A 56,920-nucleotide genomic window follows, 5' to 3' on the forward strand; every position below is an offset into this window, starting at 1 on the left:
GGCTGTGCGAGCTTACGCCCAACCGTGCAGCGACTTCCGTAGCCGCGTGCCCACGCTCTGTCACTTGCTTGACTGCTTCAATCTTGAATTCTTCGGTGTACCGCTTGCCGCTCATAACTTCTCTTTGAACCTACAATTATAGGCTCAGGAGTGTCTAGTGAACTCGTGGCGATTCACTCCACGTGATCGCCGAAGGCGTCGAGGAGCGCGCGCAGGCGTACTTCTTGCACGATCTCGACTGCGGTGCATTGCAGGGCTTGCTGTTTTCGTCTGCCATGCCCGCATCCGATGCAACGACGTGGCTGCTTGCCAATCGCGTCCAGGATGCTTCAGCGCTACCGAACTCCACTAATTGAAGAGACTCGATTGGTGCGTTCGTGGTTGCCAGGGTCATGCGCGCGGCCGCCACGAACGCGCAACTGCCGTCGTTGACCAACCTCACTGCTGCGGGTGCTCGCCGCCCCTGTCCGGCGCCAGGGCATGACCGGATAGTCGTCCGCATTGTCAGGATTCGCGCGCCAGGGCGCCGCTGCCCGGATGGTTCCTGCGAACGGCGTCACGGCCATGGCCAGGCCGATGCGCGCGCGGTGCGCAGCGTCGCCAGACGGCTGGACCTTACGTTTCCTGATGGTCCCAGCCTTTTTGCATGGCTGGCGCGAGTTCTTCCCGGGACCATGGCTTGCCTTCAAGATGGCCACGTGACCATTCCTGGCGCAGATCGTCCTGGACGTCGTCCCAGTCCCGGCCCCGAAAGACGCTTCTGCGGCGCGCATTGTTACCGTAGCGATAGACGGGGGCAATATCGTCGTGTGGTATCGGGATAGGCGCTCGCATGGTGCAGCCGGTAGTCGGCTTCGTCCATGTCGATGCCGATCACGATCCTGCTCCAGCCATGGCGTACTGCATCCATGAACGCTTCCCACGGCGGGAGTTCCCCTGGGTGGCGCCGTCTCCAGTCGGCCTCGGGGGCGCGACGCGGCCTGTCCGCGTTGGCCGCTATGCTTGACGGAGCCGGCGTGGCGCTGCTGGCATAGCGCGTCCTCCAGTGACTGCGATCATAATCGTCGCCATCGATTTCCGGGCTGGTGCTGTTCCATCCAGCGCGCACGGACAGCGCCGACGATGCCCAGTCAGGTCCTGTCGGCATCCGTTCTTCCCATAACCTGGTCGCGGTCTGTGAAGACCGCTGTCATTGTGTGTCGCATGATGTCCTCCTGCGGTGAACTAGGGGAGCATGCTGGCCCGTAACCATCGTATTGCCGCCATGCCTGGAATGCAGGCGGTGATGGATCGGTGTCGCATGCGTGGTACGGCCCGCAGCGTGCGGGCTGTGGTGACCTGCGGGCAGTGTGTCCATGTCCCTCCACGACCGGAGTCAACGTCGTGCAGCGGGGATGACATTCATGGCGCTGCATCCAGTGTGCTCCGGTGCGGCGCGGATGCGGACGTATAGGCGATTGCCGTGCCGAATCGTGCGTGTCTGTCGCTTGCCCGGGTTCGCGCTCGCACGACACAGTTCATTGCCGCGCGCCACGGCGCGCAAATAGATGCGCGCATTCGCCGCACGCGCGCGATAAATAGCGCATAGTGTGCAAGTCACATGCGATCTTCAGGGATCGTTTTCTTCCAGTCGGCATCCGCCACGCGACCATTCCCGCCAGACATTGCAACGTATTGCGTCCAGCGCGCGTTTGGCCAGTTTCTTTTCTCCAATGAAAGGTACACCATGTATCCGTTCGACCAATCCGTCAATCCCGCCGTGCGTTCGCATATCGATGCACATACCGCGTTCATGAACGAGCTCTCCCAAACTGTCGCGCGCTCCTTCCAGCAGGTGATCCAGCTGAACATGCAGCTGTGCCAGACCCTGTTCGACGAAACTACCAGCACCGCCCAGCGCATGCTGAACGTCGATCGTCCGATCGACGCGCTATCGAAAGCATCCCTGGGCGCCCAGCCCGCCACCGACAAGCTGCGATCGTATCAACAGCAGTTGTCGGAGCTTGCCGCCAGCACCCAGGTCGACCTGTCACGTGTGAGCGAACAGCATGTGCAGGAAACCTCGCGTACCGCGCGTACGCTGGCCGATGAGGTCACGCGCGCTTCGGTCGAAGAGACCGACAAGAACCTGCGCCAGCAGGACGATGCCATGAAAGAAGTGCGCGCGTCGTTCGTGAAGGAGGCAGAGCGGGGCGCCAGGTCAGGCGCGCAGTTCCTGAGCGAACTGGGAGGTGATCTCGCGGACGCGAAGCCCGATGGCCAGGCCGTCCCGGCACGCACTTCGGGCGACACCGGTGACGGCTATCGCCAGCCCGGCGCCAGGACTGCGCCGCCGGCACGCTGAGCGTCACCATCGCCCCGGTTGCGCGGGGCATCCGTCGCGGCGGCGCTGAGCATGCAGTGTTGCCGTTGTCATCCGCGCGCGCCGTTTGTCATCCACCCCGGCGGCGCTGGTCCACTCCTGCGCCGGCCGCGATGCTTGCCAGAACAGTGGGCACGATGGTGGGCAATGCGCGCAGGCTCCGCATTGCTCATCATACCGTTGAGCGAACACGATGACTTCCGAACCCGCGAACACGTTCCGCGGCCTGCCGCTCACCGCCGTGCAGGATAGCGAGATCAGGCATTACATTCATACCAGAGTGCGCTCGGGCCTCCCCTGGGACACGCTGGAGTTGGAAGCGATGCTTTCCGACATGCTCGACCCACCCGAGACCGACCAGGAAGATCAGCGCACGCTATCGGACAGCATGACACTGGAGCGGGCGGCGCTGGTCCTGGATGGAGGAAAAGACCTGGATCGGGCAGATGCTCATCCCGAGTCTTGCATGATTGCATCGTCTCCGACGGGCCGCTTGCGCGCGCTGTTTCTTCGCCGCATGCTGAACTGTGTGGAGCGCGCACCGGTCACGGATACTTGCCGGTGTCGAGCATGTACTGCATGCGCGTCGCATCGACAGGATGGCTGAACAGGAATCCTTGCCCTTCGTTGCAATGATGGTGCTTGAGAAAGGCGAGCTGCGCTTCTTCCTCGACGCCTTCGGCGATGACGCGCTGGTGCAGGTTCTTTCCCATGTCGATCACTGCGCTGACGATTGCCCCGTTGCTGACAGCGCCTCCCTCAGCCTTGATCGCTCGGACAAACGACTGATCGATCTTGAGCACGTCGATCGGAAATTCGTTCAGGTAGCTCAGGCTCGAGTAACCGGTGCCGAAGTCGTCGACCGCGATCTGCACCCCCATTGCCTTGAACATCGTCAGCAGGCGGGCGCTGGCGGCAACATCGTGCATGAGCACGCTCTCGGTCAGCTCAAGCTGCACATGCATGCGATCCACGCCGGTGGCATCGAAGATCGCGAGGACATCGGCGAAAAAATCGCGGTGGCGAAACTCCAATGCAGATATGTTCACTGCGATGGACACGTTCGAGATGCCGAGACTGGACCAGCGTGCCAGCTGCGCACACGCCTCGCCCAGAACCCACCGTCCGATGGGTACGATCAGGCCGGTTTCTTCGGCGACCGGTATGAAACGCTCGGGTCCGACCAGTCCGCATTCCGGATGCTCCCAACGCAGAAGTGCTTCGACGCCTGTAATGCAACCGGTTTCCAGGTCGACCTTGGGCTGGTAGTACAGCCTGAACTCATTGCGTTCCAACGCCCACCGCAAGCTGGTCTCGATGCGTTGACGCTCGACTGCGCGCGTATTCATGTCCTCGCGGAAGAACTGGTAGTTGTTGCGTCCGAGCTCCTTGGCACTATACATGGCCGTGTCGGCGTTCTTGATCAGCGTGGCGGCATCCCTACCGTCGGAAGGAAAAGCGCTGATGCCGATGCTGGTGGAGGTATGCAGTTCCTGCGAGTCGATCATGAACGGCGTCGACAGCGCTTGCAGTATTTTCTCGGCGGCCAGCGCCGCATCCTGGGCGCGCCTTTCGTTGGCAAGCAGGATCACGAATTCGTCGCCTCCATGGCGGCTGACCGTATCGGACGTGCGGACGCAGTCCGCCAGGCGCTGCGAGACGGCCTGCAGCAGCCGGTCGCCAACGGCGTGACCCTGCGAGTCATTGATGTGCTTGAACTTGTCGAGGTCGAGGAAGAGGAGGGCCGGCGCGGTGTTGTTGCGCCCGGACAGGGCGATCGCCTGGGTGATGCGGTCGTTCAGAAGCGCCCGATTAGGAAGGTCGGTAAGAAAATCGTGCTGTGCCAGATGCCGCATTCTGGTGGTCAAGGCCACTGTGTCGGAAATGTCCCGGAACACCATCACGGCGCCGACGAGTTGACGGTTCCAGTCGTGGATGGGGGCGGCCGAGTCTTCGACTGGAATGCGCTGGCCATGGCGGGACACGAGAATGGCGTTGCCGCTCAGGTTCAGGGCCTGGTTGTTATGCAGGATATAGTCGATCGGACTGGCGATCGCGTGCCCGCTGCTGGCGTCGACGAACGTGAGGACGTCGGCGACCGGCAGTCCCGTCGCTTCGGTGCGGGTCCAGCCACAAATCGTCTCAGCCGCAGTGTTCAGATAATCCACGCGCCCCGCCACGTCGACCGAGACGACGGCATCGGCGATGGAATCGAGCGTGATTTCGGCGCGTGCTTGGGCCACATAGACGCTACGCTCCACCTTCATGCGCTCGATGATGTTGCGCAGCGACTGCGGCACCAGGTAATTGTCGTAGTAGCCCCTGGATAACCAGCCCTGCGCGCCGCGCTGGACTGCTTCGATGGCATCGGCCTCGTCATCGAGTCCGCACAGCGTCAGGATCGGGGTGTGGCGTGCCGCCGCGTGCAGCCGGTCGAAGCAGGCCAGCCCCTGGGCATCTTCGAGCAGCAGATCCACCAGGATCGCATCGATCGTGCCGCTGCCGATACTGCGCAGTCCATCCAGCATGGTGGACGCGGTCTCGATCTCGAACGGGCCATCGCGTGCGTTGGCCAGGGCACGCTGCAGCACGCGGACATCGTCTGGGCGAGCAGAAAGAATCAGGACTCGAAAAGGCATGGCGTCTCCCACTGCCGTCGCTCACCAATCCATGAGAGCGTTACCCCGGACGTCTCCCCATCCGGGAACGATGATGAGCGTCAGTATAGTACGAATCGGGGCATTGTCAAATTTACAATATTCAACTGTCGTAGTGCATTAACGTGGGCTCCAGGCAGGCGTGCGGCGCCAGGCTCGGTCATCGGTCGACGTGTCCCCCCGTGCAGCGGCGCTTCAAAGGACTGCTTCATCGATCCTTTCCTTCACTACAAGGATGATGCGCTCCAGGGCGTCTGCGGCACTGTGCTGCGGATTGACGAGCGAACCCCGGATGGTGTGTTCCCCCTCCTTGATCGCGTGAAAGTGCCCCAGCCATTTGGTGGGCTGATTCTGGGATGTGATGGTTGCCCATTCGATGCGATAGCCGCGGTATCGCTCGTCGAGCTGGGTAAACACCAGGTCATTCGCGCCTGTCAGGTTCTCCATGGTCCCTCCGGATGTGGCGCAAGCAGGCGCGACGGCTGGTGCGGCTCATGCCGGCACGCGCGCCGGACGAGGATGCCAGGCGCTCTAATGGATTTGCGGTATGTGCCTGTGGTCGATCCACTTGCGGGCATTGTCGAAGGACTCGTTGATCGCTTCCTGGGCCGTCAGAAACCCCTTGCTGCCCATCGCCTGGTCATGGCAAAGAGGGAAGGTGGCATGTTCGCTCTCGTAGATCGTGAAAATGGCCATGAAGCGCCGGCGAATCGTCTCTACCGGATTTGCCACGATGGTATAGCCCTTGTAATGCGTTTTTGGCTCGATGTGCATGGCATGCTCCTTGGTGTGGAGACCACATTAGCATGGAACCATGCAGCTGACCCGATTGGCAAAAAATATATTCGCCGCGTTCGCCACCCGGGTGCTAGAGTGGCCAATGCGCACCCGAATCGACAGCCTGAACGCCATTCTCATCGACGCCATCGTGAGCAACCATCGCCCGCTGGGCATTCGATCCGCCGCCGAAGCCCTGGCAAGCAATCATATATCGCTGGAGGTGGCCTTGCGGGTGCTGACCCGGCCATGGCAACGGCGCTGCGTGCATACCCGCGCTACGGTTTTCGGGCAACGGATAGCGCCCGACTGAGCAACGCCCCCGTGCGGGGCTGGCGCCGCGCAAGCATTGGCTCATGTTCGGAAAGGCGGCATATGTATTACGGCGAACGTTTCAACAGCGTGACCCATGCCGTGGGCACGGCGGCGGCGGCCCTCGGTGGCGCGCTGCTGGTCGTCGTGGCGGCGCGCACCGGCGATGTGTGGAAGATCGTCGGCATCAGTGTCTACGCGCTCATGCTGCTGTTGCTGTACCTGACCTCGACGCTTTACCACAGCGCCCGCGGCGTTACCAAGGAAGTGCTGCGCAGACTCGACCATTGTGCGATCTACCTCATGATTGCAGGTACCTATACGCCGTTCACCCTGGTGACTCTGCGCGGCGCCGTTGGCTGGACGATGTTCTGCGTGGTCTGGAGCCTGGCCCTGCTCGGCATCGCGCAGGAACTCTGGTATCCCAGGCAGCGGCGCATCCTGTCGCTCGCGATCTACCTTCTGATGGGCTGGCTCGCCGCCGGGTATGCCGGACCCCTGGTGGATGCGCTCGGTGGCACTGGATTTGCCTGGCTGGCGGCCGGCGGTGTGTTCTATACAGCCGGCATCGTGTTCTATGCCAATGACCACAGGGTGCGCCATGGCCACGGCATCTGGCATCTGTTCGTGCTGGCCGGTAGTATCTGCCACTACATCGCCGTGCTGGTGCATGTCGCCTGAAAGCGGCGCGACGTTCGATGCGCCGGGCCGACCGGGGGAGCACGAGGCGTGGGAATGGCAGGTGGGAACGCGGCCCGACCTGCCTGGCGGACCTCCATGAAAAGCGCTGGCAGCCAGCCGGTACGGCGCGTATGATGAATCGCACCGGGGCTTGAAGCGCCGGCAACGCACCTCTCCCGCGGCGGCCCTCGTTCCGGTGGAGAGTGATGGAGGAACGATGTGCAGCAATGAACGTCAGCGTCGAACAGACGAGCCGACCGCGAACGCGGTCGCACGCGGCCTGAATATCCTGGCAGCGCGTAATGGCGACCTCGCCAGTCGCTACATGCGCTACAAGCATGTCCCTGACCGCGTGATCGAACGCGTTCTCGGCCATCCGCTCCTGCGCCGTCGGGAAAGCGCAGGACAGTCGGTATCGGAGGCAATCACCCCGTCCTCGCCCGGCGGCTGATGAAACCGAGCCATGGCTGCGGACTAACGCATGTTGAGGAGCAACGATGACACGCACTACCGAACAGGGTCCGGAAGCAGAAATAAGGCGATTGCGCGCCGTGGTCGCCATGTCGCGTGAACTCATGCAGGTCGACAAGGCCTCTGACGCGCTTGCGCTGGCTGGCCGGGCGATGACGGAACTCGCCGACGTCGACAGCGCCCTGCTGCTCGTACGTGGAGAAATCAACGAATGCATCGAGTTCGACCGCAACGGTGATCCACGCAAGGGGCCGCCCGACCCCGACCGGTACGGCATGGCGCTAGAGCGCCTGGGCAGCGGTCCGGGCAAGGCCAGGATGGTAGCTCCGCGCACGATGCTGATGGGCGTGCCGGCCCCGCATGCCATGGCGGCGCTGGCCGCGGCCTGGACCGGCGATGCGGCACCGAAGACATGGGTCGTGCGGCGCCGCCTGCTGGGCACGATACTCGAACTGGCCGTTGCGACTCTCGGCAGAATCCTGGAACGCACATCGCTCGAGACCCAGGTCGCCGTCCAGCGGCAGCAGATGGAGGGCAGCGCCGTGGCGCATGCCGACGAACTGGCGCGCCGCGACGAGTCAGAAGGTGCGGTGCGCACCCTCGCCCTGACCGATGTCCTGACTGGCCTGAACAACCGGCGCGGCTTCTTCGTCCAGGCCGAGCACATGTTCAGGCTGGCCCGGCGCAAGCATGCCGGCTGCGCCGTCATCTATGCCGACATCGATGGCCTGAAGCTGGTGAACGATCAGCTCGGCCATGCCGCCGGAGACCGGCTGATCCAGGACGCTGCGGCCGTGCTGCGTGAATCGCTGCGCGACAGCGACGTGCTGGCGCGGTTCGGGGGCGACGAGTTCGTCGCATTCGTAATCGACGATGCGCACCCGGGCGCGATACTGGCGCGACTTCGGGACAACCTGCACGCATTTAACCTGATGCAGGAGCGCACTTACTTGCTCGCAGTCAGCGCCGGGGCCGTGCAGTGCGATCCGGGCAGCGGTACGGCACTGCTGGACTATGTTCAGTTGGCAGACCGGGAAATGTATATTCACAAGCGCAGCTGCCTGCATTAGACGTCAGGCGCTACCCGCGCGTGCGCAATGTCGAGGGGGGGCCCAGGTGCGCCTAGGCTGGTGGACGCTGGTCGCGCATCACCTCCAGGACAGCCTCGATGGCGACCGGTTTTGTCATGTGCCTGACGAAGCCCGCAGCGCTGCTTGCCGCCACCGTGCGTGCATCGCCCCAGCCCGACACCGCGATCAGCATGGGCTTGCAGCCATAGCCGCCATCGCGGATGCGCCTGGCCACATCATGGCCGGAAATGTCGGGCATGCCGATATCGCAGATGACGACATCGGGCATGAAGGCCCGAACCGCTTCCAGTCCCTCATGGCCGGAATAGGCGGTTCTAGTCACGTAGCCGTTAGCCTCGAGCAGCATCGCGAACATATTGGCCAGGTCGATGTTGTCGTCGATGACCAATACCCGTCCAGGTGGGATAGCCGTCATGTCGATTATGGTCCTGTAGAAGCGACGGACCGTGGCACGACGCGGGTAAGGGAAGAACTCCCCAATATCAGACAATACCATGGCGGCCCACGGATATCGCGTTCGCTAGACCGGCTGCATGAGTCCAGCAGGTCCTGGGACGACGCGCGCACTGTCCATGCTCCTACGTTGCATGACTGCGCAACCGGCGAGAATGACTGCCAGACCAATGACGGATGGAGAAGCAATGACGACGGACCGGATCGCGATGACCGAGCCGGGCTGGCCGGTTCCCTGCATGTGGCTGATCGACCAGATCGCCTGCCCGGCATTTTGCTGCGCCAGGAACGGGGAGGTCTTGCATAGCAACCGCTCGGCGAAGCGATTGTGGGGCGAGCAGTCGCATGTGGGCGAGCCCGACAGGTGGGATGGCTTTGCCGCGCTTTACGATGCTGGCGGCAGTGCGCTGCAGAGGTCGGTCTCACCGGCCGCCCGAGCAGCGGCCACCGGGCATGCCCAGGCGCCGTTCGAATGCATCGCCGAATCGGCTGATGGCCAGCAGCGGCGGCTGGTGATCCATGCCCGTCCGGTCGTTGCGGATGGTGGCGAGGTCGTTGGCGTAGTCTGTTCGTTGACCGACATCAGCGAACGCTGCCGTCTCGAAAGCGAAGTCGACCACGCCGCGCAGAATCGGGACGTGTTCCTGCGCATCCTCGCCCACGAGCTGCGCAATCCGCTCGCGCCGATCATGAGCGTGGCCCAGACCATGGGCAGGATGGCGACCGAGCCCGAGATCGCGCGCATGGCCGGGATCGTCGAGCGGCAGACGCGCCAGCTTGCGCGCTTCATCACCGATCTGCTCGACGCCTCGCGCATCGAGCGCGCCTGCGATATTCCAGTAGCGATCCGCGCGGCGACAGTGGGAGAGCTGGTCGGCCTGGCGCATGACGTGGCGGCCATGTCGATCGGCACGCGCCGTCAGACGCTGCGTATCGATGTCGGTGACAGCGACGAGCACGTCGCACTGCTGTGCGATCCCGAAAGGCTCGCGCAGGCGCTTGGAAATGCGCTTCTCAACGCAAGCGACTTCTCGGACGATGGCGCTTCCATTGCATTGTCCGCACGCATTGATGGTGCGCTGCTCGAGATTTCGGTGGAGGATGTCGGGATCGGTGCGCCGCGGCACCAGCTGCGCGAACTGTTTGTCCCGTTTCGCAAGTTCGCCCACCACCCTCGCCGGGTGCCTTCCGGCGTCGGAGTGGGGCTGGCGATCGCGAAAAGCGTCTGTGACGCCCATGGCGGCATGGTGTCGGCGCATAGCGCCGGACCAGGGCAGGGGATGCGGCTGAAATTCGTCCTGCCGGTCGTCAACCTAGCCGGGACCGCCTAGGACAAAGTGGGCCGCGTGACTCCTGGCCGCCACGACTTCCATGGCGGGCAATTGCACTTCGAACGTGCTCCCGGCGCCGATGCCGACGCTGTGCACCGTCACGGAGCCGCCATGGGCTTCCACGAGGCTCTTGACCAGGGCGAGCCCGAGGCCGAGCCCCCCACTCCTGCCATCCGGGCGCTCGGCCTGCGTGTACAGGTCGAACAGGTGCGGCATCAGCGTCGCCGGGATGCCGATGCCATCGTCGGCAACGCGCACTGCGACCGCGGCGTCGCGGATCGACACGGCTACTTCGATACGGCCACGTTCGGGTGTATAGCGGATCGCGTTCCCCAGCAGGTTGGCGACCACCTGCAACAGTCGCGTCCGGTCGCCTGTAACCAGGCATTGGTGCTCTGGCAACGTCACGACGATCGCGTGGCGCCGCGCGGCAGCCGACGCCTCGAGCTGCTCCACTGCCGCTTCAACGACGTGGCGCACATCCACCGGCGTCCGGTCCAGCGTCACGAGGCCCCGACTGACGCGGGAGATATCGAGCAAATCCTCCACCAGGCGACTCATGTGGCGCACCTGCCTGCCGACCAGCTGGCCGAGTTTTACGCTGCGGTGCTGGGAATCGGCATCGCCCTCGAGCAGTTGCGCGGCCATGGCCGTCGCTGACAATGGACCACGCAGCTCGTGGCTTAGCACGGAGAGAAACTCGTCCTTGCGCCGGTCCGCCGACATCAGCGCTTCGGCCTTGTCGTGCAGCCTGGCATTGAGTGCGACGACTTCCTGGTTGGTGCGTTCGAGCCTCGCCGACACGCCAATCAGTTCATCCTGCTTGGCCTGCAGTGTGGCGAGGGCGTCCGTCAATTCGCGGTTCTGCTGGTGCGCCTCTGAAAGCGCAACATTGCCTGGCAGCGCGTCCATATGGGCAACGGCGCCGGCGATGGCGTCGTCGTCCATGGCTTGTCCCGGCTCAGGGAACGCACGGACCAGCGCGATGCGGGTGCCGCGGGAATCCGAGTCGATTCCCCAGGCATCGACGAAGCGGCGAGCCGCGGCGAGGCCACCGGTCCCACGGGCCAGCAGGCCTGCAAGTGCGGGAATGCCCTGACCTTCGTCCTCGATGGCGACGATGAGCTGCCTTGACGCTGCTGTCGTGGCAGCAAGGAAGCGGACCCGTCCGCCACCCGCATGCGCGACGGCGTTGCGTGCCAGTTCCGACACCGCGGCCGCGATGCGCGCCTGGTCATGCGCGCCGAAGCCGCACAAGGCGGCGACCTGGCGTGCTCGCAGGCGCGATGCAATGACGTCGAGTTCGTTATGAATGACGACGTCGAGCAGTGGTTGCAGGCTGCCTAAGCCGGCCAGCAGTGCATCGACCGGTCCCGGCATAGGAGCGTGTCGCATAAATGATCCTTGGATTCGTGGTAACTGCCGCTGGCAGCGCATGTGGGATAGCGGATACGGAGCGCGACTGCACACCCTCGCTTCGCGTATTGGATGTCAGCATTATCCTACAAGCGCGTCAGTTTCGTGTAGGCCGCGTCTGGCGGCGTGGCAAATTGCCGACGCATGCCAATTGCTGCTGCAGTCAGCTGCTGGAACAAGCAGGATCCGATGCAGGCAGCGCCGCAATTTCGACCCCAGCTTCAGGCTCGAGGTCGTCCGAATGATCACAGAACAAGGCCTCAGTATCTCGCACGTCGGTCAGTCGATGGACATCGGGGTGAGCTCGATCCGTCGCTGGACGGAACAGTACGAAGCCGAGCAACAAGGCCAACCCGGTATCGGCAAGCCGCTGACGGCTGAGCATCAGCGTATCCGACAGTTGGAGCAGGAAAACCGTCAGCTTCGTAGTGATGTAGACGTCTTAAAAAACCGCCCCACACGGTCGCCCGTGGCCCTCATGAACAGAAACTCCAGACGAGTACACTGGTTGCACGCCGGACCGTGACCGAACACTTTTTGGAGGCATGGACCCCGTCAAAAAACCTGGTCCAGGGGAAGCTGCGGACTCATATGTGGCGGCGCCGTCTGGCGACCCCGTTCAGGAAGTTGACCAATTCCGAGTCCCCGTCCTGCGCCTGACTATCCAGGAGGTGGGCCATGTCCAGAGGGCGTTCACGATCCAAGCCCAGCGGGCTGCCGATCATTCATCCATTCGCGGCCGGCATCGATATCGGTTCGCGATTCCACGTCGCCGCTGTCAGTCCAGATCTATGTGACGAACCGGTCCAGACTTTTCAGGCTTTTACCAGTGACCTGGAGCGAATGGCCAGCTGGCTGGTCGCGACCGGAACAAAAACGGTCGTGATGGAATCGACCGGTGTCTACTGGGTCGCCGCTTTTGAGGTACTCGAGTCGCACGGGCTGGAAGTCATCCTGGCCAACGCCCGCGAAGCGCATGCCGTCCCCGGCAGAAAAAGCGACGTCAACGACGCCCAGTGGCTGCAGCGCCTGCATGCCTGCGGCCTGCTGCGTGCCAGCTTCCGTCCTGGCCGCGATATCGCGGAGTTGCGCTCCTATCTCCGTGCACGCGAGAAACACACCGACTACGCCGCCGCGCATATCCAGCACATGCAGAAAGCGCCAATCTGGGCGTGATGTTCGACGCGGTTCTTTCGAGCATGAATGTGCTCAATCAGTCGCCTGCCCAAGACCGGCAAGACTAGGGCACGTGCCGCCTGTGGTGTGCCGCATGCCAGCCGCGAAGGGGCGCCGCGGCTCGCCGCTTTCCCCTTCGCCTTGCGCCGCGTCAGAAGAAGTACCGCAGCGACGCGCCGCCGCTGGCCTGCGGCACCGTAGTCACCACCAGCCCGCCCGCCGTGCCGTACGCGATGTCGCTGGCGAACTTGTGCGGCTGTGGCGTCGCGAACAGCGCGCCCTGGAACCTGCCGATGTCGTAGGTCGCCTTGACGTCGTAGCGCACATAGGTCGGCATATCGCGTTCATAGAGCGGCGTGCCCATGTAGTAGGGATTGCCGGCCGTGACGTACACGTCGCCGGCAAGCGTCAGCCGGCCCGGGCCGAGTGCGCTGCGTTACTGGGCGCCGGCCTTCCAGGTATGTTCCGGCACCGACAGGCGGTCGCCCGCGCCGGGGTCCGGGTTGTCCAGTTGCGCGCGCAGGATGCGGCCATGGTTCAGGTACGTACTGAAGGCGCTGCTGAACTGGTAGCGCAGGTCGAGTTCGACGCCGCGGCGGTAGTCTGGCCGGAGGCCACGAAGACGTCGGGCGCCGTGTTGACGATCTCGTCGTCGTTCTGGACATAGTAGAACGCGCCGGCCACGCTCAGGCCGTCGAGCGGCCTGGCGTTGAACCCGACATCGTGCGAGCGGACCCGGCTCGGGTCGATGCCTGCGTTGATGCATCCGCCCGCGGCGCCCAGCGGTCCAAGGCTGCCGCTGGTGCTGATCTGTTCGGCGGCGGGCGAGCGGGTATCCCGCCGGCACCACGAGAATGGGCCGGGGGCAGCGCACGACGAGCTGTTCCGGCAGGTGACGGCGTCCCGGGAGGAGATTGGCGCTGAAAGGCGCGTCCTGGCTCCGCGCGACCAGGTCCGCGCAGCGCGCCTGCAGTTGCAGGCTGGCGACGGGCAGGTCGTCCGCCAGCCGCGCTTCCACCGATCCGACGCCCGCCCGCTGCGCGTGCCGGGCGAAGGCGTCCAGCAGCCTGGCGCCGGTCGCGCGCAGCGCGTCGAAATCGACCAGGGGACGAGGGGCGTTCATCGACCCTGCTGACAGGGACAGGTCGAGCCATGTAATGCCCGTCGAGGGCAGTCGATGAGATGCGAACCCTGGTTTTCGGCGACGATGGCGGCGGCGCGCACCCTGCTTTCCCGCGCAGGGCTGCCGTCGACGCGAACAAGAATGGTTTTATACACTTTGCACTCCTGAGCGGGGCCAGGGAACGGGGCCGCCTTGCCAGCATGCGCCGCGCACGACCGTGAACGCTTGCGCTGCCTCCGATCCGCCGACGGAGGCGCGCCGCCGGGACCGGCCGTCCCGGCGCCACGGATGTCGGGTCGGGCGGGGCCGGCACCGGCGCGCGGATGCGCGATTAATCTGACCTTAATGTTCGGCGCATAAGTTGCAGCCTGGAACAACATCAGGAGAACCCCGTGCCGCTTACCCTGCCAACCCCGCCCTGCCGGCCAGGCCACGTGTCCGCCGCGGGCGACGATCGGGCCGACGACCAGGATGGCCTCGAACTGGTTCCGCCGGGACATCCCGCGCGGCCTGCGCTGGAAGCCTTCATCGGCGCGCAATTTGCCCGCACGTATGGGGCGCGGCTCGCGCATTTCTGCCACACGCTGGCCGGACACCGCGACGCTCACGGAAGGTGGGTCGCGGCGCCGGGCTACACGCCGGCCTCGGACGACAGCCTGTTCCTCGAGCAGTACCTCGATTTGCCGGTCGAGACCGCCATCGCCGGGCATGTCGGTCATCCGGTCGCGCGCATCGACGTGGTCGAGGTCGGCAATCTGGCCGCCATCGACGCCGGCGCGGGGCGCAGGCTGATCGTGGCCATGACGCGCCACCTGCACCGCCAGGGCCTGGCCTGGGTCACCTTCACCGCCACCCGGGCGCGCTGCCGACCAGGTGCGCGTCCATGGCGCGCGCCAGCCGCGCCGCCAGGCGGATGCGGCCTTGCGCCTCGGCTTCGGGCGCCGCGTGGACCAGAATCGTCTTGTATGCCATCGATGCGCTCCGGTGATCGCATCCGTTTCCGTCGGCGCGGTCAGGTGGAACTGCCCGTGCGCCGTCACAAGCATCACAAATACTGCTTTCCGGAGGTTCGAATCTGACATGAATCAAATTCGCCGCACTGCCTTTTCGCCAGGCGCGGCGCGCCAGCTCGATGCCCAGGCCCATGATGACGGGCGGCAGCACGGCAAGGCCCATCCACGCCGCAGGCCAGTCCGAAAAAGAACGCGGCGCGTCCCGGCAGCGGCCGCATGGTGGAGCCGGAGCGCTCGCAGTCGCTGCGCGCGGAGCTTCTGCGCGAGCATGCACAGGCGTAAAATGCGCCCTTGACCCACTATGCACAAGGCATTCCCATGGAAACCATCGACCAGCGTTACCTCGTCCAGCAAAAAAAGCGCACCGAGGAGGGCAAGCCGCCCGTATTCGCCAAAGTAATGCGCAGCAAGGAAGGGAAGTTCGAGGGCGTGTCCTTTATCAAGAACAAGGAAAAGGCCACCGTCATGACGGTGGCCGACGCTCAGGAGGTCATCGACTGGGCTGCCAGGAAGAAAGGCAATGCCCAGGAATACGACACCAAGATCATTTGCGTTGGACAGTAGCCGGGGATGCGGCGGCACGCGTCAACTGGGCATCCCCCCAGGTCGCCACCACGGGCGCCCCATCGGCTGCCTGCGACCCACGCACCACCAGCTCAATGACCTTGACGCCCCGGACGTCCGCTTTCAACAGCGGCGCCCTGGCGCCAAACGCCAGCGGTGCACTCTCGGCCAACAGCTTGCCATCGCCATACACGTAGAAGCGCACGGACTGACGCGTGTCCTCGGTCGAATCGTCCACGCCGACCGCGGCCGTCAGCTGCGCATAACCGCCATCGTTCTTCACCTGCAGCCGCGAGTTCGACAGCACGCCGAGTCCCGACTCGAACACCCGTCCCGCCACCTGCAGGCTCTGGCCATACGGCGTCGTATCCGCCTGCGCGCCGCCCCAGCCCGCATACTGGGGACGCGAGCCGCCCGAGCGGGTGCTCGACCACGGGTCGATCATGCGGTGGACGGTCGGATCGAGTTGCGGTTGCCGGGTGCCATCGACGGCGACGTTGATCGAACCGGGGATCTCCGACAGGTACACGCCGTTTTCCAGCTGCCGCTTGCCGGTCGCCTCGAACACCAGCGTCTCGTGCGGCGCGAGCGTGAACGCCTTCTCGCCGGTGAAGGTCGAACTCTGTTTCGACCACAGGTCACGCAGGGTGACCGGTGCGCTGCCCGAGAGTTTCAGGTGGCTTGCCAGCAGGGTCACCGGCGCCGGCGCGGCGCCGCGGTTGAACAGGGCCACCGCCTTGCGCTCACCAGAGCCCAGCGTCTTGACGATGATCTGCGCATCGTCGGAATCGTAGGTGACCACGCCCTGGTGTCCCGCCTTGTCCTGGTTCAGGCCGACCACGTCGGCGTTGCCCAGCACCTCGAGGTAGGATGCCGGTCCGTTGCGCAGGTCATAGCTGATCAGGAGCGGCGCATTGATCATCGCCCATAACGAGAAATGCGAACGCACTTCGACCGGGTTGGCGACATCGAATTCGCCGTGGCCGATGTGCAGGATGTCGGGATCGTTCCAGTGGCCGGGGCCGGCGTACAGCGCGCGTTTCGCCGCGCTGTCGAAGTTGTGCAGCATGCTCGTCCAGCTCGGCGTGATGTCGGCGCTGGTGCGCCACAGGTTGCCGACGTCCTTGCCCCAGGTACGCACGTTCGCCATGCCCCAGGCGCAGATCGACAGCACGTAGTCGTTGTTCGGCCGCGCCTCCTTGAGCGCCGCGGCGACGTCTTCGTAGCGGGCGCGCACGGCCTCGATATCGGTGCGGTTGATCGAGCCGCGTTCGATCAGGGGCGGCGCCGCGCGGTACTTCTGTTTTTTCACCAGGTCCGAACCCGGCAGGAAGTCGGCCAGTCCGCAGGCGTCGATCTTGATGTAGTCGAAGCCCCATTCCTTGAAGTACAGGTTGATGTCCTGGGTGACGTGGCCTTCCAGTCCCACCTCGCGCTCGGCGGTCGTGCCCTGCGGCAGGTTGGGCGAATGCAGGTCATAGGCTTGCGAACAGGCGTTGCGTCCGATGTCGGTGTAGATGCCGGCCTTCAGGCCCATCGCATGCAGCTTGTCGGTGAATGGCTTGAAGCTGGTGCCGGCAGGTCCACCGGTGGCTGCCGATGGAAAGATATTGGTGCGGATCTGCAGCCGGCCATCGCCGGTCCGGCGCTTCACCCACCAGCCGTCGTCGATGTTGACGTGCTTGTAGCCGAGCTTGGCGAGGCCGGTGTCGACCAGCGTTTGCGCGGCGCCGATCACCTTGGCTTCGTCGACTTCGGTGCGGAACGCGTTCCAGCTGTTCCAGCCCATCGGCGGCGTGCCGGCGCTGCCGCTCGTCGCGCCCTCCCAACGCCCCGCAGGGGCCAGTGGATCGTTGGCGCGCGTGGCATGCGCCGGCGCACACGACAAGGCCACGGCGGCAGCCAGGCTGCTGCAGACAAGTTTCCACGGCTTGGGTTGACGCCTCTTGGTCGAGCGGTCTTTCATCCAGATCTCCTTATTGTCGTTGTCATTCGATGATAATCGAACGAAATTTTTCGCCTTACTGTACGCGCAGCGTCGTTCCGACGCGAAACGCCCCCAGTGCGTCATCCCATCCCTGCGACCGCGCGGCATCCGCGGCATTGGCGGGCCGCACGCTGTAGCGGACGTCGCCGGCGAGCGCGGCGGCGCCATCCGGCAATGCAAGCAGCACGTCGTAGGCGCCGGCGGGTGTGCCGGCCGGTACGGCAAGGCGTGCGTTCACCTTGCTGGTGGTTCCCGGCAGCCAGTCGCGCGGGTCGATCGACGGCAGGGGTATGCGCACGACCGCGCCGGTCGGGCGGTGACTGAGCAGGACGTGCACGGCGCGTGGATTGAAGGCGCGCGCCCAGCCCCGGTTGCTGACCGTCAGCGCCAGGTCGCCCGACCGGCCTGCCGCGACCGTGGCGCTGTGCCGCAGCGCCGCCAGCTCGAAGCGGTAGCCCATGCTGCGCCTGACTTGCGCCATGCAGCCCTGCGCCTCCCAGCGCGCATGAAACAGCTGGCGGTAATAGGTGTCGTTCAGGTAGGTCAGGCCGAACTGCCGTCCTTCGCGCAGGATGTCCTCGCAGTTCCCGCGCGGCGTCGGATCGACCGCATCGGCCGGATTGCAGGTCTCGCCGCCGAACGGTGCGACCGCCGCCAGCGCCGCCACGTAGTCGCGCTCGCGGCGGCGTGTCGGCGCGTCTTCGCCGTAGGTGCCGACGTCCGTGTCGGAGGCCAGGAAGCAGTCGTTGTGCACGCCGATGCGCGCAGCCTTCGAGCCGTCTTGCCAGCGCGGCGCCTGCGGCGCCCACACCATTAGATAGGGAGGGTAGCGCAGTTGCAGGAACCGGTCTTCCGGCAGTGCCGCGAGCAGCGCGTCGCGGATGCGCGTGCGCGCCTCCGGCAGGGTGAGCTGGTTGGACGATGTATGCCATTCGCCCCAGGCCCCGACGAAGCCGGCCTGCAGGTAGGCGATGACGTCCGCATTGGCCGCCAGCAGCGGCTGGAGCTGACCGATGTGCTCCAGCACGCGCGCCAGCGGCGCATCCTGCGCCGCCTGGTAGCCGGTTTCGCCCGCCGGGTAGTTATAGATGAAGCGCGGAATCACCTTCAGGCCCGCCCGGCGCGCCCTGGCGAAGCCTTCGGACAATTCGTCCAGCAGGCTGGCCGGCAGCGCGCCACCGGCATGCCGGTCCAGCCGCACCGGCGCATAGACCAGGCGATAGCTGGCCGCGAACTGCGCATTGGCCTCTGCTTGCGTCCATGCGGCCAGGTCGTCCGCCGCCCAGACGTACATGCCGCGCTCGGGATTGGCGATCTCGTCGTCCGTTGCGCGGAATGTGGTCTCGACGGTGTCCGCCGCCTGGGCCGAGAAAAGAACCGCCCCGGACAACAGGGCGGCAAGCGGAGAGACGACGAATCGCATCAGAACTTCAGGCTTGCACCCAGGGTGAAGGAGCGGCCATAGCGGTAATAGCCGTTGGGCAGGCTGATGATGCCGTTGGTCAGCTTCGGCGCCTGTTCTGCGTCGCTCAGGTTGTTGCCTTCGAGGCTGATGCGCAGCGACTTGTTTACCTCGTAGGCGATCTGGGCCGTGACCCAGGTCATCGACTTGGCCATCTCGTTGAAGCCCGAACCGATCACATTGGTGGCGGTGACGAAGGAATCGGTATAGTCGGCCGTGGCGCTCATGCTCCATGGGCCCTTCTCGTACAGGACACCCAGCGAGGCGGTCGCCGGCGCGATTCCCTCGAGCGGACGTTCCTGGCCGTCGACCCAGCTCTTCGACAGGTTGCGCGTGTATTGCGCACGCACGCCGAAGCCGTTGTCCCACAGGTGCTGCAGGCCGATCTCCATGCCGCGCGCCTTGGCGCTGTCGCCATTGATGGGGCGCTGCACGTTGAACAGGCGTCCTCCTGGCGCACCGATGTCCTGGCCGGTCAGCCACTGGTTGGTGATCTGGTTCTTGATGTTCTTCTGGTAGACGGCGAAGGTCAGCGCGGAGCTCTTGGCGTAATACCACTCGAGCGACACGTCGGCCTGGCGCGCGGTGTACGGCTTCAGGTCGGCATTGCCGCCGTAGATCTGCGTGAAGTCGCCCCACGAGATGCTGGCGGTGGTGCTGGACGGCGCCAGCTTGTCGACCGACGGGCGCGCCATCGTCTTGGCGGCGCCGAGGCGCAGCTGCAGGTTGTCGGTCAGCGAGTAGGTGAAGTTACCCGATGGCAGTGCGGAGGTATAACTGGCGTCCTGCTGGATGACCGACGGATCGGCGTAGACGGCCGTGAAGTTGAACGCGCCGTTCTGCAGGATGTCGTTGATCTTCGCGTCCCAGGCCTGGGCGCTGGTCCTGGTGCGCACCAGGCGCACGCCGACGTCCGCGAACCAGCGGTCGCCCGACATGTCCGCCTGCACGAACGCAGCCGTTGTTTTCTCTTCCACGCGGTAGCTTTCCAGCGGGTTGAAGGCGGGCGCCGACAAGGTCGAGCTGTAGACGCCGCCGCCCGGGCGGGGCTGGCCGTCGAGGCCGGCCAGCGCCTGCGCATAGTTGTTGACGTCGAAACCGAGGAAGCTGCGCGGGAAGTTGCCGCTCACGCCGGACAGGAAGCCGCCCGGGCTGAATGTCTGGTTGATGACGTTGTTGCCCAGGGAGCCCACATTGATCGCATTCTCGCCGGAGTAATGATCCTGGCCCGCATTGAATGCGTTGTTGATCATGTCGCGCGACTTCTTGCGGTTGGTCTGGCTGACGCCGAACTTCAGGTTGTCGACGTTGAACCGGTCTACCCGCCAGTCGGCATCCAGCGTCAGGCCGCCGATGCGGTCCTTGATGTTGTCGCCCGTGCGGCTGTAGTAGTGGGTATTGAAGTCGTTGGCGGTGAACAGGCCCTGGGCCAGGCCGGTCTGCAGGTCGCGGCCGTCGGCCAGCGTGGTCGTCACGTCGGGCACGGAAGAGCCGGTGAGGCGGATGCGCGTGGTGTTGGGCTGGTTCATGCGCAGCACGACATAGCTGTCGTTGCCGCCGGAGTTGCGCTCCGAGGTGGAGATGTAGCCGTCGGCCGCCACCTTGAAGGTCGGCGACACCTTCCATTCGGCCCGGGTGCCGTACATGGCGGTATCCACCACGCGGTACTCGGTCTGGTTCAGGACCTCGGGATTGAGGCGCAGCTCGGGGTCGGTGCTGTCCAGCGTGAGGTCGGTCACCACGCCGTTGGAGACTTGCATATTGGACCAGCGGCCCGGCGCGAACAAGGGGTAGTACGACAGCTGGTAGCCGACCTGCGGCGAGTCGAGGCGGGTCTTGAAGCCGTCGACGATGACTTTCACGTCGCTGGTGGGGCGCCATTCCACCTTGCCCGAGAGGGCGATGCGTTCCTTCTTCTCCATGATGGAGCCGAAGCGGAACTGCCCCGGCCCGATCAGGCCTTCTTCTTCGGGATCGAGGATGCCGTTGCCGTTGGGGTCGATGTGGCCGCCCCAGGTGTTGCCGGATTCCCAGAACTGGCTGGGGTCGCTCGGGATCGCATTGCGCGACCAGCCGCCTTCGTTGCCGGCGGTGTCGGTGCGCACGTCGCGCTTGGCGTAGACGACGCCGAGCAGCACGCCGACCTTGTTATCCCAGGTGTTGCTGTACGTGCCGGACAGCTTCTTGCCGTTCAGGCTGCTCATATCGTTGTGATCGCCTTCCAGGCGCAGCAGCCCGCGCTGGCCTTTCTGCTCGAACGGGCTGGCCGAACGCAGGTTGACCAGGCCGCCGATGGCGCCTTCGACCAGCTGCGCCTGGGTCGACTTGACGACATCGGCGCCGCTGATGACGTCGGCCGGCAGCACGTCGTAGGCGAAGTAGCGGCCTGCGCTGTCGGTGCCGAGCAGGCGGCCGTTGAAGGTGGTGATCGTGTAGTCCGGGCCCAGGCCGCGGATGCTGACCTGCTGGCCTTCGCCTCCGGCGGTGCGGGAGATCGAGACGCCGGTGACGTGGCTGAGCGAATCGGCGACGTTATTGTCCGGGAAGCGTCCGAGTTCCGTTGCACTGATGCTGTCCTGCACGACGGCCGAGTTGCGCTTGAGCGCCAGCGACTGCTGCAGGCTGGCGCGGGTGCCGGTCACGACGACCTGCTCGACCTTCTCGGTGTCCGGCGTGGCGGCATCCTCCTGGGCGCGGGCGGGCGCCGTGAGGGTGGCCAGTGCGAGCAGGCAGGCGGAAGTCAGGGGCTTGAGCACGAGGCGGGCATGACTGGCGGCGTGCGGGCGGCATTGCATATGAGAACTCATTAAACGCTTCCTTTTTTATAAGTTGTTGGAGCAGTACGGCGAGTGCAGGTACACGGGAAGGCTGACCGGTCGCGCTCGCACCATCCGCCGGCCACGGCGCGGGCAAGATGGTGTGAGTCGAGTGGTACTTTCGTTTGATTTCGTATCACGTTGTCTCTCACGTGTGAAGGTTTCGGTCCTTTGGGTATCGAAAGCGTCCGGCTACTGCTGTTTTTACAGCGATATTTAATATATAGCGCAGCATTCCTGCCAGCACTTCCGCTTCGAGCGGCCGCGCGCACAGGTAGCCCTGGTAGGCCTGGCAGCCGTTCTCGAACAGGAAGTCGCGCTGGCCCTCGGTTTCCACGCCCTCGGCCAGCACCTTCAGGCCAAGACTGGAGCCCAGCGCGATGATGGTGCGGGCGATCACCGCATCGTTGGGATTCGTCGTCAGGTCGAGCACGAAGGAACGGTCGATCTTGAGCATGTCGAGCGGCAGCCGCTTGAGGTAGGCCAGCGACGAGTAACCGGTGCCGAAGTCGTCGATCGCGAAGGTCAGGCCGTGGGCCTTGAGGGCCTTGATCTTGCCGATCGCATCCTCGACGTCGTCCAGCAGCGAGCCTTCGGTGATCTCGAGTTTGAGCTTGCGCGGATCGGCGCCGCTCGGGCCGATGCAGTCGAGCACCTGGGCCACGAAGGCCGGGTGGCGCAATTGGCGCGCGCTGACGTTGACGGCAATTTCCAGGTGCGCGGTTTCTGCCTGCTGGCCCCATGCGGACAATTGGCGGCAGGCGCGTTCGAGCACCCAGTGGCCGAGTGGAAGGGCCAGCCCGATCTCTTCGGCGAGCGGAATGAATTCGGCCGGCGAGACCGTGCCGCGTTCGGGATGGCGCCAACGCACCAGGGCCTCGACGCCGGCGATGCGGCCGTCGCGCTCGACTTGCGGCTGGTAGTGCAGGAAGAACGCATGGTCGCGCAACCCGGCGCGCAGGTCGCCTTCCAGCGCCAGGCGGGTCGCGGCCGCGGCCTGCAGGGCGGGTTCGAAGAAGCGGACGGTGCCGCGTCCGGCCGCCTTGGCCCGGTACATTGCCAGGTCGGCGCGCCTGAGCAGTTCGCCGGCATCCATGGCGTCGTTGGAAAAGACGGCGATGCCGATGCTGGCGCCGAGATGCAGCCAATTGCCGTCGAGCTGCACCGGCTGGTTCAGCAGGTGATTGACGCGTTCGGCTTCGTGCTTCGCCTGGGCGCAGGCCTGTTCCTTGTCCGGGGACAGGTCTTCAAGCAGCACGCCGAACTCGTCGCCGCCAAAGCGGGCGGCGAGGACGTCGACGGGGAGGCCGGCGCTCAGCCGTATCGCCATCTGCTGCAGCAAGCGATCGCCGACGGCGTGGCCGAGGGTCTCGTTGAGCGTCTTGAAGTTGTCGAGGTCGATCAACAGCAGCGCCTTGCGGCGCGGTTCGTGGCGGGTCGCGGCCAGGGCGGCTTCCAGGCGCTCGGTCAGGAAGGCGCGGTTCGGCAGGTGCGTGAGCGTATCGTGAAAGGCCAGGTAGCGGATGCGCGCGTCGGACGCGTGGCGTTCGGACACGTCGACCACGGCGCCCACCACGCGCAAGGCCTTGCCGTGGTCGTCGCGCAGGATATGGGCCCGGTCGTGCACGTGGGCCACGCTGCCGTCCTTGCGCATGAAACGGTAGTCGTCGCTCCAGTGGACGTCGCCGCCGTCGCGCAGCGCATGGTCGAAGCGGGAAACCACGCGCTGGCGGTCGTCCGGATGGATGCGGTCCATCCATAGCGCGAGCGAGGCCGCGAATTCCTCCGGCGCGTAGCCGAACAGCTGGTGCAGGCTGGCGCCGAACCACAGGGTGTCGGTGCGCACGTCGAGATCCCAGATCGCGTCGCTGGTGACGCCGGCGACGATGCGAAACCGCTCCTCGCTGTGGCGCAGGGCAGCCTCGGTCAGTTTCTGGTGCGTGATGTCGCGCATATAGACTGCCAGCCCGCCATCGGACGGGTAGGCGCGCACTTCGCAGTAGAGCTGGGGCGCGGCGTGGAAATCGTCGAACGCGACCGTGCAACGCTCGCGCATGGCGCGCCGCAATTCCTTGCGCGCCAGCCGCGCGCCCAGTTCGGCGAACTCGTCCCACATCACCTTGCCCAGCAACTCGGCGCGCGAACGCTGGAACAGCTGCTCGGCTTCCACATTGAGGAAGGTGAAGCGCCATTCATGGTCGACCGTGTAGAAGACGTCGGTGATGCTTTCCAGCGTGGTGCAAAGGCGCCGGGCCAGACGGGCGGTGGCCTGCTCGGCCTTGCGCCGCTCGGTGACGTCCTGCACCGAGCCGTAATAGGCCGGTTCTCCGTCCCTGCCGTGCATCAGGTCGCCGCGAGCATGCACATGGCGCACCTGGCCATCCGGCCACACGACGCGATGTTCGAGGTCGAGCGACGTGCCGTGGCGCAGGGCGTTCGCGACCTCGGCCTCGACGGTTTGCTGGTCGTCGGGATGCACCCGCGCGAACATCGTCGCGAAATCGGGATCGGGCGCATCGGCGCAGATGCCGAACAGGGCGCGCAGCTCGTCCGAAATGTACAGGCGGCGGTCGCGGACCCGCATCTCCCATAACCCGACCTGGGCTACGCGCTGGAGAAAGTCGAGCCGGTCTCCCAGCGTCGCAGGCGGCACTGGAGCGGGGGTGGAGCTGGCGTTCGGAGAAGGCATGGCGCAGCGGTCCAGGGCGTAGGCGACGCGACTGCGCGGGGCATGGCGAGGTCGAGGGAAGGTCGAGGACGATGTCGAAGGCGACGCGTGCGGCAGTCGGACAGGCGTCATGTTTATCACCCTCGGTCAGGCCGCGCAAGCGCCGCTTCGATTGGCGCGCGAAGACCGGAGCAACCGTCCGATGGTTTCAACATTGACAAGTACATTTGTACGAATCTGCATTGCTGGGTTACAATATGTTTTTCTGCCGCCAGTCATGGCCTGGCATTCATCGATGCTTCCCCCCAGCCGCTGCGGCGCCGAGCGCGCGTGCGGGCATGGTGCGCATTGAGCAGCGTTCGAGATCGCTGTCTTGTCCGGATCGATCCCATGCGCCAGGCAGGGCGCCCTGTGCGGCGTCGTCACCCGTGCGGGTGACCCTGGTCCTGTATTCCCTCGACGGTGACGTCACTGGCCTGGCCGTGCCGGTCATCGAGGGCAATCGCAGGCCGCTTCGACCTCGGGAACTTGCAGTCGCGCACCATAGATCGCTCGATATCGAGCCCTGCTGCGCCATCAACAGGCCGTAAGCCCGGGATTCCTCGTCAATTGCGCCGTCGCCCGCTCGACGCCGGCCGCGGCGCGCCGATCATCACTCAGGACATCTACGTGAATTTGAACAACACCATTACTCCGCAAGACAAAGATTCGAGAACGGCGGCGTTTGCCGCACGCACGCAAACGAAGACGGCGGCACGCCTGTGCGCCGCCCTGGCCGGCATCGCGGTCCTCGCGTCCGGCCATGCTCACGCCCAGGAGACCGCGAGCGCGCAGGAAGAAGCAGCATCGCCGCTGATGATCGGCGGCGCGATCCGCTTCAATTACGGCCACAAGAGCTGGGACAAGGACCGCCGCAGCGGTTTCGTCGGCCTCGACACGGCGCGCCTGGACGTCAACTACGACGACGGCCGGATGATCGGCTCGGCCCAGTACCGCTACAATAATTACCCGAAGGGGCAGGGCGACTACTGGCAGCATTTCCTGCGCCATGCCTGGGGCGGCGTGCGCTTCGACGACAAGAGCGAGCTGCACGTCGGCCTGGACAGCAATCCCTTCGGCCTCCTGCCGTTCGCCTCGAATAACTTCTACGAGTCGATCGCCTTCTACGCCGGCTTCGAAGACAAGTACGACCTCGGCGTGAAATACATCAGCCGTCCCGGTCCGGTCGAATGGCAGCTCGCCTTCTTCCCGCGCGATGGCGGTTCCTATGGCGGCGGCAGCAATACGGCGGGCGCCTCGAACCGGTATTCCTACAATATCGTCAAGGACGACGACGAGCAGGGCTACGGCACCGGCCAGACCGACAGCGAGCGCAACACCCTGGTGGGGCGCGTGGTGTGGAACGTGGGGCCGGAAGGCCGCCACCAGTTCGGCTTCTCGGGCCTGACCGGCGAGATCGACAACGGCCGCGGCACCGACACCCGGCGCCACGCCGGCGCGGTCCACTACACCGGCAAGTTTGGCCGCGTCACCGTGATGCTGCAATCGATGCGCTACAGCTACCGCACCGCGCACGGCCCCGAGCAGACCTATGGCGGACTGGATCCCAACAGCTTCGTCCTGATCGGCGGCTTCGGTTATCCGTTCCCGGTCGCATCGAAGGGCGACATCCATATCGCCAACGTCAGCTATGACCTCCCCGGCAGGATCGGCCCGTTCAGCGGGTTCAAGGTCTACAACGACTACAGCGTCCTGAAGAAGCGCAGCGGCGACTACAGGGACTCGGTGCAGAACGTGACCGGGATGAGCTTCGGGGCAGGGAAATGGTCGTTCTATGCCGACCTGATGATCGGCAAGCACCATCCTTATCTGTCGCCCGATCTCGGCGGCCTGGCCGCGACATCGTCCGCGCATCAGGGGTTCACCCGCAGGATCAATCTGCAGGCCGGCTACTACTTCTGACACTGCCGGTTCGAGGCGCGCCGAGAGTCTCGGTCGCCCCTGCAGAAAAACCAGTCGTTGTGATTATGAATGCAAATGAATATAATTCTCATTTGCATTCATTAAAATGACACTGACTGGACCCTTCATGACCAAGCTTCGGCGCTCGCCCATCTTCCGCAACATCCGCCAATCCACCCTGTCGCTGCTGGTCGGCCGCGCCTGGGGCATCGCCTTCGTCGCCGCGCCCATCGCCCTGCTGGCCGGCGCCGCGCACGCCCAGGACAGCGGGGCGCCGCAGATCGAGCAGGTGCTGGTGACCGGCGCCCGCGCGCTGGACGAGGCGCCGTACATGAACGGCGGCGTGGCGCGCCGCGGCGGCGTGGGCGTGCTGGGAGCAAGCGACATCATGGATACGCCGTTCAGCACCACCAACTACACCTCGCAGCTGCTGGAAGACCAGCAGGCGCGCACGCTGGCCGACGTGCTCGTCAACGAAGCCTCGGTGCGGGTGCAGACCTCGACCTCCGGCTTCAGCGACGACTTCCAGATCCGCGGCTTCGGCGTCGGCAGCGGCGACGTCGGCGTGAACGGCCTGTACGGGCTCGCCTCGGGCAACCGGATGCCGGCGGCGATGATGGAGCGCGTCGAAGTGCTGAAAGGCCCGGGCACGCTCATGTATGGCATTCCCCCTGGCGGCAGCGTCGGCGGCAGCATCAATATCGTCACCAAGCGCGCGGGCGACAAGCCGCTCACCCGCGTCACCGGCACCTTCGAGAGCAAGTCGATCTTCGGCACCCACGTCGATGTCGGCCGCCGCTTCGGCGACGCCGGCCAGTGGGGCGTGCGCTTCAATGGCGTCTACCGCAACGGCGACAACACGCTCGACCACAGCAAGACCGAATCCGGCCTGGCCGCGCTGGCGCTCGACTATCGTTCCTCGAATCTGCGCTGGGTGGTCGATGCCTATGCACAGCGCGAGGACACCGACGGTTTCCGCGGCCAGTCCAGCTTCCGTCCCAACGTGACGCGGATCCCCGATGCGCCGTCCGGCAAGCGCGCGATGTATCCGGGCGTCGAACTCGCGATGCGCGATTCGACCATCTCGTCGCGCCTGGAATACGACCTGGCCCCGAACGTGATGCTGTACGCCGCCGCCGGCTACCACTACAACGCCTACGAGCAGGACTTCCCTGCGGCGCGCGGCAACGATGCGATCGACATGGCGGGCAATCTGCGCATCACCAATGCCTGGTACGACGCCGCCACCCGCAACAAGACCGGCGAGGTCGGCGCCCGCGCCACCGTCGAAGGGTTGGGCGTGAAGCACCTGTTCGCCGTCTCGGCCTCGCGCCTGGAACAGGAATCCGGCAGCTTCTACCTGCCCGCGCCGGCCGGCACCGCGGTGGAGTCGAACATCTATCATCCGGTGCCGCTGCCGGCCATGACCGGGGTGCGCCAGTCGCCGACCACGACCTCGGGCACCGAGCTGTCCAGTATCGCCCTCACCGATACCCTGTCGTTCTTCGACAACCGCGTGCTGGTGACCGGCGGCGTGCGCAAGCAGAAGGTCGTCGCGAAGAACATCGCACCGAGCGGAGCCAGCACGACCTCGTACGACGAGAGCGCGACCTCGCCGCTGCTCGGGATCGTGGTCAAGCCGATGGCCAATGTGTCGTTGTACACCAACTTCACGTCGGGCCTGACGCGCGGCGCCACGGCGCCCCAGACCGCGGCGAATGCAGGCGAGGTGTTCGCTCCGTATAAATCGAAGCAGTACGAGGCCGGGGTGAAGGTCGAGCAGGGCAAGCTCCTGACCGGCATCTCCGTGTTCCAGATCGACCGTCCGAACGCCGTCACCGATCCGGTCACCACGATCTACAGCATGGACGGCAACCAGCGCAACCGCGGCCTGGAACTGTCGGCCATGGGCGAGGTGGTGCGCAACCTGCGCCTGATGGCCAGCGCGACCTTCTATGACGCCGAACTGCAGAAAACCCAGGGCGGCGTCAACGAGGGCAACGACGCCAACGGCGTGCCGAAGCGCGCCCTCAGCGCCGGCCTCGACTGGGATCTGGCGCAGGTGCCGGGCCTGAGCTTCAATGCCCGCGCCATCCACACCTCCGACATTCCGTACAACGCCGCCAATACGCTGTTCCTGCCGTCGTGGACCCGCTTCGATATCGGCGCTCGCTACCGCACCAGCCTGATGGGCCGCCCCGTCATCCTGCGCGCCAGCGTCGAGAACGTCGCCGACAAGGCCTATTGGCTGGCCAACGGCACCTTCGCCACCGCGGCCGCGTCGCGCACCGCGCTGGTGTCGGCACAGTTCGACTTCTAAGCGCTCGCCTGGCGCATGAATGCATCGCCGGCTGGCGCCGGCGATGCCGTTTCACCTCATCAGCGCAGCGCTTTCACGATCTCTTCCGCCAGCGGACCGGCCGAGGCCGGGTTCTGCCCCATCATCAGGCGCCCGTCGACGATCATCTTGACCTGCCAGGGATCGGCCGCCGAGAACTGCGCGCCTTCCGCCACCAGCGCATCCTCGAGCATGAAGGGCACGTCGTCCTTCGCATAGTTTTCCTCTTCGCTGTTCGAGAACCCGGTGAGCTTGCGGCCCTTGATGAGCGACGCGCCGTCCTCGGTCTTCACCCCGAGCAGGGCGCAGGGGCCATGGCAGACGGCCGACACGATCAGGCCGGCGTTCCAGGCGCGCGCCAGGGCCTGCTTCACCTCGGGGTCCGTGGCCAGGTCCGCCATCGGGCCCAGGCCGCCGGGGACGAAGACCGCGTCGTAGTCGAGCACGTCCACCTCGGCCAGGCGGCGGCTGCGCGCCAGGCGGCGGATCGACTTGCCCTTGCGGTAGGCCGCCTGGGCCGGGTCGCTCTCGTCGTAGCCGTCGTCCGACGGCGCGCCGCCCAGCGGCGAGCAGTATTCGACCGCCACCCCGTGCCGTTCGAACACCTCGACCGGGTGCGCGATCTCGGGGAAGAAATAGCCGGTGCGGCGCTTGTGCGGACCGATTTCGTGGGTGTTGGTCACGATGAACAGGACGTGCTTCATGCTCATGAGGTTCTCCTTGACAGTGAATGGCCCGGATGGGTGAGCGGGTGCGGGCGACGCCGCCTATTGCGCCTGCGCGGCGTCCCGGATGACGCGGGCGACGGCTGCCGGCTGCGACATGAATACCGCGTGGCTGCCCTTGATCTCCACGGTCTTGCTGCGCGCACGCTGCGCCATGTGGCGCTGCAGGTCGGGATGGATGATGCGGTCCTCGGTGGCGATGATGTACCAGCTGGGCTTGGCAGCCCAGGCGGCGTCCGTGACTGGCGCGGCCAGCGCCTTGGTGGCAACTGGCACTTGTGCGATGGCCATGAATCCTGAAACGTCGCGCGGCAGGTCGGCCGCGAAGTCGGCGCCGAAGCTGTCGGGGCGGCGGATGATGAAGCCGTCGCCCACCGCCACCACGTTCGACGCGGGTGGCGGATACAGGGCGCGCAAGGCCTTCGGGTCTTCCCCGGCCGCGGGCGCATAGGCCGCGACGTAGACCAGCGCTTTCACCTTGGGGTGGTTGCCGGCCTCGGTGATGACCGTGCCGCCATAACTATGGCCGACCAGGATCACGGGGCCGGCCTGCAGGTCGATGGCGCGCCTGGTGGCGGCGACGTCTTCGGCGAGCGAGGCGTTGGGATGCTGCGCGACGCCGACCTTGTATCCTGCCGCCTGGAGGATCTCGGCCACCGCTTTCCAGCCCGAGCCGTCGGCGAATGCGCCGTGCACCAGGACGATGTCGTTGGCAGGCGCGGCGGAGCCGGGCCCCGTATGAAGCAGCAAGGCCAGGGCCGCGAGGCAGGCGCGCAGTCGCTCGGCAGTCATCGCGCCTCCTGCGCGGGCGCGGCGTCGCTGCCTTCGACCAGCAGCATCCGGTAGTCGGCGCCAAGGTGGCGGTGCTCGCGCGCCTGCCGGTAGGCCGGGCTGTCATACCATGCGCGCGCCGCCGCCATGTCGGGAAAGCGCAGGATGGCGACGCCTTCGGCGGCCGGGCCTTCCAGCACCTCGAGCTGGCCATAGAAGGCGAGCCGGGTGATGTCGTGGCCGGCGCGCGCGGCGGGCGCCGTTTGCGCGTACTGGTCCATCTGGGCCTGGTCGGTGGTTTTTTCGCGGATGAAGACGACGTATGCTGACATGGATTCCCCTTTGGTTCGGCGGTCGCCGACAGGTCATCGGCGCCATGTCAGCTTAATCGCCTCCGCCAGGCGATGAAAGTTAAACACGGTAAATCCTGCGGGTAGGGAATCGCGATCCATTTTTCACCGGAACGCATCGGCTACCGGCGCGCGGCCGTCATCGATCCTGTGCAACAGCTCGCCCGTGGCCGATTCGAGCCTGAGCTGCGCCTCCATCAGCTGCGCGACCAGTTCCTGCTCGGCCAGCGCCAGCTCGACGCCGCCGCGCGTCGCGTCGAGCAGCTCGGCGATCGAGGTCTTGCCGAGCCGGTAGGAGTCGTGCGCCATGCGTTTCAGGTCCGCCGTACGGGCGCCGGCGCGGCGCCGGAAATCGTCCAGCGCGTGGCCGTGCTGCGCCACCAGGCGCGCCATGCTGTCGACTTCGGCGCTGTGCCTGGCCTCGCTCAGTTCGCGTTGCAGCGCGGCCGCGCCGGCCTGCGCCCTCGCCTTGTCGAGCCCGCCCTTGCGGCGATCGAACAGGGGCAGCTCGACGGCCACCCCGATGCCGGTCGTGCCGCCATACGGCTTGCTGGTCCAGAAGCGGCCCACGTTGACCGATACCGCCGGCATGCGCTCGGCCCGCGCCACGTCCACCAGTGCGGCCGCCGCGTCTTGTTCGCGGCGCGCGAGCAGCACTTCGGGGTGCACCTCGGGCCGCGCTGCGGCGGCGTGGCCACGCAGCGGCGCGAACGGCGCCAGCGCGCCGCGCGCAACCGGACGCCAGCCGGCGACGCCGAGCGCCTGCGCCAGCGCGGTCTGCCGTTCGACCAGCGCCGCCTCGGCCTCGGCCACCCGGGCGCGCCAGGTGGCTTCCTCGACCTCGACCCGGATCGCCTCGTACTCGCTGGCCAGGCCGCCGGCCAGGCGGCCGTCGACCACCTGGCGCAGGCGCGCCAGTTCGTCCAGGCCCGCCTTGACCGTGCCAAGCCGTTCCTGCGCCAGCAGCAGCGCCACGTGCGCCATCGCCGCCTCGGACGCCACCTCGTGGCGGGTGAGCGCGACCCGCGCCGACGCGGCGTCGACGGCGCGGCTGGCCGCGTCGATGCGGGCGCCGCGCTGGCCGCCGAGCAGCAGCGGCTGTTCGATGGTCCAGTCCTGGGCGCGGTCGGAATCGAAGTTGGTCAAGCGTCCCGGCTGGCGCTGGCGGTTGTACGACAGCGTCGGATTCGGCAGGGCGGCCGCCTCGAGGCGCCCGGCGCTGGCGGCGTCCACCTGCGATCGTTCGAGCGCGACCGCCAGGCTGGCGTCGCGCGCGAAGCCGAGCACGGTGCGCAGGTCTACCGCTTGCGGTAATAGCTGGGCCTGTAACGGCTGCGCCGGCAGTGGCTGGGCGTGGAGCGGGGCGCCGGCCAGCGCCAGCAGGATCAGTGTCAGGATGCGTTTCACGCGTCGGCCTCTTCTTCAAGCGTGGTCAGGACGGTCGGGGTCAGGATGCGGTAGAACAGGGGCAGCAGGAACAGCGCGACCAGCAGCGTGCTCACCATGCCGCCGACCACCACCAGGGCGAACGGACGCTGGATCTCGCTGCCCACGCCGGTCGACAGCGCCATCGGCAGCAGGCCGAAGAACGCCAGGCACGATGTCATCAGCACCGGCCGCAGGCGGTCGGCCGCGCCGGCCACCAGCGCGGTCGGCAGGTCCTCGCCAAGGCGGCGCCGGGCATCGATCGCCGACAGCACCAGCACGCCCATCAGCGACACCTGGCCGAGCAGGGCGATGAAGCCGATCACCGCGCTGACCGACAGCGGGATGCCGAACACGAGCAGGGCCAGGATGCCGCCGGTCAGGGCGAACGGCACGATGGCCAGCACCGCGATGGCGCTGCGGCCGCTGTTCATGGCCGCGTACAGCAGGCCGAGCACCAGCAGGATCGCGACCGGGATCACCAGCTTCAGGCGATCCAGCGCACGCTGCTGGTTCTCGAATTCGCCGCCCCAGCTGAAGTAGTGTCCATCCGGCGGACGGACCCTGGCGTCGACGGTCGCGATGGCTTCCTTGACGGTGGAGCCCATGTCGCGGTCCTTCACGTTGAACTTCAGCGCCAGCAGGCGGGTATTGCCCTCGCGGACGATGTAGGCGGCGCCGTCGACGATGCCGATGCTGGCCAGTTCGCGCAAAGGGATCCGGGCGCCGTTCGGGGCCGCGATGGCGATCTGGCCGATCTTCTCCAGGTCGTCGCGTTCCACCTTCGGCAGGCTCAGTCGCACCTCGACCGGCCGCTCCTTTTCCCAGAACCGGGTCACGATCCGGCCCGCGAGCGCCGCCTCGAGCGTGCGCGCCGCGTCTTCCATCGCGATGCCGGCGCGCGCCAGCGCGGGGCGGTCGAACTCGACGTTGAGCTGGGGGCTGGCGGCGTCGCGGTACAGATCGAGCTCGGTCACGCCCGGCACCTGCTGCAGCACGTCCTTCGCCTGCTGCAGCGTGGCGCGCATGGCCGCCAGGTCGTCGCCGAAGATCTTGAGCACCACCTTGCCGCGCACGCCGGCCACGGCTTCCTCGACGCTGTCCTTGATCGGCTGCGAGAAATTGAGGCGGATGCCGGGGATTTGCGCCAGCGAGGCGCGCATCTCTTCGATCAGCGCCGGCTTGTCCAGGCCCTTGCGCCAGTCCGGCGCCGGCTTCAGGCGCACGAAGGTGCGGATCACGTTGACCCCTTCGTTGTCGGTCCCGTCCTCGGGCCGGCCATGCTCGCTCAGCACCTGGTCGGTTTCCGGGAAGGCGCGCAGGCGGGCGTGCAGGTCCACCAGGATGTCCTGGCTCTTTTCCATCGCCACGCTGGCCGGCAGCTCGACGTAGACCATCAGGTCGCCCTCGTCGAGTTCGGGCAGGAACTCGGATCCGATGCGGGTCGCCGCCAGCGCGCTCAGGCCCAGCAGTAGCACGGCGAGGGCGATGGTGGCGGTACTGTGCGACACGATGCGGCCCAGGCCGCGCCCGTAGGCGGCCTTCATGCGCTCCATCCAGGCCGGTTCGTCGGGCAGCCTGGCATTGGCCTTGAACAGCAGCGCGCACAGCGCCGGCACCACGGTCAGCGTGAACACCAGGGCGCCCACCAGCGCGAAGGTATAGGTCAGGGCCAGCGGCCTGAAGATCCGGCCTTCGACCGACTCGAGCGTGAACACCGGCAGCAGCGCCGCGATGATGATCAGCATGGCGTAGAAGGCGGGCCGCACCACTTCGACCGAGGCGCGGATGATCACTCCCAGCGTTTCCTTGCGCGTCGCCGGCTTCTGGTGGCGCACCGCGTGCAGCACGTTCTCGATCAGGACCACCGCGCCGTCGACCAGGATGCCGAAGTCGATCGCGCCCATCGAGATCAGGTTGGCGGGCAGGCCCAGCGCGTGCAGGCCGAAGAAGGCGGCCAGCAGCGACAGCGGAATGATGATGGCCACCGCCAGCGAGCCGGTCACGCTGCGCAGGAACAGCCAGACGATGCCCACCACCAGGATGAAGCCGTGCAGCAGGTTTTCATGGACCGTCCCCAGCGATTCGTCGACCAGGGTCGAGCGGTCCTGGAACACCTCGAGCTTCATGCCCTGCGGGAGGATGGACGTATTCAGCCGCTCGACCTGCTGGTGGATCCCCTCCAGCACGGTCGAGGGGTTTTCGCCGCGCCGCATCAGCACCAGGCCTTCGACGATCTCCTTGCGTTCGTTCCAGCCGACCGAGCCGCGGCGCGGCGCCGCGGCCAGCGTGACGTCGGCGACGTCGCCGAGCGTGATCGCCGCGTTACGGGTGGTCTTGAGCGGAATCGCCTTCAGGTCTTCCACGCTGTTGACGTAGCCGATGCCGCGCACGGTCAGCTCCTGGTCGCCATGGCGCAGGAAGCCGCCGCCGACGTTCAGGTTGGCCTTGCCGATCGCTTCTTCCAGGTCGCCGAAGCCCAGGCCGGCCGCGTGCAGGCGGGCCGGATCGGCCTCGATGTGGATCTCCTTCAAAAAGCCGCCCCACGCCACCACGTCGGCCACGCCCTGCACCTGGCGCAGCACGCGGGTGACCGTCCACTCCATCTCGGCGCGCTGTTCGTACAGGTCGTGGCGCTCGCTGCTCACGCGGAAGCGGTAGATCTTGCCGAGCGGCGTCGCTTCCGGCGCCAGGGTCGGGGTGATCCCGTCCGGCAGCCCGGCCTGCGCCAGGCGCTGCCCGACCAGCATGCGGCTGGTGAGGGGATCGGCGTCGTCGTCGAAGATGAGGGTGACCAGCGAGAGCCCGAACAGGCTCTCGCTGCGGATCAGGGTCATGCCCGGCGTGCCGTTGAGCGTGCGCTCCAGCGGCACCGTCACCTGGCGTTCGATTTCCTCGGCGGCGTAGCCGGGCATCTGGGTGATGACCTGGACCTGGGCATTGGTCACGTCGGGAAAGGCCTCGATCGGCGTGGCCAGGTAGGCGCGCAGGCCGAACGCGGCGAACACCGTCGCCAGGAGGAGCACGGCCAGCCGGCGCTGGACGCAGGCGTGTATGAGATTGCGCAGCATGGTGCCCTTACAGGAGTTGTTGAGCTTCGTTGTCGAGCAGCAGGGCGCCTTGCACGACCACCTTGTCGCCTGCCTTCAGGCCTTCGAGGATCTCGACCCGCCCCGCCCGCGCGATGCCGGTGCGCACCGGGCGCGCGACGTAGTTGCCGTCTTCTCCCTGCAGGTAGACCTGGCGCTGGCTGCCGTTCTTGATCAGCACCGCCGTGCTCGGGACGGTCGGCGCGCCGCGCGGCCCGCCCGCCAGGCTGACCTGGGCGAACATGCCGGCGGTGAGCCCGGCGTCGGCCGTCTTGTCCTGGAAGGCGAGATAGATCGGCATGCGGCGCTGTTCCGGGTCGACCGCGTGGCCGATGCTGTCGATCGCCGCCGCGAACGGGGCGTCGATGCCGGGCACGCGCACCTGGGCCGCGCGCCCGGGCGCCAGGCCCCCGAGTTCGCGTTCCGGGACCTCGGCCACGATCCACAGCTGACCGGGGTCGCCCAGTTCGACCAGGGCGTCGCCGCCGGGCGCCGCCACGGCGCCGGCCTGGGCCTGGATGGCGAGGACCACCCCGGCCGCGGGGGCGCGCAAGACCAGCCGGTCGCCGTTGCCGGCGCCGGCCAGCGCGGCCGCCTGGCGTGCGCGCGCGGCCTCCGCCTGCGCCTCGCGCAGCGCGGCCTCGGCCGAGTAGCGCTCGACCTCGACCCCGATCCCGCGCGCCATCATGTCTTCCTGGCGCCGCAGCAGGTCTTGCGCGACCGCCAGCCTGGTCCGGGCCTGTTCCAGCGCGGCGCGAACGTCGGCCGCTTCCGCGCTCTGGAGCACGACCAGCGGCGCGCCGGCCCGCACCGCTTGCCCGGGACGCACCTCGACCGACAGCACCCGGCCGGCGAGCGGCGCGCCGACCGCCGCCATGGCGCCGGGACGAAACGCCAGGCGCCCCGGGAAGGTGCCCTGCAGTCCTTCGCCATCGACGCCCACCGCTTCGACCTTGATGTAGTGCTGCGGCTGGGACTGTGCACCAGCGTTGGCAGCGGCGGGCGGCTCCGAACTGGAACAGGCGCCGAGCAGGGCCATGGCAAGCGCCGGCACGAGTGCGCCGGCGCGGCGCGGCCGGCGCCCGGATGGGGTGGTGGTATGGGACATGCGGGCTCCAGCTTGATTTTGAGAAAGTTATAATCGCCGGAGTTTCCTTAAAAAATCCTTTCTCCCTGCCCCTTGATGCGAGTATTGCTGGTCGAAGACGATGACACCCTGCGCCAGACCCTGGTCCGGGCGCTGGCGGCGAACGGTTACCACGTCGACCCGGTGGGCGACGGGCTGGCGGCCGAACTCGCACTGGGCACGACCGAGTACGGACTGGTCGTGCTCGACCTCGGCCTGCCCGGCCTCGATGGCCTGGAGGTGCTGCGGCGCCTGCGCCTGCGCCGCAACCGCACGCCGGTGCTGGTATTGACGGCGCGCTCGGGCCTGGAGGAGCGGGTCGGCGGCCTCAGGGCCGGCGCCGACGACTACCTGGTCAAGCCATTCGAACTGCCGGAACTGGAAGCCCGGATCGAGGCGCTGCGGCGCCGCGCCAATGGCGGCTCGAGCCACCTGGTGCACGGCGCGCTCGAAGTCGACGTCGACCAGCACGTGGCGACGGTGGACGGGACGCGGATCGACCTGACGCGGCGCGAGCTGGCGATCCTGGCGGCGCTGATCCTGCGCGCGGGGCAGGTGGTGGTCAAGCGCCGCCTGGCCCAGCAGATCGGTTCGTGGGAGGACGAGGTCAGCATCGGCACGGTGGAAGTCTATATCCATCGCCTGCGCAAGCGCCTGGCGCCGTTCGGCATCGAGATCAAGACCATCCACGGACTGGGCTATCTGCTGGAAGCGCACGATGCCGGCTAGCGGCACCTCGCTCGGCCGGCGGCTCATGCTGTGGCTGCTGCCGCCGCTGCTGCTGCTCAGCGTCGTGTGGGCCTGGGGCGTGTATGCGGTGATCCTGCACTTCACCAATATCGCCTACGACCGCGCGCTGGAGGATTCGGCGCAGACGCTGGCCGGCCAGGTCAGCGTGCGCCACGACGGAGTCCACGTCGACCTGCCGCAGGCGGCGCGGGCGATGCTCGAATTCGACCAGGTGGACACCATCCACTACAGCGTGTCGGACCGGCTCGGTGCGCGCCTCGCCGGCAACGCGCGGATACCCGAGGCGACCCGGCGCGACACCTGCGTCGACCACACCTGCTTCTACGACGCGGCCATGGACGGCAAGCCGGTGCGGGTGGCGGAGTACACGCTGTCAATCTACAGCCCGGCCTCGCCGCTGACGGTGCGGGTGGCCGAAACCGTCAGGAAGCGCGAGATGCTGGCGCGCGAGGTGCTGCGCTTCGTCCTGCTGCCGCAGGCGCTGTTCGTGGCCTGCATCGGCATCCTGATCTGGTACGGGGTCAAGCGCGGGATGGCGCCGCTGCGCCGGATCCGCGACGCGATCGCGCAGCGCACCCACGACGACCTGCGCCACATCGAGATCGCCGACATGCCGGCCGAACTGCAGGAACACACCGCCGTCATCAATGACCTGATGAGCCGCCTGGGACGGGAGATCGACGCCAAGAAGCGCTTCATCGCCGATGCCACCCACCAGCTGCGCACCCCGATCACCGTCCTGCGCACGCAGGCCGAGCTGGCGCTGCGCCTGCGCGAGCATGGCGAGCTACGGGCGGCCGTGAACGGTTTCGACGCCGCCACCGCGCGCCTGGTGCGGCTGGCCAACCAGCTCCTGAGCCTGAGCCTGGCCGAGGCCAGGGCGCTCGGCCCGCGCGACTTCGAGCGTTTCGACGTGGCGGCGCTGGCCGAGGACGCGATCGCGGAACTGGTGCCGCTGGCGCTGGAAAAGGAACTCGACATCGCCGTCGAGGGCTGCGCCGCGCCGCTCGTGATCGTCGGCCATCCGCAATTCGTGCGCGAGATGATGGCCAACCTGATCGACAACGCGATCCGCTACACGCCGGCCGGCGGCGCCATCCGCATCGCCATGGCTGGCGCCGGCGAGGGCGCCGACGGGCGCATCGCGTTCAGCGTCGCCGACACCGGGCCGGGCATCCCGCGCGCCGAGCGCGACAAGGTGCTGCAGCCCTTCTATCGCGGCCTCGGCATGCCGGGCGGGGGCAGCGGACTCGGATTGACGATCGCCAGCGAGATCGCGGCGATGCATGGCGGCGAGGTGAGGATCGAGGACGGGGCCGGGCAGGGGACCACGGTGGTGGCCAGCCTGCCGGCCGTGCCGCCGGAACCGCGCACCTAGGCGCCGATGATCCGGTCGCCCGTGCGCCGCCCGGCCTCGAGCATCGGGCGGCCGGCGCGCAGTTGCAGCGCTTCCCACTCCTTGTGGCGCCAGACCCAGTTCCAGCGCCGCGCGCCGGGCGCGAGCGAGCGGTCCTCGCCCGGCACCAGGTATTCGAGGAACATGTGGTCCGCGCCCTGCTGGAGGGCGAACACGCCGTCCAGCAGCGCGCGGTCGTCGTCGCCGAGCGCGCGCCGTCGGCGCCGACCAGCAGGTCGCCGGTCTCGCCGCGCGCGCCGGCGAAATGGGCGCGCACCTGGCCGCCCGCCTGCTCGAAGCGCGGCAGGGTTTCGCCCGGATGCACCTGCGCGTCCGGCAGCGCGGCGCGCATCAGCGTGTGCAGCATGTTCCACGAGATCTGGGTCTGCGGCTGGTAGCCGCGCTGCACGACCTTGCCGTCGCGGTCGAGGAAGATGCGGTCGCCCGACGCCCCGCCCAGCGCGCCGGGATGGCGCAGGCCCGCGAAGTGGAAGGCGTGCAGCACGTCGGGCTGCAGCACGATGCCGCCGCTCCGGCTGTCCAGGGCGTGCCGCGAACGCTCGAATACGTCCACCCGCCAGCCGATGGCGCGCAGGGTGAGCGTGGTGAACAGGCCGCCGAGGGAGCCGCCGATGATGAGGGCGCGCGGTGCGGTGGTGTCGGTTATGGCGGCTCCGGATGGTCGAGGTAAGCGCATTATCCGGACGCCGCGCGCGGCCGCCTATCGTCGCATCGGATAGGGCGGGGCATACATTGGTATGCGTCCGCCGTTTGCGGTCAGCGCGGCTGGCGCGCGCCGCGGCCGGCCGTTCGCTTGCGCAGCGCGGTGACGAAGGCGTCGTTGATGGCGCCGAGCGACGCGGGCTTGCGCACGAACCCCACCTTCAGTTCCTGCAGCCGTTCGGGCGACAGCATGTAGCCGCTGGTGAGCACCACCGGCAGCGCCGGATGGTGGGCGGCCAGCCAGCGCGCCAGGTCGATGCCGTCCATCTCTCCCGGCATCATCACGTCCGAGAACACCAGGTCGACGTCCGCCAGGTCGCAGGCGAACGCCGCATCGGCGCCCGTGGCCAGGCGCACTTCGACGCCCAGCGACTGCAGTAGCGCGCCAGTTGCGTCGGCCACGTCGGGGTCGTCCTCGACGTACAGCACGCGCAGGCCGCCCAGGCCGTCGGCGCGCAGGGCGGACGGATCGATGCCCGGGGCCGCGGCCTGCTCCTCGCTGCGCGGCAGCAGGATGCCGATCGTGGTGCCGACCGGATCGCGCCGGATGAAGGCCAGGCCCTGGCTCTGGATGGCGAAGCCGTACACCTGCGACAGTCCGAGCCCGGTGCCCTTGCCCATCGGCTTGGTGGTAAAGAAGGGCTCGAAAGCCTGGCGCGCCGTCTCCTCGCTCATGCCCTCGCCGTCGTCGCTGATGAACAGGCCGACGAAGTCGCCGGCCAGGTGCCCGCCTTCCGGCAGCGCGGGGTCGGGCAGGGACCAGTTGCGCGCCGCCAGCTTCAGCACGCCGCCATCCGGCATGGCGTCGCGCGCATTGCCGGCGACGTTCAGCACCGCCGCGTCGAGCTGGGCCGGATCGACCACCACCCGCCATAGGTCGGGTGCGACGTCGCTGCGCAAGTCGATGCCAGGCCCCAGCGTGCGCAGGATCATGTCCGAGGTGGCGCGCAGCTGCGCGCGCAGGTCGAGCGCGACGCTGGCCAGCGGCTGGCGGCGGGCATAGGCCAGCAATTGCTGGGTCAGGGCGGCGCCGTGGCCGGAGGCGCGCCGGATGCCGTCCAGCGCGCGCGTCACGCGCGCGTCAGGGCTGTTCGCCAGCAGCATGCGCAGCAGGGTTTCGCTGCCGGCCACCACCTGCAGCATATTGTTGAAGTCATGGGCGATGCCGCCCGTGAGCTTGCCGAGCGATTCCAGCCGGCGCGCCTCGGCCAGCGCCTGCTCGACCCGGCGCCGCTCGAGCACCTCGCGTTCCAGCGAGGCGGTGCGGCGCGCCACCGTCGCCTCGAGTTCGCCGGCGTGGCCGGCCAGCTGCGCCAGCTGGTCGCGCACGGCGAACTGCAGGCGCCGCGTGCGCAGCGCCGAACGCAGCGCCATCGCCAGCACCAGGCGGGCGGTGGGGCGGATGAGCAGGGTGACGTTGCCGAGTTCGCCGAGACGCCGGAAGCGGCCGTCGTCGACGTCGCGGCTGTCGGCGTCGGCCAGCACCAGGATCGGCAGGTCGGACCATGCCGGCTGGTGATGCAGCCGGTCCGCCAGGTCTTGCAGCGCGCAGCGCGCCAGGCCTTCTTCGGTGATGACGATCGCGAGCGCGCCGTCGTCCAGCGCCGCATAGAATTCAGGCGCGTCGGCGCAGACCCTGGCCGCCACGCCCTCGTGGTCGACGATCGCGCGCAGGGCGGCAGTGTCGCCCGCCAGCGGGGCGAACACCACGACCGCTTGTGTCGACTCAGGCGCCAAGGGCCGCCACCCCGATGTCGTCGTCCTTGCTCTGCACCCGGGCGCCGATGCGGATGCCGTCGTCGGTCAGCTCGAGCTCGCGGATCTCGTGCACGTGCGGTCCCTGCCGCTTCTTGAGCACGCACAGCGCCTTGCACACGATGTGGTCGCGCTCGTAGTAGCGCAGCGAGATGATGTTGTCGGTGATGATGCTGACGGCATCCGGCTCCTTCGAGGTGTCCAGCGTCTGCGAATGGGCGCCGACGATGATCGAGGACACGCTCATATTGCTCAGGTAAGAGAACAGCTCGTTCATCTGCGGCAGCAGCGACTTCTCTTGCCGGATCACGTCCAGGTAGGAGTTGATGCTGTCGACGATCACCAGCCTGACGTCGTGGTCTTCGACCATGCGCCGCACGTTCCAGATGAATTCACCGGGTGAGATGCGCGACGGATTGACGCGGCGCAGGAAGAAGCGGTGCCTGTCGTCGGGGACAGCCGCCTCGCCGCCGTCGCCGGTATCGAGGTCCCTGACCGGCCCGTCGCCCATGTCCGCGACCAGGCGAGAACGCAAGGTCGACTCGGATTCGTCGAAATTGAAGTAGGCGACCCGCAGGCCCGACCCGACCGCCGAGCGCGCATACTGGAGCGCCAGCGTCGTCTTGCCGACGCCGGAGGGCCCCAGCAGCATCGTGGAGCTGCCGGCGACCAGCGGTCCTCCGGCCAGTTCGTCGAGGGTCTCGATGCCGCTCACGATGTCGCTGCGTTGCGGCGGCCGGTGATGCTCCTGCGCGATCAGGCTGGGAAAGACCAGGATCTCGCCGGGCAGGATCTTGTAGTCGTGCCAGCCGCTCTGGAAGCTGCCGCCCCGCATCTTGACGACGTGCAGGCGGCGGCGGGCGGCGCCGAAGCTGCGTTCCACGTACTCCAGCGAGATCACGCCATGCACGGCGCTCTGCAGCTCGTATTCGCGGCCGTCCGAGGTGATGTCGTCGAGCAGCAGCACGGTCGCGCCGATGCCGCTGAGACGTTCGCGCAGGGCGATGATCTGGCGCCGGTAGTGGGAGCTGTCGCGCGCCAGCAGCCGGATCTCGACCATCGAATCGATCACCACGCGCGCCGCGCGCGCCTGCTCGACGCGCTCGGCGATGCGGTTGACCAGCTCCGCCAGCTCGCTCTCGGTCGGCAGCAGGATGCTCTGCGGCGCCGGCTGGGCGGGCAGCGGGATCATCTCGACGATCTCGACCCCGTCCAGGTTCCAGCCGTGGTTGGCGGCGGTGGCGCGCAGTTCGTCCTCCGCCTCGGACAGGCCCAGGTACAGGCAGGCATCGCCGCCGGCCACGCCCTCGATCAGGTAGCGCAGGCCGAGCGTGGTCTTGCCGGTGCCTGGCCGGCCTTCGATCAGGTGGATGCGGTTGCGCAGCAGGCCGCCATGCAGCACGGCATCGAGTTCGGGAATTCCAGTGACAACGCGTTGCGGACAATGGGTCATGTTGGTTTCGTCTAAGGCGCAAAGGCCTGCCGTGTAGCGGGCAGGGCCGGGATTTGTGATGAAAATATGATAACAATCTGTGGCTGGACAGTGGCGCGAGATTGGAACTCCCGGCGTTTATTGGCTTGTGGCAATGCTTCTTGCCGGTGGCGGGACTACCATGCGCTCAGGTCCTGTCGAGGAGGTGATATTGCCATGGCGCATGACATGAAGTCCGTCAGGGAAGCCGCCGCCGAACTGCGGCGCGTGTGGCGCGCAGCGTCCGGATTCCTGCTCAGTATCGAGCTATGGCTAATGGTGCTGGTGGCCGCCAGCATGGTTGCCGGCTTCTGGCTGGCCTTCATGGGCGAGCCATGCTGCCTGCTGGCTTTCGGTGTCGCGCTTGGTTACCCGGCGCTGCGCATCGTGCTGCACCTCAGGGGTCGGCTCGCCTGGCCATTCTTCTGAGGCTGCCGGCCGGCGCGATCCGGTCCAGCTCAATAAATCTCGTGGACGATCCGGTAATCCTGATCCGATACCGGCACGAAGCGCGCGACGTTCAGCTTGTCCAGCACGTCCGCGCTTTGCGGGCCGCCCCGGTTGAAGAAGGCGGCGCGGATCTTCTCCTGCAGGTCGTCGCACAGCTGGCCCCTGAACACGAAGGGATCGGTCGGGATCGGGCCGGAACGCCAGACGACGCGGATCCGGCGCTCCTTGCCGGGATGCGAGGCCGTCTCCGCCGCCAGGTTCTGGCTGCCGACGAAGGCGGCGTCGATCTGTCCCGCCAGCACCCGGCCGATCGACTGGGTATGGCTGCCCGAATAGCCGACCTGGGAAAAATACGCTTCCAGCGGCCGGCCGACCTGTTTCGCGAACACGTGGCGCGGGATCAGGGCCCCCGACGTGCTCTCGGGATCGACCAGGGCCAGGCGTCTTCCGCGCAGGGATGGAACATCGACGATCGCAGTGCCGGCCCTGACGATCAGCAGCGAGTGATAGAACGCGCCTGCGGGCTGGAACCTGCTCGCCTTGTTCGCATAGTTGGCGAACGGCGTGAGCATGGGATCGGCGCGCCTGGCGGACACGTAGGACGCGGGCCCGAGCCGGGCCAGGTGGACCGCGCCGGACAGCAGGGCTTCGACCACCGCCCCGTAAGACGGCGCCGCATAGACTTCCACCGGGATCCCCAGCGCCGCGCGCAGCTGGTCGAGCAGCGGCAGCAGGTCCGCGATCTCCTTCCTGACGTGGCCGCGCGGGATGATGGAAAAGCGCAGCCGGTCCGGCCGTTCGCAGGCCGCCGCCAGCGCCGGCGCCCCTTGCACGGCCAGGGGCGCCAGGAGCGGCAGCTGCAACAGGGTCCGGCGGCGGGAATCGGGCTTCATGTGGGCTGGAAGGATAGGCACTGCTTGTGGAGGAGAGGCGCGATCTGCGCGGCGGCGCACGGGCGCTGCAGGTAGAAGCCCTGCACCTGGTCGCATCCGGCGGCCTTCAGGTGCACCAGCTGGTCGCGCGTCTCGACGCCTTCGGCCACCACGGTCAGGCCCAGGTTGTGGGCCAGCGAGATGGTCGAGGCGACGATCACCGCATCGTTGGTGTCGTTGCGGATGTCGCGGATGAAGGAGCGGTCGATCTTGACGGTATGGATCGGGAACTGTTTCAAGCGCGAGAGGCCCGAGAAGCCGGTGCCGAAGTCGTCGAGCGCCATCCGGATGCCGGCGCCTGCGAGGGCCTCAAGGTTGCGCTGCGCCAGTTCTGCATCCTCGATCAGGCTGCTCTCGGTGAGCTCGATCTCGATCAGGCCGGGTGCGATGCCGTGAAGGGCCAGCGCGCCGAGGAAGTCTTCCAGCAGCCGTTCGTCGCGCAACTGGCGCGCCGAGACGTTGATCGCCACCGGCACCAGCGGCACGCCGTCCGCCCGCCACTGCGCCAGCTGGCGGCACACGGCGTCAACGATCCAGCGCCCCAGCGGCGCGATGAAGTCCTGCTCCTCGGCCAGGGGGATGAAGTCGCCCGGGAAGATCAGGCCATGGTCGGGGTGCTGCCAGCGGATCAGGGCTTCGAGGCCGACGATCTGCAGGCTGTCGAGCGTCAGCTTGGGCTGGAAGTGCAGGCAGAATTCATCGTCCTGGATGGCCGTCCTGAAGCGTGCGGCAAGCTCAGAGTGCAGCGCGCTGGAAGCGTTCAGCGAGGCGTCGTAGAAGCTGAAGAAGCCGCGCCCGCGCGCCTTGACGCTGTACATCGCCTGGTCGGCATGCAGCAGCAGCTCGTCCAGCTGCTGGCCGTCGCGCGGATACAGCGCAATGCCGACGCTGGGACTCGTTTCGACGTCGTGGCCGTCGAGGTCCGGATAGACCGCCGACAAGCCCTGCACCAGCTTGCCCGCGAGCTGGGCGACGAATTCCTCCGACGGCACCTCGGACAGCAGGACCACGAACTCGTCGCCGCCCAGCCGGGCGACCAGGTCGTATTCGCGCACGGCGCCGCGCAGGCGCGCGGCCACCGCCTTGAGGAGCTGGTCGCCGACGCCGTGGCCCAGGGTGTCGTTGATCACCTTGAAGCGGTCGAGATCGAAGAACAGCAGGGCGTACAGGTTGCGGCTGCGCCTGGCCCGCTTGAGTTCCGCCGACGCCATCTCCTGGAACATCCGGCGGTTGGCCAGCCCCGTCAGGTGGTCTTGCGAGGCCAGCGCCAGGGCGCGGCTCTTTTCCTGCTCCAGCTGGGCGATCAGGCGCTGCTTTTCCTGTTCCGACACGGCCACGGCGCTGTGCAGCCGCTGTTGCTGCCACAGGCCGGCCGCGATGCCGATCGTGATGACCAGCACCAGCAGCGAATAGGCGCCCGCGCGCAGGAAATACGCCTGGTGCTGCGCATCCAGCTGGCCCAGCACGACTGCCGGATCCTGGATCACGGTCACCCGGATCGGGATGTCGGCCAGGACTTCGCGGGCGACGATGGCGCCGGCGGCGGGCGCCGCCCCTTTCCCGATGCCGGGCACCAGGATCCCGCCCTGCATGACGGCCAGCGGCGCGCCGTCCTGGCGGACGATTTCGATGCGCCCCTCCGGCCCCAGGTCGACGTTGCGGTAGCTGCCCAAAAAATATCCCAGGTCGACCATCGCGCCGTAGTGGCCCCTGTCTCCATCGAGGCGGACCAGGAGCGGCAGGCGCCAGGGATACTTGCCGCCCGCCGCGGGGCGTCCGATCGTCATCGCCGGTGCGTCGGAAGAACGGCCGCCGGCGCTTTCCAGAAGCTGTTGCAGCTCGGGTTCCCGGTCCTGGTTGGCGGACGAGTACAGCAGGGCGCCGTCGGCATTGAACAGCGCGGCGCGCACATAGGCCGAATCGCCGACCAGTTGTGGATTCAGGTGGAAGGCGGCCGGCTGCGCCGCATTCGCTTCGCCGGCGGCGATGCGCGCGTAGAGCGTGGCCCGGCCCAGCACTTCCTCGAGATTCGTCGCGACGATGAGGACGATGTTCTCGCTGCTGGTGGTCGCCGCCTGGCGCGCGACGGTTTTTTCCTGCTCGGCGCGATCGACGTAGAAGGCCCAGATCGAGAGCACGATCGTGAGCCCCAGCACGCAGGTCACGGGCAGCAAGGCATTGGGGCTGACCAGGGACAGGACGCGGCGGCGCAGGATGGCGAGTGGAAGAGGGATGGAGACAGGCACCGGGCTGTGATTTATCGATCCGAACGAGCCATGCTAACAACGTGGCATGACAAGTCCATGACATGGCGATGCCAGGCGTGCTTGCTGGATTGTCAAGTCTGCTATGCTGCCCGTTTGCAGTCATGGAGGAATGCATCGATGACGTTTGACCTTTGCGCCAGGCCGCGCAGCCCCGGTTGGATCCGGCGCGCGACTGCCATCGCGCTGGCCGCCGCGACGATGGTCGGCAATATAGCCCATGCCCGTGAACCCGCCCAGGCGACGGCGCCGCAATGGCGCCAGCAAGACGCCGCTTCCAAACCCACCGCGCGCCACGAGAACGGTTTCGTGGCCGTGGCCGGACGCCTGATCCTGCTCGGCGGGCGCGGCGAGCGTCCCCTCGAGATATATGACCCGGCCTCCGGGCGCTGGACCCGGGGCGAGGCGCCGCCATTCGAGATCCATCACCTGCAGGGCGTGGAGTTCGGCGGCAAGCTGTATGTGCTCGGCGCCCTGACCGGCAAGTTCCCGCAAGAGCAGCCGGTGCCCGACATCCTGATCTACGATCCGGCGGCCGACCGCTGGAGCAAGGGGCCCGAGATCCCGCCGCAGCGGCGGCGCGGCGCGAGCGGCGTGGCGGTGCATGACGGGATGATCTACCTGGTCGGCGGCAACCGCCGCGGCCATATGAGCGGCTACGTCGCCTGGTTCGACGCCTTCGACCCGGCGACCGGTCGCTGGACCGAACTCCCCGACGCGCCGCATGCGCGCGACCACCTCCACGCCGCCGTCATCGACGGCAAGCTGTATGCGGCAGGCGGCCGGCGCTCCGCGCATGACCTGGGCAATGCCCTGGCGCAGACCGTCGGCGAGGTCGACGTCTACGATTTCAAGGCGAAGCGCTGGAGCACGCTCCCGGCGCCGCTGCCGACGCCACGCGCCGGGACGGCCAGCGCGGTCATCGGCGGCAAGCTGGCGGTGATCGGCGGCGAGAGCCTGAAGCAGGTGGAGGCGCACCGCGAAGTCGAGGCCTGGGACCCGCAAACCGCGCGCTGGCAAACGATGCCCGCCTTGCCGGTCGGCCGCCACGGCACCCAGGCCGCCACGCTGGACGGCAAGGTCTATATCGCGGCCGGCAGCGGCAACCGCGGCGGCGGGCCGGAGCTCGACGATCTGTGGCGCATCGAGCCTGGCGCCCAGCCCGGCGCGCCCGCCGCGCGCGATCCCGCCTACGATGCATTCTCCCTGATCCCAGAGGCGCCGGGATCCGGCTGGATCGATGCGACCCTGCCCAACGTTCCGGTCGCACCGGCCCTGCACGCCGCCGACTCGGTGTTCATCGACGTCGACCACGACGGCGACCTGGACGTCGTGGTCTCGGTGGAGCATGGCGTCAATCGCCTGTACCGCAACGACGGCGGCGGCAAACTGACCTACGTCCCCGATGCCTTCGGCACCCGCATGCACGACAGCGAACACGTGCGCGCCGCCGATTTCAACGGCGACGGGCATATGGACGTCGTGTTCGTCGCCGAGGCCGACGAGTACCACCAGCTCTACCTGGGCGACGGCAAGGGCGGCTTCGTCGACGCCAGCGAGCGCCTGCCGGCCCACAGCCAGGGCAACGGGCTCGCGGTCGGCGACGTCGATGGCGACGGCCTGCCCGACATCTTCATCGGCAGCACCGGCGAGGCGGGCGGCGGCAAGGAGGTGCCGGCGAAGAACCTGCTGTTCCTGGGCGACCCCAAGCGGCCCGGCCACTTCGTCGATGCCTCGGCCACCCACCTGCCGCAGGCGAACGACCAGACCGAGGGCGCGGTGCTGGCTGACATGAATGGCGATGGACACCTCGACCTGGTGCTGGCCAGCCCCAGCCAGCCGAACCGTCTCTTGACCAACGACGGCAAAGGGCGTTTTCGCGATGAGTCGCACCGGCTCGAGCTGACGGTGCCGATGGAGACGCGCGAAGTGCACGTGCTGGACGTGAACGGCGACGGCAAGCTCGATATCGTGTTCTTCAATATCACGAGCAACAACGCCGGCTGGGAAAAAGACCCGCAAACGCGCTTGCTGGTCAACGACGGCAAGGGCAACTACCGCGACGAGACCACGGCGCGCCTGCCGGCGCACACTTTCTCGAGCTGGGCCGGCACGGTGGTCGATTTCAATGGCGACGGCGCGCCGGACCTGCTGGTCGGCGCGATCCAGGTGCCGGGCTTCGTGCCGCTGCAGCCGCGCACCTGGCAGAACGACGGCAAGGGCAATTTCAAGGACGTGACCCTGTCGGTGCTGCCGGGCGTGACCGTCGGCCGCAGCTGGAGCATGGGCCGGGGCGACCTCGATGGCGACGGCAAGGATGATGTCTTCATCGGCGGCTGGGGCACCCAGGCGCGCCTGCTGCTCAGCGACATCGAGAAGCACCGGGCGTCGCTGCCGCCGGTGCCGAAGCTCGAGAAGAAGGGGCGCTAAGGGTCAGCGCGCCGGCCTGAGGACGAATTCCGTGATCTCGGCCGGCACCCCGAGCCGGATCGGGAAGCCATTCCACAGCCCGGTGCCGTTGCTGACGTACAGCTGCATCCCGCCGATGCGATAACTGCCCGAGACATAGCCGCCATTCGCGCGCTTCACCACCTGGTCGACGCCCCGGATCATGCCGCCATGGGTATGGCCCGACAGCTGGACGTCGATCCCGGCTTGGGCATTGGCGGCGACGCCGATCGGCTGGTGGCTGAGCAGCACGACCGGTGCATCCGGCGCCGCGCCTTCGAGCGCGCGGCGCGTATCCGGCCCTTCCATGCCGAAGCGCGGCGCCACCCGGTCGGTGACGCCGGCGATCGTCAGGCGGTCGCCGTCGTGGTCGATCGTGGCGTGGCGGTTGGCCAGTACCCGCATCCCGAGTCCTTCGAAGGCCCGCGTCCAGCGCTCGGCGCCGAAATAATACTCGTGGTTGCCGAGGCTGGCGATGACGCCATGGCGGGCGGCCAGGTCGGCCAGCGGCCGCACGTCGCCTGCGCGCGCCTGCGGCGAACCGTCGATCAGGTCGCCGGTGACGACGACCAGGTCGGGCCGCAGCGCATTGCTGCGCTCGACCACTTCGCGCACCCAGTCCCCGTGCATCAGGCGGCTGATGTGCAGGTCGGTCAGCTGCACCATCCGGAAACCGTCCAGGGCCGGAGGAAGGTCGCGGATCGCCAGTTCGACCCGGCGCACCTCGGGCACCTGGACCGCCTGCTGCACGCCGGCGGCCGACAGCAGGGTGCCGACAGCGACGACGGCATAACGCAGGCGCAGCGTCAGGCGCGCATCGAGGGCGCGCCCGCGCCGCAGCGCCCAGGCGGCCAGCATCGCCAGGTCGGCCAGCAACTGCAGCAGGAGCACCAGCAGGAAGCTGCAGTACAACCAGCCCAGCAGGATGATGAAGATGCGCGGGAGCTCGGGCGAGAACATCGTGCCGAACACCCAGCGCTGGATCATGTGGTGCTGGCAGACCAGGAACAGGATCAGCGCGATGCCCACCCGCGTCGCGCGGCGGCAGGGCAGGGGAACGATCAGGCGCAGGACAAGATAAATGTAAGCGATGTAAACATAGGGGAAAAACACTTCAGCAACACTCTTGTCTTCTGTTGAGTTGCCGCATGATAACGCAGCCCTTCAGCCGCACGACCTATACCGAATTGCCGTCGCAAAACTTAACCGGTATCAAGGAACCTCGACGAAGTCTTCTATAAGAGCATATAATAATATTTCTCGAACTTTAGTTCGCATTCCGAATTCTTAATTTCCTCAGATAGCAGTAGCAAAGCCAGATCATCCACCGACGTCCTCGTAGCGAACTATAATTCGCATTCCGAATTATCGATCGAGATTGCCATGAAAAAAGCCGATTCCACCCCCGCCGATCCGAAGAACACCGTCCAGTCGCTCGCCAAGGGCTTCAAGGTCTTGCAGGCCTTCACCGCCCAGGAGCCGGAACTGACGATGGCCGAAGTCGCGCGCCGCGCCGACATGGATAACGCGACGGCGTTCCGCTTCCTGAACACGCTAGTCAACCTCGGCTACGTCGACAAGGTCGACAACAGCCGCCTGTTCCGTCTCTCGCTGAAGGTGCTGGACCTTGGCTTTCACGCGATCGCCCGCTCCGACCTGCGCACGCATGCGCGACCGATCCTGCGCGGCCTGGTCGGCGAGGTGAACGAAGCCGCGTCGATCGGAGTGCTCGACGGCAGCAGCGTGATGTATGCCGAACGCGTACAGGCAGGCCTCACCCAGTTGGGCGTGGACGTGCGCATCGGCAGCCGGGTGCCCGCGTACTCGACGGCAGTGGGGCAGGCGATCCTGGCATGGCTGCCGCGCGAGACCCAGGCCAAGGTGCTGGCGGGCCAGCCGATGATCAAGCTGACCGACACCACGATCACCGAGATGGATGCGCTGCTGGCCCGGCTGGACCACGTGCGCGACATCGGCTACGCCCTGTCGAACCAGGAAACCGTGACCGGCCTGTATGTGCTGGCGGTGCCGGTATTCGACATCGACGGCATGCCGGTGGCCGCGCTCAGCGTGGCTGCTCCGGTGCATCGGGGCACGCTGGAACAGTTCAAGGAAAACACGCTGGAGGCGGTGCTGGCGGCTGCGCGCCAGTTGTCGACATCGCTCCAGGCGACCGGCGGCTATGCCAGCCATCGCCCGGGCCACTAGGCGCGCCGCACGCGTCGTCGGAACGGGATTTGCATGCAGACGCCTGGATACCGGAGCACCGTCATCATCGCGATGGTCGTGTCCTACATTGCCCTGACCGCGTGGCTGACGGCGCGCGCGCGCAGCACCACGTCCAGCGAATTCATGGTCGGCGCGCGCAGCCTGTCGCCGCTGGTGGTGGGCGTGCTGATGGCGTCCGAATTCGTGGGCACCAAGTCGATGATCGGCACCGCCCAGGCCGCGTTCGAGTCGGGCATGGCGGCCTCGTGGGCCGTGCTAAGCGTGGCGATCGGCTTCCCGCTGTTCGGTCTGGTCCTGGCGCGCAGGCTCTATAACTCCGGCGAATACACGATCTCGGGCGCCGTATTCCAGCGTTATGGGCGTCCCACCCAGCTGATCGTGTCTCTGATCATGATCTACGCGCTGTTGCTGGTCAACGTCGGCAATTATCTCAGCGGCGCCGCCATCGTCGCGGCCGCGCTGCACCTGGACCTGCCGCTGGCGGCGATCGCCATCGCCCTGGTCAGCACCTTCTATGTGGTCTTCGGCGGCATGAAGAGCGTGGCGCGCGTGACCGTCTGGCACAGTGTCATGAAATTCCTTGGCCTGCTGGTGGTGCTGGCCGTGGCCATGCGCCTGACCGGCGGCGTCGCCTCGATGAAGGCGGCGCTGCCGCCGCTGTATTTCACGTGGGACGGCGCGCTCGGCGCCTCGACCCTGGTCGCTTTCTTCATCGGCAATCTGGGCGCCATCTTCTCGACCCAGTACATCATGCAGGCGATCTCCTCGACCGCCAGCGCCGAGGCGGCGTCGCGCTCGACCTTCATCGCCGGCGCGCTGGCGCTGCCGCTGGGCCTCGCGCTGGGCCTGATCGGGGTCGCGGCGCGCACGCTGTATCCCGACGTGCCCAGCCTGTACGCACTGCCCATGTTCCTGGAATCGATGAACGACTACGTGGCCGGCTTCGTCACGGTGGCGCTGGTGGCCTCGATCTTCGCCGGCGTGAGCACCGTGGCGCTCGCGATCGCCTCGCTGGTGGTGCGCGACTTCTATCTGCCGATCTGGCAGCCGGCGCCCGAGCGCCAGCTGCGCGTCACGCGCCGCATCGCGCTGGCGATCGGCTTCGTTCCGCTGGCCTTCGTGTTCCTGGCCCCGGGACTGCTCGAACTGTCGTTTTTCACCCGCGCGCTGCGGCTGTCGATCTCGGTCGTCGCCGTCATCGGCCTCTACCTGCCGTTCTTCGGCAGCGGGCGCGGCGCGGCCTGCGGCCTGTTGGCGTCGGTGGCGACCACCACCGCCTGGTACCTGCTGGGCAACCCCTACGGAATCGACAATATGTACATCGCGCTGGCCACGCCGGCGCTGGTGATCGCGGTCGAACGCGTGTTCGACCGGCACTGGGTACCGCGCTGACGGCGCGGTTCGCCGGGCAGCATTGCCCGGATTTTTCGCCGCCCGTCCGCGATGGGCGGCTTCACTTGCAGACGAAGGACTGACGCTGCTGGCCTGGCCAGCCTGGTGGTGGCGGTCTTCAAGGTAAAACATGAAACAGACACCATTCCTGGTCCTGGGCGGCATGCTGCTGTCCGGCGCCTGCGGCACCGCCGCCGCACAATCGAGCCTGACGGTCTACGGCATCGCCGATGCCGCGCTCACCCACCTCGACCATCGCGCCGGCGGCGCCACCACGTATATGCGGGGCGGCCCGAAGGATGGCAACCGCATCGGCTTCAAGGGCACCGAGGACCTCGGCAACGGCCTCAAGGCGCTGTTCGTGCTGGAAGCCGGCTACAACATCGACGACGGTTCGATGGCGCAGACGGGCACCCTGTTCAACCGCGCCGCCTATGTCGGCCTGAGCGACGCGCGCCTGGGCACGCTGACGGTCGGCCACCAGTACGCGCCGTACTTCGATTTCCTGACTCCGCTCGGCCCCTTGCCGGTAGTGACCGGCGCCGCCGGCGACCATCCGGGCGACATCGACGGCTTCGACGTCACCATCCGCAACAACAACGCGGTCAAGTACACCTCGCCCAACTGGCATGGCCTGACGGTGGGCCTGCTGGCCGCCTCGGGCGAGCAGCCCGACCGCGCCGGCGACAGCGGCAGCGGCGACGCCTTCAGCGCGGCCGCCAAGTACGACAGCGGCGCCTGGCACTACGCGCTGGGCTGGCAGGTGCTCAGGAACGGCCCCGAGCGTAGCGCCTGGGACGCGAGCTCCGCCGCCAGCTTCTCGAAGTCGCCGGTGAACGCCGGCTACCTGTCGGCGAGCGAGGTGCGCTACGTGGCCGCCGGGATGCGCTACCAGTCCGGTCAACTGAGCCTGGGCGGTACGCTGAGCAACGTCCAGTACCACGCCGACGGCGCTTCGCTGTTCCGCGACACCGCCATCTTCAACACGGCTTCGCTCCTGGCCGGCTGGCAGACCGCCAGTCCCTGGTCGCTCGGCGCCGGCGTGACCCACACGCGCGCCAGCCGCGCCAACGGCATCGACGACGCGGCCAGCTACCTGCAGTTCTCGCTGATGCAGGGCTACTGGCTGTCCAAGCGCACCGTGGTCTACCTGCTCGAAGCCACCCAGCGCGCCCATGGCCGCACGCTGGCGGTGGGCGCCGCCGGCGCGATCGACGCCGGCGCCGCGATCGGCGTGTCGCAGTCTGGCCTGGTGGCCGACAGCCGCCGCCAGAGCATGCTCACGCTCGGCCTGCGACACGCATTCTGAGTTTTTCGCGCCGCGCGGCACGGTTGCCGCGCGGCGCACGACTACTAGCACACGAGAAAAATATGGCTATTTCTAGACGCAAGTTCGTGCTCGGGGCGATGACCGTTCCCGCCACCTGGCTGGGCTGGAGCGGCATGCCGGCCTGGGGGCTGCCGGCGCCGGCCGCGCGCCCGATCCCGGTGGAGCAATTCATGCAACTGTCCGCGCTGCTCGTCAACCACCGGCTCGACGCGGCCATCGGCGCGCGCATCGCGCAGGCGGCCCCTGGCATCCACCCGGAGGGCGCGGCGCATACCGGCGCGATCCTCGCCATCGCACAAGGCAAGAACGCGCGCCAGGTCGAAGACTTCTTCGACGCTATCCCGCCAGGGGTCCTGCAGGACTTCGCGTACTGGGTGATCTTCGCCTGGTACGCCGGCTGCTCGTCGCCGAAGAAGGACGCCCAGGTGTTCAGCTTCGAAGGCGCGCTGACCTATGCGGTCACGCGCGACACAGTGGCGATCCCGTCGTATGGATTTTCCGGTCCCAACCTGTGGCAGCGGCCAATCGCGCCATTGTCGGCCATGCCGCATTTCTGAGGTAGCACCATGACTAATATAAAGAACGCCGACGTCGTGATCGTCGGCACCGGTGTCGTCGGCGTGGCGATCGCCGAACAACTGCTGGACGCCGGCATCTCGGTGTTGATGCTGGAGGCCGGCCCGCGCGTGAGCCGCGCCGAAGTGGTCGAGAATTTCCGCAACCTGCCCCTGGCGCGCAAGGGCGATCCGTCGTCCTGCTACCCGCCCCGGCCCTGGGCGCCGCATCCGATGCCGTCGCTCGAGACCCCGGACGAGACTTACCTGCAATTGAGCGGTCCGGACAAGTACGCGCAGACCTTCATCCGCTACGCGGGCGGCTCGACCTGGCACTGGGCCGGCACCAGCTGGCGCCTCACGCCGCAAGACATGCGCCTGCGCACCCTGTACGGCGTCGGCCGCGACTGGGCCTTCGACTACGCGACGCTCGAGCCGTATTACGCGCGCACCGAACACCTGCTGGGCATCTGCGGCCCGGCCGACCCGGCCCTGCAATGGCCGCCGGTCGACATGGGCACGCCGCGTTCGCGCCCGTATCCGATGCCGCCGCTGCCGTTCGGTCCGGGCGAGCAGCGCTTCACCGAGGTGGTGGCGGGGCTGGGTTTGAAGAACATCCCGACCTCGCAAGCCCGCAACAGCGGCATGCCCTACGACGACCGGCCGGCCTGCTGCGCCAGCAACAACTGCGTGCCGGTGTGCCCGGTCGGCGCCAAGTACGATGCCGCAACCGCCTTGTCGCGCCTGGAGTCGAAGGGCGCCACCATCCTTGCCGACGCCGTGGTGTACCGGGTCGAGGCGAATGCGGCCAACCGGATCGAGGCGGTGCATTACCTGGATCCGGACAAGCGCTCGCACCGCATCGGCGGCAAGCTGTTCGTGCTGGCCTGTAACGGCATCGAAACGCCCAAGCTGCTCCTGATGTCGAAGGACGCGCGCAACCCGAACGGCCTGGCCAACAGCTCCGACCAGGTGGGTCGCAACATGATGGACCATCCGCAGCTGACCATGACCCTGACCTTGGACGAACCTTACTGGGCCGGGGTCGGCCCGGTGGTCAACAGCGGGATCATGGAAACCTCGCAGGGCGCTTTCCGCTCCGAACACGCCGGCGCCTACTTCCGCTTCAATAACTTCGCGCGCAACCGCTTCGTGACCTTCACCGCGCTGAACAAGGGGCTGGTGGGCAAGGCCCTGGACGCCGAGATCCGCCGCATGACGGCCTGCACCGCCGACGTGGTGCTGGCCCACGAGGTCTTGCCCGACCCCGAGAACCGCCTCACGCTGTCCGACAAGAAGGACTGGCTGGGCCTGCCCAAGCCGGCCATCCATTACGACGTCGGCGACTACACGCGCAAGTCGGCCGAGGTGTATTCGGTCCCGATCGGCAAGCGCATCGCGCGCGCAATGGGCGCGACCGACATGAAGATCGCCACCAGGTTCGCGCAGAGCAAGCACATCATGGGCGGCACGATCATGGGCCTGGACCCGCGCGACTCGGTGGTGGACGCCGATTGCCGCGCCCACGACCACGAAAACCTGTTCCTGCCCGGCGGCGGGGCCATGGCCAGCACGGCTTGCGGCAACAGCACGATCACCATGGTGTCACTCGGCCTGAAGGCGGCCGACGCCATCGTGCGCCAGATGCGGGGGGCTTGACGATGAAAGCATGCTTCCTGTCCCCGCGCGCGCTTGCCGCGCTTGCGCTCGCACTTGTGCTGGGCCCGAACCTGGCGCATGCCGAGGGCTTCGACGCCGTCACGCTGGCGCGTGGCCAGTACCTGGCCACGGCGTCGGATTGCATCGCCTGCCACACGGCGCACAAGGGCCAGCCGATGGCCGGCGGCCTGGTCATGTCGTCGCCGGTGGGCGACATCGTTTCGACCAACATCACGCCGTCGCGCCGCTACGGCATCGGCAACTACACCGAGCAGCAGTTCGCCGATGCGCTGCGCAAGGGCATCCGCGCCGACGGCCAACCGCTGTACCCGGCGATGCCCTACGTGTCGTACGCGGCCATGACCGACGCCGACGTGCACGCGCTGTACGCATACTTCATGCAGGGGGTGCCTGCGGTGGAGCAGGCCGCGCCGCCCACCGAGCTGCCGTTCCCGATGAACGTGCGCGCTTCCATGAAGCTGTGGAATGCGCTGTTCCTCGACCGGCAGCCGCTTCTCCCCGCGCCCGATCGCTCGCCGCAATGGCTGCGCGGACGCTACCTGGCCGAAGGCGCGGCGCACTGCGGCACCTGCCACACGCCGCGCGGCTTCCTGATGCAGGAGAAGAAGGAGCTGAACATGTCCGGCGCCCAGGTCGGCCCTTGGTATGCGCCGAACATTACGCCGCACGCCACCGGCATCGGCGCCTGGAGCGAGGCGGAGCTGGTGCAGTACCTGCGCACCGGCCGCCTGGAGGGCAAGGCGCAGGCCGCTGGCAGCATGGCCGAGGCGATCACCCACAGCTTCAGCCAGCTCGACGAAGAGGACTTGCAGGCCATCGCTCACTATGTGAAATCGCTGCCCTCGATCGAGGCGGTCGAGGAGGGCGCCGGCATGGGATCGCGCTTCACGCAGGGCAAGCCGGGCAACGCCTTGCCTGAGCTGCGCGGCAAGGGCTACCAGGCCGGCATGGACGGCGCCTATCTCGGCGCCCAGGTGTATTCGGCCAACTGCGCGGCCTGCCATGGCGCGAGCGGCGAGGGCACGCCGGACGGCTACTACCCGAGCCTGTTCCATAATTCGGCCACCGTCGGCAAGACCAACCTGATCGCGTCCATCCTGTACGGCGTGGACCGCAAGACCAGGGAGGGCCACGTCTTCATGCCGCCGTTTGGCGACCAGCCGAACGCGGTCAACCACCTGTCCGACCAGGAGGTGGCGGCGTTGGCCAACTACGTGCAGGTCCGCTTCGGCGGCGGCGCCCCCACTGTCAAGGTCGAAGACGTCGCTCGCTCGCGCGCCGGCGGTCCGCAGTCGCCGCTGTTGCCGCTGGCGCGGATCGGCATGGGACTGGCGGTGCTGGTCCTGGTGGCGTTGAGCGCTTTCATGCTGGTGCGGCGGCGCCGCGCGGGAGCACGGCCA

General features: G+C 67.2%; 51 protein-coding genes and 1 pseudogene (2 of these 52 running past the window's edge). 26 read left to right on the forward strand and 26 right to left on the reverse strand.

Annotation, left to right across the window (positions count from 1 at the left end):
* On the reverse strand, nt 1–115 hold a 115-nt coding region (locus J3U95_RS19785; protein ID WP_208280469.1), incomplete at its 3' end, for a transposase.
* A gap of 67 nt (nt 116–182) precedes the next feature.
* Between J3U95_RS19785 and J3U95_RS19790 the strand changes: the two genes are divergently transcribed.
* Nucleotides 183–356 (forward strand): hypothetical protein, encoded by a 174-nt coding sequence (locus tag J3U95_RS19790; RefSeq protein ID WP_208280375.1) that lies wholly within the window; start codon nt 183–185, stop codon nt 354–356.
* Between the two features lie 419 nt (nt 357–775).
* Here J3U95_RS19790 and J3U95_RS28565 read toward each other — a convergent pair whose 3' ends face one another.
* Nucleotides 776–910 (reverse strand): hypothetical protein, encoded by a 135-nt coding sequence (locus J3U95_RS28565; RefSeq protein ID WP_267877796.1) that lies wholly within the window; start codon nt 908–910, stop codon nt 776–778.
* Between the two features lie 816 nt (nt 911–1,726).
* Between J3U95_RS28565 and phaP the strand changes: the two genes are divergently transcribed.
* Together phaP and J3U95_RS19800 are read left to right on the forward strand one after the other, a co-directional pair.
* The gene (phaP, locus tag J3U95_RS19795; RefSeq protein ID WP_208280376.1) at nt 1,727–2,344 is read left to right on the forward strand and encodes a TIGR01841 family phasin; all 618 of its coding nucleotides are present in this window, start codon (nt 1,727–1,729) and stop codon (nt 2,342–2,344) included.
* A gap of 211 nt (nt 2,345–2,555) precedes the next feature.
* A complete protein-coding gene (locus J3U95_RS19800) occupies nt 2,556–2,969 on the forward strand; it encodes a hypothetical protein (protein ID WP_208280481.1) in 414 nt (137 codons plus the stop codon).
* On the opposite strand, the gene J3U95_RS19805 is transcribed toward J3U95_RS19800, so the two are convergent.
* From J3U95_RS19805 to J3U95_RS19815, 3 genes are all read right to left on the reverse strand, one after another.
* Nucleotides 2,908–5,001, reverse strand: coding sequence for a putative bifunctional diguanylate cyclase/phosphodiesterase (locus J3U95_RS19805; protein ID WP_208280377.1), 2,094 nt, complete (start codon nt 4,999–5,001; stop codon nt 2,908–2,910). The genes J3U95_RS19800 and J3U95_RS19805 overlap by 62 nt on opposite strands.
* 213 nt (nt 5,002–5,214) lie before the next feature.
* On the reverse strand, nt 5,215–5,466 hold the full coding sequence (locus tag J3U95_RS19810; RefSeq protein ID WP_071362245.1) for a hypothetical protein: 252 nt from the start codon (nt 5,464–5,466) through the stop codon (nt 5,215–5,217).
* A gap of 84 nt (nt 5,467–5,550) precedes the next feature.
* Nucleotides 5,551–5,793, reverse strand: coding sequence for a DUF6566 family protein (locus J3U95_RS19815; protein ID WP_071362246.1), 243 nt, complete (start codon nt 5,791–5,793; stop codon nt 5,551–5,553).
* A 40-nt stretch (nt 5,794–5,833) separates the two neighbouring features.
* Here J3U95_RS19815 and J3U95_RS19820 point away from each other — a divergent pair, with 40 nt between their 5' ends.
* The 4 genes from J3U95_RS19820 (at nt 5,834) to J3U95_RS28655 (ending at nt 8,330) form a co-directional block, all read left to right on the forward strand.
* Nucleotides 5,834–6,109 carry a hypothetical protein gene (locus J3U95_RS19820; RefSeq protein WP_208280378.1) on the forward strand — a complete coding sequence of 92 codons (276 nt, stop codon included), beginning with the start codon at nt 5,834–5,836 and terminating at the stop codon, nt 6,107–6,109.
* A gap of 62 nt (nt 6,110–6,171) precedes the next feature.
* On the forward strand, nt 6,172–6,789 hold the full coding sequence (gene trhA / locus J3U95_RS19825) for a PAQR family membrane homeostasis protein TrhA (RefSeq protein WP_208280379.1): 618 nt from the start codon (nt 6,172–6,174) through the stop codon (nt 6,787–6,789).
* 217 nt (nt 6,790–7,006) lie between these two features.
* A complete protein-coding gene (locus J3U95_RS19830; protein WP_208280380.1) occupies nt 7,007–7,240 on the forward strand; it encodes a hypothetical protein in 234 nt (77 codons plus the stop codon).
* A gap of 46 nt (nt 7,241–7,286) precedes the next feature.
* Nucleotides 7,287–8,330 (forward strand): GGDEF domain-containing protein, encoded by a 1,044-nt coding sequence (locus tag J3U95_RS28655; protein ID WP_208280381.1) that lies wholly within the window; start codon nt 7,287–7,289, stop codon nt 8,328–8,330.
* A 52-nt stretch (nt 8,331–8,382) separates the two neighbouring features.
* Here J3U95_RS28655 and J3U95_RS19840 read toward each other — a convergent pair whose 3' ends face one another.
* Nucleotides 8,383–8,766 carry a response regulator gene (locus J3U95_RS19840; protein WP_208280382.1) on the reverse strand — a complete coding sequence of 128 codons (384 nt, stop codon included), beginning with the start codon at nt 8,764–8,766 and terminating at the stop codon, nt 8,383–8,385.
* Nucleotides 8,767–8,992: 226 nt separating this feature from the next.
* Here J3U95_RS19840 and J3U95_RS19845 point away from each other — a divergent pair, with 226 nt between their 5' ends.
* The gene (locus tag J3U95_RS19845) at nt 8,993–10,135 is read left to right on the forward strand and encodes a PAS domain-containing sensor histidine kinase (protein WP_208280383.1); all 1,143 of its coding nucleotides are present in this window, start codon (nt 8,993–8,995) and stop codon (nt 10,133–10,135) included.
* Here J3U95_RS19845 and J3U95_RS19850 read toward each other — a convergent pair.
* Complete coding sequence (locus tag J3U95_RS19850; protein ID WP_208280384.1) at nt 10,118–11,515, reverse strand: sensor histidine kinase; 1,398 nt, start codon at nt 11,513–11,515, stop codon at nt 10,118–10,120. The genes J3U95_RS19845 and J3U95_RS19850 overlap by 18 nt on opposite strands.
* A 55-nt stretch (nt 11,516–11,570) precedes the next feature.
* On the opposite strand from J3U95_RS19850, the gene J3U95_RS28570 reads away from it, so the two are divergent.
* Nucleotides 11,571–12,077 carry a transposase gene (locus tag J3U95_RS28570; protein ID WP_267877797.1) on the forward strand — a complete coding sequence of 169 codons (507 nt, stop codon included), beginning with the start codon at nt 11,571–11,573 and terminating at the stop codon, nt 12,075–12,077.
* A gap of 152 nt (nt 12,078–12,229) precedes the next feature.
* A complete protein-coding gene (locus tag J3U95_RS19860) occupies nt 12,230–12,727 on the forward strand; it encodes an IS110 family transposase (protein WP_229519969.1) in 498 nt (165 codons plus the stop codon).
* A 151-nt stretch (nt 12,728–12,878) separates the two neighbouring features.
* Here the strand turns inward: J3U95_RS19860 and J3U95_RS19865 are convergent, their stop codons facing one another.
* Entirely contained in the window at nt 12,879–13,121 is a 243-nt protein-coding gene (locus tag J3U95_RS19865; RefSeq protein ID WP_208280386.1) for a hypothetical protein, read from the reverse strand.
* Between the two features lie 42 nt (nt 13,122–13,163).
* Complete coding sequence (locus tag J3U95_RS19870; RefSeq protein ID WP_208280387.1) at nt 13,164–13,850, reverse strand: hypothetical protein; 687 nt, start codon at nt 13,848–13,850, stop codon at nt 13,164–13,166.
* Between the two features lie 392 nt (nt 13,851–14,242).
* Between J3U95_RS19870 and J3U95_RS28415 the strand changes: the two genes are divergently transcribed.
* Together J3U95_RS28415 and J3U95_RS19880 are read left to right on the forward strand one after the other, a co-directional pair.
* Nucleotides 14,243–14,929: a thermostable hemolysin gene (locus J3U95_RS28415; protein WP_370662090.1), complete on the forward strand. Its 687-nt coding sequence runs from the start codon at nt 14,243–14,245 to the stop codon at nt 14,927–14,929.
* A 252-nt stretch (nt 14,930–15,181) separates the two neighbouring features.
* The gene (locus tag J3U95_RS19880; RefSeq protein WP_109347298.1) at nt 15,182–15,427 is read left to right on the forward strand and encodes a hypothetical protein; all 246 of its coding nucleotides are present in this window, start codon (nt 15,182–15,184) and stop codon (nt 15,425–15,427) included.
* Here J3U95_RS19880 and J3U95_RS19885 read toward each other — a convergent pair.
* The 4 genes from J3U95_RS19885 to J3U95_RS19900 form a co-directional block, all read right to left on the reverse strand.
* Nucleotides 15,408–17,393, reverse strand: coding sequence for an NPCBM/NEW2 domain-containing protein (locus tag J3U95_RS19885; RefSeq protein ID WP_208280388.1), 1,986 nt, complete (start codon nt 17,391–17,393; stop codon nt 15,408–15,410). The two genes, J3U95_RS19880 and J3U95_RS19885, sit on opposite strands and share 20 nt — an antisense overlap.
* 55 nt (nt 17,394–17,448) lie before the next feature.
* Nucleotides 17,449–18,837, reverse strand: coding sequence for a DUF4832 domain-containing protein (locus J3U95_RS19890; protein ID WP_208280389.1), 1,389 nt, complete (start codon nt 18,835–18,837; stop codon nt 17,449–17,451).
* On the reverse strand, nt 18,837–21,683 hold the full coding sequence (locus tag J3U95_RS19895) for a TonB-dependent receptor (protein WP_208280390.1): 2,847 nt from the start codon (nt 21,681–21,683) through the stop codon (nt 18,837–18,839). The genes J3U95_RS19890 and J3U95_RS19895 overlap by 1 nt, the downstream gene beginning before the upstream one ends.
* Nucleotides 21,684–21,840: 157 nt before the next feature.
* Nucleotides 21,841–24,381: a sensor domain-containing protein gene (locus tag J3U95_RS19900; RefSeq protein ID WP_208280391.1), complete on the reverse strand. Its 2,541-nt coding sequence runs from the start codon at nt 24,379–24,381 to the stop codon at nt 21,841–21,843.
* Between the two features lie 109 nt (nt 24,382–24,490).
* On the opposite strand from J3U95_RS19900, the gene J3U95_RS19905 reads away from it, so the two are divergent.
* The 3 genes from J3U95_RS19905 (at nt 24,491) to J3U95_RS19915 (ending at nt 28,642) form a co-directional block, all read left to right on the forward strand.
* Nucleotides 24,491–24,712 carry a hypothetical protein gene (locus tag J3U95_RS19905; protein WP_208280392.1) on the forward strand — a complete coding sequence of 74 codons (222 nt, stop codon included), beginning with the start codon at nt 24,491–24,493 and terminating at the stop codon, nt 24,710–24,712.
* Between the two features lie 317 nt (nt 24,713–25,029).
* On the forward strand, nt 25,030–26,322 hold the full coding sequence (locus J3U95_RS19910) for a hypothetical protein (protein WP_208280393.1): 1,293 nt from the start codon (nt 25,030–25,032) through the stop codon (nt 26,320–26,322).
* 127 nt (nt 26,323–26,449) lie between these two features.
* Complete coding sequence (locus J3U95_RS19915; protein ID WP_208280394.1) at nt 26,450–28,642, forward strand: TonB-dependent receptor; 2,193 nt, start codon at nt 26,450–26,452, stop codon at nt 28,640–28,642.
* A 59-nt stretch (nt 28,643–28,701) separates the two neighbouring features.
* Here J3U95_RS19915 and J3U95_RS19920 read toward each other — a convergent pair whose 3' ends face one another.
* The 6 genes from J3U95_RS19920 to J3U95_RS19945 all read right to left on the reverse strand — a co-directional run bounded on the left by J3U95_RS19920 (nt 28,702) and on the right by J3U95_RS19945 (nt 36,128).
* On the reverse strand, nt 28,702–29,370 hold the full coding sequence (locus tag J3U95_RS19920) for a type 1 glutamine amidotransferase domain-containing protein (protein ID WP_208280395.1): 669 nt from the start codon (nt 29,368–29,370) through the stop codon (nt 28,702–28,704).
* A gap of 57 nt (nt 29,371–29,427) precedes the next feature.
* Complete coding sequence (locus tag J3U95_RS19925; RefSeq protein ID WP_208280396.1) at nt 29,428–30,177, reverse strand: alpha/beta fold hydrolase; 750 nt, start codon at nt 30,175–30,177, stop codon at nt 29,428–29,430.
* A complete protein-coding gene (locus tag J3U95_RS19930) occupies nt 30,174–30,488 on the reverse strand; it encodes a DUF1330 domain-containing protein (RefSeq protein ID WP_208280397.1) in 315 nt (104 codons plus the stop codon). The genes J3U95_RS19925 and J3U95_RS19930 overlap by 4 nt, the downstream gene beginning before the upstream one ends.
* Before the next feature lie 123 nt (nt 30,489–30,611).
* Complete coding sequence (locus J3U95_RS19935; RefSeq protein ID WP_208280398.1) at nt 30,612–31,913, reverse strand: TolC family protein; 1,302 nt, start codon at nt 31,911–31,913, stop codon at nt 30,612–30,614.
* A complete protein-coding gene (locus tag J3U95_RS19940; protein WP_208280399.1) occupies nt 31,910–35,002 on the reverse strand; it encodes an efflux RND transporter permease subunit in 3,093 nt (1,030 codons plus the stop codon). Before J3U95_RS19940 ends, J3U95_RS19935 begins: the two co-directional genes overlap by 4 nt.
* 7 nt (nt 35,003–35,009) lie before the next feature.
* Nucleotides 35,010–36,128 (reverse strand): efflux RND transporter periplasmic adaptor subunit, encoded by a 1,119-nt coding sequence (locus tag J3U95_RS19945; RefSeq protein WP_208280400.1) that lies wholly within the window; start codon nt 36,126–36,128, stop codon nt 35,010–35,012.
* 75 nt (nt 36,129–36,203) lie between these two features.
* On the opposite strand from J3U95_RS19945, the gene J3U95_RS19950 reads away from it, so the two are divergent.
* Together J3U95_RS19950 and J3U95_RS19955 are read left to right on the forward strand one after the other, a co-directional pair.
* Nucleotides 36,204–36,875 (forward strand): response regulator, encoded by a 672-nt coding sequence (locus tag J3U95_RS19950; protein ID WP_208280401.1) that lies wholly within the window; start codon nt 36,204–36,206, stop codon nt 36,873–36,875.
* Nucleotides 36,865–38,274 carry a sensor histidine kinase gene (locus J3U95_RS19955; RefSeq protein ID WP_208280402.1) on the forward strand — a complete coding sequence of 470 codons (1,410 nt, stop codon included), beginning with the start codon at nt 36,865–36,867 and terminating at the stop codon, nt 38,272–38,274. The genes J3U95_RS19950 and J3U95_RS19955 overlap by 11 nt, the downstream gene beginning before the upstream one ends.
* Here the strand turns inward: J3U95_RS19955 and J3U95_RS28420 are convergent.
* The 4 genes and pseudogenes from J3U95_RS28420 to J3U95_RS19970 all read right to left on the reverse strand — a co-directional run bounded on the left by J3U95_RS28420 (nt 38,271) and on the right by J3U95_RS19970 (nt 42,223).
* Nucleotides 38,271–38,468, reverse strand: a complete 198-nt coding sequence (locus J3U95_RS28420) for an FAD binding domain-containing protein (protein WP_229519991.1) — start codon at nt 38,466–38,468, stop codon at nt 38,271–38,273. The genes J3U95_RS19955 and J3U95_RS28420 overlap by 4 nt on opposite strands.
* 80 nt (nt 38,469–38,548) lie before the next feature.
* Nucleotides 38,549–38,989: pseudogene (locus J3U95_RS28425) on the reverse strand (FAD binding domain-containing protein); the annotation flags it as partial.
* 80 nt (nt 38,990–39,069) lie between these two features.
* Nucleotides 39,070–40,752, reverse strand: a complete 1,683-nt coding sequence (locus tag J3U95_RS19965; protein ID WP_208280403.1) for a response regulator — start codon at nt 40,750–40,752, stop codon at nt 39,070–39,072.
* A complete protein-coding gene (locus J3U95_RS19970) occupies nt 40,742–42,223 on the reverse strand; it encodes an ATPase domain-containing protein (RefSeq protein ID WP_208280404.1) in 1,482 nt (493 codons plus the stop codon). The genes J3U95_RS19965 and J3U95_RS19970 overlap by 11 nt, the downstream gene beginning before the upstream one ends.
* A gap of 207 nt (nt 42,224–42,430) precedes the next feature.
* Between J3U95_RS19970 and J3U95_RS19975 the strand changes: the two genes are divergently transcribed.
* Nucleotides 42,431–42,670, forward strand: a complete 240-nt coding sequence (locus J3U95_RS19975; protein WP_229519970.1) for a hypothetical protein — start codon at nt 42,431–42,433, stop codon at nt 42,668–42,670.
* A 29-nt stretch (nt 42,671–42,699) separates the two neighbouring features.
* Here the strand turns inward: J3U95_RS19975 and J3U95_RS19980 are convergent, their stop codons facing one another.
* A complete protein-coding gene (locus J3U95_RS19980; RefSeq protein ID WP_208280406.1) occupies nt 42,700–43,584 on the reverse strand; it encodes a phosphate/phosphite/phosphonate ABC transporter substrate-binding protein in 885 nt (294 codons plus the stop codon).
* Nucleotides 43,581–45,869 carry a putative bifunctional diguanylate cyclase/phosphodiesterase gene (locus J3U95_RS19985; protein WP_370662091.1) on the reverse strand — a complete coding sequence of 763 codons (2,289 nt, stop codon included), beginning with the start codon at nt 45,867–45,869 and terminating at the stop codon, nt 43,581–43,583. The genes J3U95_RS19980 and J3U95_RS19985 overlap by 4 nt, the downstream gene beginning before the upstream one ends.
* A gap of 138 nt (nt 45,870–46,007) precedes the next feature.
* Here J3U95_RS19985 and J3U95_RS19990 point away from each other — a divergent pair, with 138 nt between their 5' ends.
* Nucleotides 46,008–48,317, forward strand: a complete 2,310-nt coding sequence (locus J3U95_RS19990; protein WP_208280407.1) for an FG-GAP-like repeat-containing protein — start codon at nt 46,008–46,010, stop codon at nt 48,315–48,317.
* A gap of 3 nt (nt 48,318–48,320) precedes the next feature.
* Here the strand turns inward: J3U95_RS19990 and J3U95_RS19995 are convergent, their stop codons facing one another.
* A complete protein-coding gene (locus tag J3U95_RS19995) occupies nt 48,321–49,448 on the reverse strand; it encodes a metallophosphoesterase (protein WP_208280408.1) in 1,128 nt (375 codons plus the stop codon).
* Nucleotides 49,449–49,718: 270 nt separating this feature from the next.
* Between J3U95_RS19995 and J3U95_RS20000 the strand changes: the two genes are divergently transcribed.
* Nucleotides 49,719–50,543, forward strand: a complete 825-nt coding sequence (locus J3U95_RS20000) for an IclR family transcriptional regulator (protein ID WP_208280409.1) — start codon at nt 49,719–49,721, stop codon at nt 50,541–50,543.
* A gap of 33 nt (nt 50,544–50,576) precedes the next feature.
* Nucleotides 50,577–51,956, forward strand: a complete 1,380-nt coding sequence (locus tag J3U95_RS20005; protein WP_208280410.1) for a sodium:solute symporter family protein — start codon at nt 50,577–50,579, stop codon at nt 51,954–51,956.
* Between the two features lie 130 nt (nt 51,957–52,086).
* Complete coding sequence (locus J3U95_RS20010; RefSeq protein WP_208280411.1) at nt 52,087–53,265, forward strand: porin; 1,179 nt, start codon at nt 52,087–52,089, stop codon at nt 53,263–53,265.
* A gap of 62 nt (nt 53,266–53,327) precedes the next feature.
* Nucleotides 53,328–53,843 carry a sugar dehydrogenase complex small subunit gene (locus J3U95_RS20015; RefSeq protein ID WP_208280412.1) on the forward strand — a complete coding sequence of 172 codons (516 nt, stop codon included), beginning with the start codon at nt 53,328–53,330 and terminating at the stop codon, nt 53,841–53,843.
* 9 nt (nt 53,844–53,852) lie between these two features.
* A complete protein-coding gene (locus J3U95_RS20020) occupies nt 53,853–55,499 on the forward strand; it encodes a GMC family oxidoreductase (protein ID WP_208280413.1) in 1,647 nt (548 codons plus the stop codon).
* Between the two features lie 2 nt (nt 55,500–55,501).
* On the forward strand, nt 55,502–56,920 hold the 5' portion of the coding sequence (locus J3U95_RS20025) for a c-type cytochrome (RefSeq protein WP_208280414.1). 3 nt of this gene lie beyond the right edge of the window; 1,419 of the gene's 1,422 nt are visible here — the first part of the coding sequence; it begins with the start codon at nt 55,502–55,504; its stop codon lies off the right edge, out of view.
* On the forward strand, nt 56,920 holds a 1-nt sliver of the coding sequence (locus J3U95_RS20030) for a sugar dehydrogenase complex small subunit (protein ID WP_208280415.1). The gene runs 506 nt beyond the window's last position; only 1 of the gene's 507 nt is visible here; the start codon is cut by the window's right edge — 1 of its three bases falls inside, at nt 56,920; the stop codon falls past the right edge of the window. Before J3U95_RS20025 ends, J3U95_RS20030 begins: the two co-directional genes overlap by 4 nt.

The organism is Massilia oculi, assembly GCF_017582745.1.
GTDB classification, from domain to species: domain Bacteria; phylum Pseudomonadota; class Gammaproteobacteria; order Burkholderiales; family Burkholderiaceae_D; genus Telluria; species Telluria oculi_A.

Coding starts and splice junctions, on each gene's coding strand:
- J3U95_RS28565 (WP_267877796.1), bottom strand. CDS start 910: ATGGATGCAGTACGCCATGGCTGGAGCAGGATCGTGATCGGCATCGAC.
- phaP (WP_208280376.1), top strand. CDS start 1,727: ATGTATCCGTTCGACCAATCCGTCAATCCCGCCGTGCGTTCGCATATC.
- J3U95_RS19800 (WP_208280481.1), top strand. CDS start 2,556: ATGACTTCCGAACCCGCGAACACGTTCCGCGGCCTGCCGCTCACCGCC.
- J3U95_RS19805 (WP_208280377.1), bottom strand. CDS start 5,001: ATGCCTTTTCGAGTCCTGATTCTTTCTGCTCGCCCAGACGATGTCCGC.
- J3U95_RS19810 (WP_071362245.1), bottom strand. CDS start 5,466: ATGGAGAACCTGACAGGCGCGAATGACCTGGTGTTTACCCAGCTCGAC.
- J3U95_RS19815 (WP_071362246.1), bottom strand. CDS start 5,793: ATGCACATCGAGCCAAAAACGCATTACAAGGGCTATACCATCGTGGCA.
- J3U95_RS19820 (WP_208280378.1), top strand. CDS start 5,834: ATGCAGCTGACCCGATTGGCAAAAAATATATTCGCCGCGTTCGCCACC.
- trhA (WP_208280379.1), top strand. CDS start 6,172: ATGTATTACGGCGAACGTTTCAACAGCGTGACCCATGCCGTGGGCACG.
- J3U95_RS19830 (WP_208280380.1), top strand. CDS start 7,007: ATGTGCAGCAATGAACGTCAGCGTCGAACAGACGAGCCGACCGCGAAC.
- J3U95_RS28655 (WP_208280381.1), top strand. CDS start 7,287: ATGACACGCACTACCGAACAGGGTCCGGAAGCAGAAATAAGGCGATTG.
- J3U95_RS19840 (WP_208280382.1), bottom strand. CDS start 8,766: ATGACGGCTATCCCACCTGGACGGGTATTGGTCATCGACGACAACATC.
- J3U95_RS19845 (WP_208280383.1), top strand. CDS start 8,993: ATGACGACGGACCGGATCGCGATGACCGAGCCGGGCTGGCCGGTTCCC.
- J3U95_RS19850 (WP_208280384.1), bottom strand. CDS start 11,515: ATGCCGGGACCGGTCGATGCACTGCTGGCCGGCTTAGGCAGCCTGCAA.
- J3U95_RS28570 (WP_267877797.1), top strand. CDS start 11,571: ATGTGGGATAGCGGATACGGAGCGCGACTGCACACCCTCGCTTCGCGT.
- J3U95_RS19860 (WP_229519969.1), top strand. CDS start 12,230: ATGTCCAGAGGGCGTTCACGATCCAAGCCCAGCGGGCTGCCGATCATT.
- J3U95_RS19870 (WP_208280387.1), bottom strand. CDS start 13,850: ATGAACGCCCCTCGTCCCCTGGTCGATTTCGACGCGCTGCGCGCGACC.
- J3U95_RS19880 (WP_109347298.1), top strand. CDS start 15,182: ATGGAAACCATCGACCAGCGTTACCTCGTCCAGCAAAAAAAGCGCACC.
- J3U95_RS19885 (WP_208280388.1), bottom strand. CDS start 17,393: ATGAAAGACCGCTCGACCAAGAGGCGTCAACCCAAGCCGTGGAAACTT.
- J3U95_RS19890 (WP_208280389.1), bottom strand. CDS start 18,837: ATGCGATTCGTCGTCTCTCCGCTTGCCGCCCTGTTGTCCGGGGCGGTT.
- J3U95_RS19895 (WP_208280390.1), bottom strand. CDS start 21,683: ATGAGTTCTCATATGCAATGCCGCCCGCACGCCGCCAGTCATGCCCGC.
- J3U95_RS19900 (WP_208280391.1), bottom strand. CDS start 24,381: ATGCCTTCTCCGAACGCCAGCTCCACCCCCGCTCCAGTGCCGCCTGCG.
- J3U95_RS19905 (WP_208280392.1), top strand. CDS start 24,491: ATGTTTATCACCCTCGGTCAGGCCGCGCAAGCGCCGCTTCGATTGGCG.
- J3U95_RS19915 (WP_208280394.1), top strand. CDS start 26,450: ATGACCAAGCTTCGGCGCTCGCCCATCTTCCGCAACATCCGCCAATCC.
- J3U95_RS19920 (WP_208280395.1), bottom strand. CDS start 29,370: ATGAGCATGAAGCACGTCCTGTTCATCGTGACCAACACCCACGAAATC.
- J3U95_RS19925 (WP_208280396.1), bottom strand. CDS start 30,177: ATGACTGCCGAGCGACTGCGCGCCTGCCTCGCGGCCCTGGCCTTGCTG.
- J3U95_RS19930 (WP_208280397.1), bottom strand. CDS start 30,488: ATGTCAGCATACGTCGTCTTCATCCGCGAAAAAACCACCGACCAGGCC.
- J3U95_RS19940 (WP_208280399.1), bottom strand. CDS start 35,002: ATGCTGCGCAATCTCATACACGCCTGCGTCCAGCGCCGGCTGGCCGTG.
- J3U95_RS19945 (WP_208280400.1), bottom strand. CDS start 36,128: ATGTCCCATACCACCACCCCATCCGGGCGCCGGCCGCGCCGCGCCGGC.
- J3U95_RS19950 (WP_208280401.1), top strand. CDS start 36,204: ATGCGAGTATTGCTGGTCGAAGACGATGACACCCTGCGCCAGACCCTG.
- J3U95_RS19955 (WP_208280402.1), top strand. CDS start 36,865: ATGCCGGCTAGCGGCACCTCGCTCGGCCGGCGGCTCATGCTGTGGCTG.
- J3U95_RS19970 (WP_208280404.1), bottom strand. CDS start 42,223: ATGACCCATTGTCCGCAACGCGTTGTCACTGGAATTCCCGAACTCGAT.
- J3U95_RS19975 (WP_229519970.1), top strand. CDS start 42,431: ATGAAGTCCGTCAGGGAAGCCGCCGCCGAACTGCGGCGCGTGTGGCGC.
- J3U95_RS19980 (WP_208280406.1), bottom strand. CDS start 43,584: ATGAAGCCCGATTCCCGCCGCCGGACCCTGTTGCAGCTGCCGCTCCTG.
- J3U95_RS19990 (WP_208280407.1), top strand. CDS start 46,008: ATGACGTTTGACCTTTGCGCCAGGCCGCGCAGCCCCGGTTGGATCCGG.
- J3U95_RS20000 (WP_208280409.1), top strand. CDS start 49,719: ATGAAAAAAGCCGATTCCACCCCCGCCGATCCGAAGAACACCGTCCAG.
- J3U95_RS20005 (WP_208280410.1), top strand. CDS start 50,577: ATGCAGACGCCTGGATACCGGAGCACCGTCATCATCGCGATGGTCGTG.
- J3U95_RS20010 (WP_208280411.1), top strand. CDS start 52,087: ATGAAACAGACACCATTCCTGGTCCTGGGCGGCATGCTGCTGTCCGGC.
- J3U95_RS20015 (WP_208280412.1), top strand. CDS start 53,328: ATGGCTATTTCTAGACGCAAGTTCGTGCTCGGGGCGATGACCGTTCCC.
- J3U95_RS20020 (WP_208280413.1), top strand. CDS start 53,853: ATGACTAATATAAAGAACGCCGACGTCGTGATCGTCGGCACCGGTGTC.